Below are 41,464 nucleotides of genomic sequence, written 5' to 3'. Positions count from 1 at the left end.
GGGCGCTCCAGCGTCCCGCCCGACAGGCCGCCGTCGTCATAGCGCGCGGGTAGTAAGTGCCAGCCCTCGCCCCGCTGGCTGGCGATGTAGGCCGCACAGGCCTGATGCTGGGCATCGAGCGAGTTGAACTCCTGATCGAGCCCATCGTCCGATGATTTGCGGGTATAGATGGCGCAGCGGACCCTGCGGCTCATGCCCCTGCCCTCATGCCCCCGGCCTCCCATCGAGCCCAAAGAAGCGCGGGCCCGACCAGTGGGCGCCGGTGATCTCCCGTGCGATGGCCGAAAGCGAGCGCCATGTCCCGCCGCGCCAGGAAAAGCCCTGCGCGGTCACCTCGACGACATGTGACACCCCGTTCCACTCCCGCAGGAGCCGTCCGCCTGCTTCCAGCGCCGGGCTGCGGGCCGGCGCATCAACACCCACAGCCCGCTCGAGCTTGGCCGTAAAGCCCTTGGACAAGCCGCCCTCTGCACGCGCCTGCACCTCGAAGGCCAGCACGCGTTGCAGCCCCGCCCGGCTGAGGCTCTTGGGTGGAGGTCCTCCTAAGAGCTCCTGCCAGAGCGCCCGCAGACCGGCTCGTTCCAGCGTCTCGATCTCGGCCAGGCTGGTCATTGCTCCCCCTCCTCAGCGCCCGCACCCGCAATGCGATAGCGCGGACGTCCGCTCTCCCCCTCGAGGCGCTCGACGGCGTGTCCCGCCTGGCGCAGGCGGCTGAGCACCGCCCGCAGCGTATGACGCTGCCAGCCAGTGGCCGCGCAGAGGTCATCAAGACTGGCGCCCGCCGGGCGCGCGAGCAGCTCGCGCAGCAGGGCCGCTTTGGTCTGACGCGGTGGTTTGGGGCTCGGCTCTGGGGTTGCCTGGTCGCGCCTCTTGGACGCGGTGGCGGTTGCGGGGGATTTAGGTTTAGCCTTGATCATCTCGGTCTCCCGGGTGACAAAGCCGGCCCCATGCCAGCCCTGCTACCGGGAGAAGCCCAGCGCAGCCGCCGGGCATACCCACAGCAACGCTCGCCTCGCCCCCGAAGTCCAGTAGGATCTTGGAGGGCGGGTTGGCAACCTCGACCTGAAGAACTTACCGACATGGATCTCAATGAAAGGCTTCACCCGAAACACAGAAAAACAAAAAAACGCGCCCCGTAGGACGCGTTTCAATGTGTTGCTACTTCGAGCTTGTTAACGGCTCGACCGCGAATTCTGAACTGCACACTTGTCGCATTTATATCCAGCAATTTCAAGTTGCAATTCTACTCAACCGAAAAGAACATTGTTAGGTGTATGAAAGAAAGGTTCAGGTAATGCGTCTTGGTCTTGATATCGGTGCAAATTCGATCGGATGGTGGCTCTATGAAACGGACAAATCAGGGGCCAATGGACGAATTACCGGGGTGATCGACGGCGGGGTTCGAATTTTCTCCGATGGGCGGGATCCGAAATCTGGGACCTCGCTGGCAGTGAATCGCCGCGCAGCTCGCGCCATGCGACGGCGACGCGACCGCTATCTGCGCCGTCGAGCCACCCTGATGAAACTCCTCGCCAAATCGGACTTGATGCCCACTGATCCCACCGTGGCAAAGAAACTGGAACAACTCGATCCTTACAAACTGCGGGCCGAGGGGTTGGACAAACCACTGCCGCTTGGCCATCTGGGGCGTACGTTATTCCATCTGAACCAGCGGCGCGGTTTCAAATCGAACCGGAAGGCTGATCGCGGCGACAATGAAAGCGGCAAAATAAAGGATGCCACGCAACGGCTGGATTGGGCCATGCATGATTCAAGGGCTCGGACCTATGGCGAGTTTCTGCACATGCGCCGTCAGCGAGCCAGCGACCCACGCCACATGCCGACAGTGCGCACCAGGCTGTCCATCGCTGTGTGGGGTGGACCTGATGCCAAAGAGGAAGTGGGGTATGATTTTTATCCTGACCGCCGCCACCTCGAAGAAGAATTTCATAGGCTTTGGGAAGCTCAGACCCCGCACCATCCAGACATTTTGACCGATGATCTACGGGACTTGGTCTTTGAGAAAATCTTTTATCAACGTCCGCTGAAAGAACCGGTTGTCGGGCTGTGCCTGTTTGCGGGCTACAATGGAGTTCCTGCCAAAGAAGAACGGCTTCTCAGGGCCCATCCCCTGACCCAACGTCGCGTGCTTTATGAAACTGTGAATCAGTTGCGCGTGACGGCGGATGGGCGCGAGGCGAGGTCCCTGACCTTAGAGGAGCGTGACACGATTATCTATGCTCTCGATAACAAGAAACCAACCAAAACCCTGTCATCAATGAATATTAATTTGGTTGCTTTGGCCAAGATATTGAAACTTCGCAACGACGAACGGTTTACATTGGAGACCGGAGTGAGGGACACCTTGGCCTGCGATCCACTGCGGGCGATCATGACCCATCCAGACAGGTTCGGCTCGCGCTGGTCAACACTTGACTGGCAAGCACAATGGGAGGTGATCCAACACATCCGCAAGATACAGAGCGATGCCGAGTTTGCCGACCTCCTCCGATGGCTTATGGATAAACACGGACTCGACAAGGATCATGCTGAGAAAGCAGCCAATGCCCATCTGCCCGAGGGCTACGCGCGGCTTGGTTTTACCGCCACTCAAACCATTCTAGAGCATCTCACAGCTTGCGTTTTGACCTATTCCGAAGCAGTGGAGGCCTGTGGCTGGCACCATTCCGATCGCCGCACAGGTGAGTGTCTCAGCACCCTTCCCTATTATGGCGCGGTGCTTGACCGGCATGTCATCCCCGGCACCTATGATGAGAAAGATGATGATATTACGCGCTATGGCCGGATCACCAACCCGACTGTGCACATTGGGTTGAATCAGTTGCGTAGGCTGGTGAACAAGATCATCGCGGTCTATGGCAAACCCGATCAGATCGTTGTGGAGCTGGCACGAGAGTTGAAGCTATCTGGTGCACAAAAGACGAAGGAGATGCAGCGCATCCGCAATACGACCGCGGACGCAATAAGACGGAGTGAACAGCTAGCCGAAATAGGACAACCAAACACGGGGCACAACCGGATGCTCTTACGCCTTTGGGAGGATCTCGGTCCTGCTGTCGGCCCGCGTAAGTGTCCCTACACCGGCAAAACCATCAGTCTTACCATGGTATTTGATGGCTCTTGCGACGTAGACCACATCCTGCCTTACTCCCGCACACTGGATGACAGTTTTTCCAATCGCACACTATGTCTTAAGGAAGCAAATCGGGGGAAAAGTGATCAAACCCCTTGGGAAATATGGGGTGACACACAGCAATGGGATTCAATCGAAGCAAATCTCAAAAACCTTCCCGACAACAAGCGCTGGCGGTTTGCCCCCGATGCGATGCAGCAGTTCGAAGGCAAGCGCGATTTTCTCGATCGGGCCCTGGTGGATACCCAATACCTTGCCCGTATCTCGCGCGCCTATCTCGACACGCTGTATACTGAAGGGGGGCATGTCTGGGTTGTACCAGGACGTATGACCGAAATGCTCCGGCGCCATTGGGGATTGAACGGGCTCCTGAGTGACAAGGATCGCAAGGCTGTCAAAGCCAAAAACCGCACCGATCATCGCCACCACGCTATTGATGCCGCCGTCGTGGCCGCCACCGACCGCAGCCTTGTCAATAGAATCAGCAAGGCCGCCGGACAGGGCGAACGGGCTGGCCAATCCGCTGAACTGATCGCCCGCAGCACTCCCTTTCCGTGGGAGGAATTTCGCAACGATATCGAATCACAACTCAGCAAGATCGTAGTTAGCCACCGCGCCGATCACGGTCGAATTGACCTTGAAGGTAGAAAGAAGGGTTGCGACAGCACAGCGGGTCAGCTCCACAACGACACGGCCTATGGCATAGTGGATAGTCAAACCGTCGTCAGTCGCACACCCCTTTTGTCGCTCAAACCTTCAGATATAGAACTGACTACGAAGGGGAAAAATATCCGCGACCCTTACCTGCAAAAAATGCTTTCTGCGGCCACCATGGGTAAGGAGGGCAAGGCATTAGAGGCTGCCTTGCGCGACTTCGCGGCACAACCCGGCCCCTATCAAGGCATCCGGCGAGTGCGCTTGGCCGAGAGTCTGCAGGAAACTGCACGTATCCCGGTTCCGATGGATAAACCGATCAAAGCGTACAAGGGTGACAGTAATCACTGTTACGAGTTATGGCGCCTTCCGGACGGCAAAATCAAACCACAGATCATCACTACCTTCCAGGCTCATGCCAACGCTGATAGACGACCCCATCCCGCAGCAAAACGCCTTTTGCGGGTATTCAAGAGGGATATGGTGGCGCTGGAACGGGATGGAGAGACCGTTATTGGTTATGTGCAGTCCATGCACATAACCAATGGCCTCTATATCGCACCGCATCTCGAAGCAAATGCCGATGCGCGAAACCGTGACAAATCGGATTCATTCCGTTTCATCCAGATTGGTGCCGGCCCTATGGCCAAAGCAGGTCTTCGTCGCGTGTTCGTGGATGAAATCGGCCACCTACGCGACCCCGGCACACCTTTTTGATCTATCAAATTCCCACAGGCGACTAATTTACAATGCTTCTCGTGGCTCGGAGAATAATTATTGGATCGTATTGTTGATATCGCCACCGACGGGCGGCATCTGTCGCGCGAACGTGGTTTTCTAAAGGTCAGTGACGATAGCATGGAGGTCGGGCGGCTTCCGCTTGATGAAATCGCCGCCGTGATCGTACATGCCCACGGAACAACTTGGTCATCCTCCCTTCTTTCCGAATTGGCTGATAGGGGTGTGCCCGTTGTTTTGTGCGGAATAAACCATACGCCGCGTTCCGTGCTCATGCCACTCGAAGGCCATCATGCCCAAGGGGGGCGCCTTCGAGCGCAATGGACGGCCAAGAGTCCGTTGATGAAACAGGTGTGGAAAAAGATCGTTGTCGCGAAGATCAACATGCAGGCTGCAGCGCTCGAGGCCATTGGTGAGCCCCCCGCCCCACTTCACATGATGACTCGCAAGGTCACAAGTGGTGACAACTCGAACATCGAGGCGCAAGCCGCGCGATACTATTGGCCTCTTATGATGGGTGATCAGTTCCGTCGAGATCGAGACGCCCCCGGGATCAATGCCCTTTTGAACTACGGTTACACTGTGTTGCGCGCAACAACCGCTCGTGCTGTCGTGGCTGCAGGCCTGCACCCTACAATCGGTCTGCACCACACCAATCGAAGCAATGCTTTCGCTCTGGCCGACGACCTGATGGAGCCATTTCGACCGTTGGTCGATTGCGCAGTGCGTAGCCTCGGTGCGCGGAATGGCTTTAAAGTTGATACAGAAGCAAAACAAACGCTGGTTCGACTGATATCTTTGGACCTTCCCCTCGGGGAGGGCCAGACGCCTGTATCCGTTGCGTTGTGTAAATTGGCCACATCGCTTGGGCAAAGTTTCGAAGCAGGGAAATTGAGCCTCGCCTTACCCAGCCCGCCTGATGCGCTCACATTAGCAGGGTTGGGGTCATGACATACCAATCCGCCAATTTATCAGGATACAGGATCATGTGGATTCTCGTGATGTTCGATCTCCCTACTGAGACGAAACCACAGCGAAAGGCAGCCACTGATTTTCGGAACTTCCTTATCGACGAAGGGTTTGAGCGCAGTCAATTTTCTGTCTATGCGCGGTTCGTCAACGGGAAGGAAGCCTTCCAGACTCGAACCAATCGTATCGAACGCCATTTACCTGAGAAAGGTGATATACAGATCCTAAACTTCACCGACCGGCAGTACCGTGATATCGTTCATTTCTCAGATCAGGGTCGGCGAGCTGCACGTAAAAACCTGGAACAACTGGCGCTGTTTTAATGAAAAACGATTGGAAAGTTGCAATCTGGTCCCGCTCAAAACCTTGTCTATTCAAGGCCTTGAGCGGAGATCCAGATTAGCAGTTCAGAATTCGTGGTCCAGCCGCAACTGATCCATTGCGTTTGTGTGTTCGCCGGGAAGATTAGCAGTTCAGAATTCGTGGTCCAGCCGCAACTATCTCCGCGACAACAAATACGTGGGCTATAGATTAGCAGTTCAGAATTCGTGGTCCAGCCGCAACACACTCACCTTGCAGTCAGCGCTGGCCCGTAGATTAGCAGTTCAGAATTCGTGGTCCAGCCGCAACTACTTCGTCCGTGACGTTCGCGGGGCCACGAGATTAGCAGTTCAGAATTCGTGGTCCAGCCGCAACCCACCTCGTTCAGCGCCCTAAGCCGTTCCTAGATTAGCAGTTCAGAATTCGTGGTCCAGCCGCAACGTAAACGGGAACGTCGCGCGGCTCTTGGACAGATTAGCAGTTCAGAATTCGTGGTCCAGCCGCAACATATCCTTGAATGACCCCGGCTATGGTTAGAGATTAGCAGTTCAGAATTCGTGGTCCAGCCGCAACTCGGGCTTTGTCTCCTTGACGATCGATTCTAGATTAGCAGTTCAGAATTCGTGGTCCAGCCGCAACTAAGACCTCTCGGGTCAGTTCCGGGGATTAAGATTAGCAGTTCAGAATTCGTGGTCCAGCCGCAACGGCCAAGTTGCCCCATGGCGGACTTTTCGAGATTAGCAGTTCAGAATTCGCATGACAGCACCTTCCTCTAGCTTGCCTGGAAAGGGGGTCCGCCACACTAGGTGCGGCGGACGAGTGGCACAGGGAGGCAGTTATCGAGAAACTTGGGAGGCCGATCAGGCAATGGTCTCCAGGATCGAGTCGATCATTGATCCATAATTCGCCGCATACCATTCCTCGTCACGCCAATACAGCTGACTGAAATGGGCAAACGGGTCGTCCTGGCGATACTCGGCAGCGACATGCTCCATAGAAGCCGGGTTGGATGGGCTATAGGCGATAGTCTCAAAAAGCTTCGACTGCAATACTGGATCTTGCCCGAATGCTATATATTTTAATGCGTTCTGTTTTCCTCCCGGACCTCCCTTGATGATTGGCCAGGACACTGGGCAGAGTTGTCCTTGGCTCCAGTTTATCTTAACCCGACCATCAGTATCCCGAGCGACTAAAGTGGCGCGAGAACTTGTCAGCACGGCCATTGTTATTTCACCATCAAGGAACAATTGTTGACCCTGGGCGAGACTATCATAGAAGATCGTATCTTCCTGGATCTCTTTGACCTTTTTCGCTGCGCGGGCCATGTCGAGTGGATATAGGTTCTCTGGCGCGACCCCATCGGCGAGCAGCGCAGGCTCGTATACCGACATGTATTTCCACATGGCGCGACGTCCAGGATAGGTCTTCATATCCCAGAAGTCTTTCCAACTGGTTGGCGGTGTATTGCCGACCCTCCGGCTGTCATAGACCAGAACAAAACTGTATGTGTAAGCGTGCGTCGCATATTTATGCGCCATGCCATTACGCACTTTCGCGGCGTCGACTACAGAGTAGTCGATCTCTTCCAGCAACCCCTTGCCCGACATGTTGATGATGTCGAAGTCATCGGAATCCGTAACGTCCCAAATGGCGCTCCCAGAATCGACCATTTTTTCAACTTTACTAGCGTAGGGTCCGCTGGGATCAAGGCTAAGCGTCAAGCCGGTCTTTTCTTTAAAATTGGGAGCATAAAGCGTCTCGAATGCCTTATTTGCGTCGCCGCCCCAATTACAGAATACGACTTCATCCTCCGCGCGAGCGTCTTGTGGAAAGCCGGCGCCGAGTAACGCCGCCGAACCGGCGGCAAGGGAGAGTGATAGAAATGTTCGCCGGTCTATGCGACCTGCATGGAATTCCTCGCGGGCAAACCGTTCCAAATCTGGACGTGAAGCGTTCTTAATCATCTTGGCTTCTTGAACCTCCCTTGTGAAGAGCAGGACTCTGCGGCAGAAAAATGTGCGGATATTGGGCGGCAGGCTAAAAATAAAGTCAACTATAATTTTAATGACGAATCTATTTTATTTTTAAGTTAGCCCAACAAAATTCAACAGATGGGATAGAATTAAGAATATAAGTGTTTACAATATGTTATTGCTTTTTTGTCCCAAAAGAGAGAGTGTTTTCGACGCCAATTAACTATTTTCTTGTAGTGAGCTTGAAAAATATAGTCTACTGATGTTTGTGCAAAATCAGCGAGTCTCGACGCAATATTGTTCGGCGATCTGCTGACAGGCATGGCAAAAAGGAGCAGAAGGTTGGCAGCTAACCCAACATCCGTGGCGACAACGGAAGGGCGTTGGAAACAACGTCTAACGGGGCTGCCTTTCGTGCTGCCGCTATTAGTGTTCCTGTCTCTCTTTTTCTACTGGCCGCTAGCAGAGGTTCTCGTCCTAAGCGTCACTGAACCAGAAGTCGGATTCTCTAATTTCACAAAATTGCTGTCCAGCGCGGTGATCCACAAGATATTGATCACGACCTTTATGGTTACCTTTGAAACTACGCTCGCTTCAGTCGCGATCGGTTATCTCATGGCATTCGCGATCGTACATTCGAAATCCCGAACGATTCAGCGCTCGTTGCTGCTATGTGTGATTGTGCCATTCTGGATGTCCATCATCATCCGCGCCTTCGCCTGGCTTATCCTATTGCGTGGCAACGGCATTGTGAATGAAACCCTAATCGGCTTAGGGCTGATTGATTCACCTCTACAACTTTCCCGCAACGAACTTGGTGTGGTGATCGGCGTCATTCATATCATGGTGCCGATTGCTACGCTGACGATCTTGGGTAACTTGCGCTCGATTAGCCCCAGTTATGTCAAGGCCGCCCGTAGCTTAGGTGCAAGCCCTTGGTTTGCCTTTCGTGCGGTGTATTTTCCGATCAGCCTTCCAGGTTTGATCGGAGCGTCCATGATTACCTTCATGTTCACCCTCGGCTTCTTCATTACCCCGGCGCTCCTTGGCGGCGGTCGTGTGATTATGGTCGCCGAATATATCAGCGTGAAGACACTTGTCCTTGCCCAGCTTGGCGAGCCGGCGATGCTGGCTGTCGTGCTGATGGCGTCAGTCTTTCTGCTGCTGATGACGCTAGGACGAGCCCTGAATCTGCGCGAGCTCCTGAGCGGAGGGAGTAAGTAATGGGAAGCGGTTGGCGATTTAAGGCTATTCTGTTTGGCGCCTGGATGGGCGCTGCATATCTCATTCTCCCAATGCTGGTAATATTTCCTGTCTCCCTAACGGATAAGCGATTCTTGTCTTTACCGAGTCTCGACAAGCTGTCGTTGCGCCACTACGAAACACTACTAGAGCCAACCTGGCTCTCCAGCATCGGACAGAGCATTGTCATTGGAGTTGGCTGCGCAATCGTCTCCGTTACGCTTGGAACCCTAGCCGCTATCGGATTGTGGCGCATGCGCTCGGCGCTGTCTGATACTTTATTTGGTCTCCTGGTGCTACCGCTAGTCGTACCGCCGATCGCGACTGCGCTTGGCATGTACGGAGTCTGGCACCGCCTTGGCCTGTTCGATAGCTATCTCGGCACCATTCTCGCACACTCGGCCTGGGCTGTTGGGTTTGTCGTCGTGACCGTCTATGCCGGCCTCAGCAATATCGATAGGTCTTGGGAGCGGGCCGCCCGCAGCTTGGGCGCCAGTGCTGCGCAGTCGGTCTGGTGGGTCATTGTTCCCAATGTCATGCCTGGCATTCTGTCTGGAGCCCTATTTGCGTTCGTGATCTCCTGGGATGAAGTGATACTGACTCTCTTTGTCACCAGCCGAGAGATCAACACTCTTCCAAAACAAATATTTGTAGCTATCCGGGATAATGTCGATCCCGCGATTGCGTCGGCTGCTTCCGGTTTGGTGGTGCTGACCATGGTTGCGGTGGCTTTTCAGGGCTGGGTGGCAGCGCGCCGACAACGAGGAAAGAACGCAATATGACAAAAACTCAAGCGTTACCAGCCGATATCACCACCATCGTTCGCTTCGTAAAGGTCGACAAATGTTATGATAATGGACCGGCGATCATCAAAAACCTCAATCTCGAGATTCGAAAAGGTGAATTTTTGACTCTGCTTGGGCCATCGGGCTCCGGCAAGACAACGACACTAATGATGCTGGCAGGGTTCGAGAACCCGAGCAGCGGAGCAATATATCTGCGCGATCGGTTGATAAACAACGTTAATCCCGAGCATCGAAACGCGGGCATGGTATTTCAGAACTACGCCCTGTTCCCGCATTTAACGGTGGCGGAAAATGTTGCCTTTTCGTTACGTGTTCGACGCGTGACGAAAAGTGAACAGAGTGAACGAGTTCGTCATGCCCTCGATATGGTGCAACTCGGTGCCTTCAAGGACAGGAAACCGGCACAGTTGTCCGGCGGTCAACAGCAGCGGGTCGCCTTAGCACGCGCCTTGATCTTCAAACCGGAGATCGTGTTGATGGATGAACCTCTAGGCGCACTGGACAAACAATTGCGCGAACACATGCAGATCGAGATCAAGCATCTGCACGAAAATCTCGGCGTCACTATGGTCTATGTAACCCATGACCAGTCCGAGGCGCTAACAATGTCGGATCGGATCGCCGTATTTAAAGACGGGAGGATCGAGCAGTTATCCGACCCAGGCACCCTCTATGAAGCCCCCGAAACAGCCTTCGCAGCGCAGTTTATTGGCGAAAGCAACCGGCTGACCGGAAAACTTGAAACCTGCAACGGTGAGTTTTGCCAAGTACGCCTCCCCGACGGCACTGCAATCCGCGCCCGCAAGATATCTGTAGGCGCGCCGGGCACTGATGTCAGCGTATCAGTTCGGCCCGAGCGAGTCTCTGTCATCAAGGGCGATATATCCGATGAGAACGTCCTGACTGGGTCAATCGTCGACCTGATTTATCTCGGGACGCATTCGATAGCACGCTTGAGCGCGCCGGGTTGCGAAGAGTTCGATGTTTCGGTCCCGGCCCGAAGCGGCATTCTGCTCCGGAAAGGCGCCGTAGTTTCTGTCGCCTGGAACCCTGATGCCTGCCGAGCCTTTAAAAGTGATTAATTGACATGCTGACCGACAGCGTGGCGCACGGTGGAGGGAGCCTGGTATTTCCCCAGATGCCGGAGGCAGCGCCTTCAGTCTGGTCATCGACGGGAAAATCTTATATGAGAATGCATTCTTATACTTCGCAACAAAAGGCTGACGGTCAATGACCCTGCGAGAAAAGCAGAAAGCGCGACGGTATCGAGAGATCATCAACGCTGCCGCCATGCTGTTTGGAAAACATGGTTACTCCAACACGACGATCGAGGATATCGCTGAACAAGCTTTTGTGGCTCCGGGTACTGTATATAACTACTTCGGAACGAAGGACGGAATCCTGCAGGGCATCGTGGAGATGCATATCACAGAACGAAGGGCTGAGCGGAGAAGCTTTCTGAAGGCACCACCAGCGGATTTTGATGAAGCTATCGTTGTTTTCGTTAGCCTTTTGATCGACCGCGCCTTCGTCCTAGTGAACCGCGAAATCTGGCGCCAGATCCTTGCAAGCAGTATCAGTCGCGGCGGCAGCCCGGAAGATTTCCACGATGATGTCACCGGCGCCCTGGTTAATCAGTTTGAGCGCATGTTTAAAACATTTCAGAAACGGGGCTGCCTCCGTGCCGATGTTGACCTAAAACACCTTTCGGAAGCGGCCATGGGAATCGCCGACTTTCATTTCTATCGCTATGTCTGCCAGGATAATGGCAGCATAACTGATGCCAAGTTGCGGATTGTACGCCAAATACAAATGCTAGTGGAGGGGTTACGCCAGCCTCCCTCGCCAAATATTTCTGCGCGCCCAACACCAGAAGCTTGACCTCCGAAGCCACCGGATCTTCTTGCCGTGCCTAATCGCGCGGGAAACAAGTTTTATATTGACATATAGTGAACTATAAAAATAAAGTAGACTATATTTTTTAGAGGCAACTCCCGTCCCGGCTTGAAGGAAAATACTCATGCAACAGAACATCGATTCGAAGATCCGCGAAGTTATCGGTTCGATGGAGCGCCCCATAGAATCCGCACACGGGCTTCCAGCATCTTGGTACTGGGATCCTGAGATTTTTGCAGTAGAGCAGGAACGAATTTTCAAGCGCACTTGGATGGCAGTTTGTTTCTCGCACGAGATTGCAAATACTGGTGACGTCTATCCGGCAAAGGTTGCTGGCGCCGAGGTCGTGATAGTGCGGTCGCCTGACGGATCTGCGAGTGCATTTCACAATATCTGCCGACACCGGGCCGCTAAGGTAGTGCCCGAACCTGCAACCGCCCTGCGCACGTTGCGTTGCTCGTATCATTGCTGGACCTATGGACTTGATGGAAAGCTGCGGAATGCACCATATTTTGAAGGCAACCCAAGCTACAAGCCGGACGCAGCGTCCTCCGAGAAAGACAACCTCGTCCCGATCCGCTGCGATGAATGGCAGGGCATTGTCTTCATCAATTTGGATGGCAAGGCGCAGAGTCTGCATGAATACGTAAACCCGCTCGCGAAACGATGGGCCGACTACGAAACGGAGTCGCTGCCGGTCTACAAGACCGCCAAAAGCCATATCCCCGTGAACTGGAAGGTCGTGATGGAAGGTGCGCTGGAAGTATATCACGAGCATTTCATTCACAAATCCCTCACCTATCGACTTACGTCAGAGGGCGAAAAAGCCTGGGAGGATATTCTTGAAGGCGAGGTGATGGGGTTCCGTTCCGTCATGTCGGACGATAATCCGGATCATCCTCCGATGACACTGCCCCGGGTACCGGGTATGCCAACGGAAGGCGCCGCTCCGACAGAAATCTGCCTGCTGTTCCCGTCGGTGTCGCTCAACATTCTGGACAATCATTTTGTGCGAACGATCTGGACGTTCGATTCGGTCAAGGAAACGTCATGGAAGTCGGATTGGATGTTTGCGCCGGGCGCTGCAGAAACAGAACAGGGCAAGGCGGACTGCAACGGGGTCGTTGATTTCTGGCTTGATGTCCGGAAAGAGGATCTCGGTGCCGTGGTGTCTGTTCAGGCTGGCCTAGAAAGTAAAACCGATTTTCCCATTCAGACCCGCTACTCACCATTTTGGGAGCCGATCCTGCAGCACTTCCATCTCCATATCGCAAAAGGCCTGCAGCAGGAATAACGGGGGCAGCAGACCGTGAACAGCGCACCAGAGGATTGGCCCCGACCGCCGCCAGTCTCTTAGATTCTACGCGCAGGAGGTCCATCGCACTCTCCGAATCTGCCCCCTGCGAACTGTTGATCAATATCGGCGCTGTGGATTGCCCTGGCCCTACCCCATTTTAACCAGCCGACAACATGTCGGCCCTCACATGGGAGACGACATTGTCCCAAGTTTTGAGCACCTTCGATGATACAGAAACCGGGTTTTTACTCGATGCCTATCGGCAGATGGCGCTGATCCGAAATTTCGAACAGGAAGTCTGGGATCAAAGTGCGACGCAACCACCAAACGTTATTGGGTCCGTTCATTTCTGCGCCGGACAAGAGGCAATTCCTGTTGGGGCCTGCGCCGCCTTGGACCAGGTACGAGACAAAATTATCTGTACTTATCGAGGTCACGGTTGGGCATTGGCATGGGGGCTCGATCCTGGTGCTGTGTTTGCTGAGATATGCCACCGGGAAAGCGGCATAAATGGTGGACGTGCGGGATCTGCGCTGATCATGGACCCCGGGTCCGGTTTCATTGGTGAAAACTCCATCGTTGGCGCAGGCGCGCCTGTTGCCTGCGGCACTGCTATGGCGTTGGAACGGGATGGTAAGGGCGGAGTCGTTCTGATCTCAATCGGTGACGGGGCGATGAACCAAGGTGCGACTCATGAGGCGATTGTTTTTGCCGTTGCCCGGTCCCTGCCAGTCATCTTTGTCTGCGAAAACAACGGGTGGTCGGAGATGACAGCGACCGAGGCGATCGTCCCCATCGACCGCCTGTCCAAGCGCGGCAGCGGCTATGGCTTGCCTTCGGCTACCGTAGACGGCAACGATCCAATTGCCGTGCGAGATACGATTATCCAGGCGACCGAACGCGCCCGGAAGGGCAAGGGCCCAAGTCTCATTGAGTTCAAAACAACGCGGCTTTGGGGTCATTATAACCGCGATATAGAGCATTATCGCTCGAAGGAAGACCGTGAGCGAGCGGCGGCAGCGGACCCATTGCCTCGGTTGCGCGACCGATTGATTGGCTTTGGGTATACTGCGGAGGCGCTAGACGAGCTTAATCGCGATGCGCTTAAACAGGTCCAAGCCGCACGCGATGTTGCACTTGATTCTGGACGACCGGCTGCAGAGTCGGCGCGGCGGCACAACTACGTTGACGGTTGCGATATTCTGCCCACTAAGGCGGGTCCAAATGGACCACGTGAAGTGACCTACCAACAAGCGGTCAACGAAGCACTTCGTCGTGAATTGGCTGAGCGCCCAAGCACGGTCGTCTTTGGAGAGGATGTTGGAAAGGCAGGCGGCATTTTTGGCTGCAGCCGGAACCTACAATCCGAATTCGGAGAAGCACGTGTCTTTGATACGCCGATCGCCGAAGCAGCAATCCTAGGCTCAGCAGTTGGTGCCTCGATAAATGGGCTGCGGCCGATTGTCGAGATTATGTGGGCGGACTTTTCGCTCGTTGCCCTGGATCAATTGTTCAATCAGGCGGCGAATGTCGCCTATGTCACGCGGGGCAATTACTCCGCGCCAATGGTGGTGCGCATGCAGCAGGGCGCTACGCCCGGTTCCTGCGCCCAACACAGTCAAAGCTTGGAGGCGCTGATGGCGCATATCCCGGGCCTGAAGATCGGTTTGCCATCAACACCAAAGGACGCTTATTCGATGTTGCGGGCAGCAGCGGCTGATCCCAACCCGGTGATTATTTTTGAATCTCGAGCCTTTTATCAGACAAAGGGACCGGTAGATTTTGACCTGCCCGGCGAGGAAGTGGGTGGCAGTCAATTGGTGCGGCCCGGCATGGCTGCGACCCTGTTTACCTACGGCACGGCGCGCCCGCGTTGCGAGGAAGCTGCTGAGGTGTTAGCCGATGAGGGCATTGACCTGCGGTTAGTAGATCTGCGTTGGCTAAACCCAATTGATTGGGACGTGCTAGGGGCCCATGTCAACGAAACCGATGGGCGCGCAATGATCGTGCATGAAGCTAATCTCACCGGCGGTTTTGGTGCCGAGGTAGCAGCGCGTCTATGGGAACGAGGAGCAAAAAAAGTCCAGCGCGTTGGTGCTAAAGATACGAGAATTCCCGCTGCTCCCAATCTACAAGATGCAGTGTTGCCGTCCGTATCGGAAATTGTGAGTCATGGCCGCAATCTCCTTAGCTGAAGGCACGCATAGGCTCGCCACGCTGATCCTAATGCGGCAGTAAATGATGGACCGGCAGCACCTTATTGTTACTCGGCGTTGGTACGATGCGCCAAATGTGGTCTGTGTCGAATTGCGTGCAAGCGAAATGCGCGTCTTGCCCGCATTCGAGGCGGGTGCGCACATTACTCTTTATTTGCCGAACGGTCTGGCACGACAATACTCTCTGGCCAACGATCCGGCAGACCGCGAGCGCTATCTGCTTGGAATCCAGAATGAACCTGATAGTCGCGGTGGTTCAAGGTGGATCCACCAATATCTCAAAGAAGATACTATCATTGAAACATCTCAACCAAAAAATCACTTCCAACTCGGGGAGGGAGCTGAACGTTATTTATTCATTGCCGGCGGCATTGGCATAACCCCCTTGCTCGCTATGATATCGACCGTTAGGCGCCAGAACCGACCATTCCATCTTTATTACTGTACGCGTACGGCTGATAATGTGGCATTCCGCGACCGACTTTCCCAACCTGGCGTCGCAGAACGTGTAACCTTTGTCCATGACGGCGGCGATCCGTCAAAAGGCCTTAACCTCGAGACTCTTCTCACTGGACACGAGACCGGGACGCATCTCTATTGTTGTGGGCCGCCGGGACTGATGTCCGCTGTGAAGTCGGCTGGTAAGCTTTGGCCACCGGGTACACTTCATTTCGAATGGTTCACAGCATCTCACCCTATTGGGGAGAATGCCGCACGAGATAAAGGCTTCACTGTCATTATTGCCAGCACCGGACAAGAAATCGCTGTGTCGCCGGAAGAATCGCTGCTCGAAGTTCTGACTGAGCATGGCTTCGAGATAGAAAGTATCTGCGGCGAGGGCGTCTGTGGCTCCTGCCTCGTGGATGTATTAGAAGGGGAAATAGATCATCGTGATTTCGTACTGGAAGAGCGCGAGCGCGAGGCCAACAATTGCATGACGGCCTGCTGCTCCCGCGCCCAGTCGGGTCGTCTCGTCCTGGACCTTTAACGATGCGAACCGGCCCAAATGGCATTGTCAGAAGAACTTTGGTTGAGAGAACTGTGCCGCAGGCACCGTCAAACCTTTCCGATAACGTCGGTTCACCGAACTTAATTGATACCATTTGTCAATTGCGACCAGCAAAATTTAGGGACGAACCCCAGGTCACGTTTCGCCGCCTCAATATCTATAATCGACGCGCGTGGGGCATCGTCGAAGCATTTCAGATTCCGAACTTCAGGCAACTTTCCATGCACCCTTGCCAGCATATCCAATGTTGGTAGGGTTCCGTAACTATCGGCGGCACTAACATTGAAAACAGACCAACCACCACGCTCAAAATCAAGTGCATGTAATACAGCTTGGGCTACATCTTCGGGCGCCACATAGCAAAACAGGCGCGGCTCATTAAGGTCACGTGCAGCCGCGGCCATTCCCTCGATCTCGCTGGGAAACGCCACCATTGGCAAGCGCAAGCAAACAATATCAAGCTCTTGCCGTGAAAAAGCGGCTGCAACCTTCTCGCCCAACAGTTTACTGACGCCATATGGACGCGTGGCAAAAGATGGGTGCTGCTCGTCAATGGGCAGATAGATTGGTTCGGACGCCTGGCTGTCATATAATCCCAATACGGCAGTGCTCGAGATATGAATCAGCTTACCTACCCCCGCTTGCGCAGCAGCTGTACAAACGTTCCAAGTGCCAATTACGTTTGTTGTAAGGTATTCTTCATCGGAAGCGTTGGTCGACAGATCCTTAGCTGCCAAGTGGACAACAGCATCGCAATGATCAAATGAGCCGACAAGCGACGCAGGCTGGTTGATATCGGCGCGATAAAACATGAAGCCGGGATCAACTTTCGGGAGGGCCACATCTACTAGCCTTTGATCTACTTTTGAAGCTAGGCACTTGATGACGTAACGAGCGAGACGGCCGCAAGCGCCAGTTACCGCAACACGTTCTATAACCAATAGGATGGATCCTTGTGTCCGGTTAAAAGGTTGCTGGTGTATTGATCCATATAACTCGGGTCACAACCTTTCCAGGGTTGCGGTACCCGTGAGGACGGTCAGATGCAAAACAAAATGAATCTCCTTGTTCGAGAAGATAGGTTTCGTCATCTACTGTCAGTTCTAGCTGCCCTTCTAGAACAAACCCGACCTCTTCACCCTCATGGGTAATCTTCCCTTCGCTACCACCACTAGGCGCCACAATATGAATGGAGCCAGATAGGAGTTTGCTTTCTGGATAAGGGACAAGCCATTCAAGCTCTACATTGGTCCGCTTTCTATCAGAAGCGCTGCTGGCTGGTATTATCAGTCTCTCACCTTTACGGCTTACGATTCTGTCCGTGTCGCTTGTTTCAGTGAACAAGCGCCCAATTGAGGTCCCTAAGACTGCCGCAATCCTATGGAGCATTTGAAGGGATGGCTGTGCCTTGTCATTCTCTACTTTCGAGAGCAGACTTTCCGAGCACCCTACCTTCTTTGCAAGGTCAACAAGGCGCATATTCTGCACCAGACGCGCGTGTTTCAGCTTAATTCCGAGCCGAATAGATCCTTCCATTCCATCAGCAAAACCATCGACCGCACGAAGTATGTTAGAGGATTTTGTTTGTTTTTTTACGCGCTGATCCATTTTGGTTCCTCCCTCTCTGCGCTAGTCCACATTTAACCCTTAATCCATGCAGGTGCGCCAGCGCGACGAATGGGGCGTCCAGCCACCATTCGACCGCCGCCCATAGAAACCTCCGTTGGCTGTCTATGGCCGCGCGCAACAAACTCACCTTTTACAAACGCAAAGAAGGAGCGTTTTACTATCTCTGGGTCAATATCCTTGGTTATCACCACAACACGCGATGGCTGGACTAACCCAACCTTCGTTCCAAGGTGAACTGGTGGATAGACCATATGCTGAACACCGTGAATTGCAATTGGACCTTCTGCGCCTGCTACAGACAAAAGTCCCTTAACCCGTAGGATCCGGTCGCCATGTGCATGCAATAACATCGTCAGCCAAATACCGAAAGCCGTCCAATCAATCTGCTGATCAAACTCCCAAGCCAGTGATGCGAAATTATGGTGATGGTGAACTTCCGTGTTCGTTCCGGCCCACTTAGTCCAATCCAGTGCGGCTGAACCACTGTCTCGAGCATCGGTCGTCTGCGCAAACAGAGCGGCTAAAGAAACGGCATCTCCGTCGGAACGCACTACTGAGATTGCTGGATTTATAAGTCGAGTTTCTTTTTCGAGCGCAGCGCAAGCATCAGGCTCTACAATGTCCACCTTTGTAACAACCGCTCGGTTCGCATAAAAAACCTGCCGACGGCTTTCTTCAAATCGTTTGAGATTTTCCATCCCGTTGACTGCATCGACTACAGCAATGATGCCATGCAGCTGAAATTCCCCGACTATACGAGGATCCCCGCATAACGTGAAAATCATAGGAACCGGATCGGCGAGACCAGACGTTTCCACAACCAAACGCCGAAATGGCGGAATCTTCCCGGATTTTCTCAGTTCGCTAAGCTTTCGAATTGATGTAGCGAGATCTTCTCGCACTGCACAGCAGACACATCCACCTTTCAAAACAACGGTCGATTCCTCCACCGATTCGATCATTTCGTGATCGAGTCCCACCTCACCAAACTCGTTCACAATGACAGCGGTATCAGAAAATTCTGGCAGGCTTAGGAGATTCCGAAGAAGTGTGGTTTTGCCGCTTCCGAGAAACCCCGTGATAACATGTAAATGGAGCTTCTCAGACACTAGCATGCCCGTCACTGATCAAGGTAAGGTGCGACAGTAGTTCAGGATCCAACGGATCACATTTACTTCCGGCTAGGCGCTCTGCTTCTGCCCACACGCCTTCCAACTGATAGACGTTGCTTTCTTGACCATTGCCGTTGCCTACCAAATAGGATGACCCGCCAAGGTCTCTGAGAGAGAGACCGTAATAGTCCATAATTGGGGCCATCAATCGGAGGCGATGGGCCCGCTCGGTACGACGGCTCACCTTGTTACCGTTCAAAAGAAACACTTCCCGGCCCGCCATATCAGACCAGTGGTTGCTGCTACCAAGTACGGCACAAAGCGAGCACATCGGTTACACCTCAATCTGTCATTATTGCTGCAATAGCCTAATTCTGCCGAGCAACAGTCTTCTCCATCCGCCTCTTATACTCATTGGCCAGCAGGCATATAGTCGGCTGGAAACTCTTTAATCCGCCCTTGCCAATATGGTAAATTATCTACCCTCGGTTTATAAGTCCCGTCATCGATGTGGCACCTCACATGTGCCGCGACTTCTTCGCCTGTCGCAATCCACACCTGGCCACGCTCCTGCATCTGTTGGATCATTTTCTTAACCATCATCAAGCGTGACACCTGGCCGCTGCAGAATGGGTGAAAACAATTTACCCAAAAGCCGTTGTGTTCCCACATAGCGTCAAACTCGGCCATGTAGCATTCCATTGCCTGTTGCGGAGATTTAATCGGCATCATGAAATCGAGATCATGGACATGCACGAAATGAGGCCAGTCGTCGAGCTGCCAGTTACCGGGCAACTCTATTAGATCACCCTTGGCGCATCGTAAAAGATGCGGCACATCATCGCCCATGAGGGAACAATCGTAGGTAAAACCTAATTCTAAAAGTACCTCAAGCGAATGCTTCGAGAATTTATACCAAGGAGCGCGATACCCTACGGGCGCCTTTCCTGCAATCGTAGCGATAGCATCGTACGCTCGCTTGGTCCAATACTCTTCCTTATCCCGCGTCATCTCATTCGGATACTCGTGAAGGTATCCATGATGCGCAACTTCATGCCCACCCTCAACCATCATTCTTATAGCCTCGGGGTACTGTTCTGCACACCAACCAGGTACAAAAAATGTATGCTTGACGCCGAGTTCCTCGCACATCGCCACAATGCGTTCGACCGCAATCAGTGGGCCATACCGTAACATCGAATCGGTGCAAATTCGCGTGTCAGCATCGTTCGGGTGAGCCAAATGTAGAATGCTGTCCGTATCCATATCCCAGGTAAAGGTTACGGCACAGCGAGCATTATTTGGCCAAGGTACCGGATTCTTGATCATTTCTTACCTCCTGTCTTTTTGGTTCTTTCAACCTTGCAGTTTTTTCAGCTACTGATTATGGCCACACAATCGGCCTGAATGACCGCATCTGCATGGGGCAATCCATTCACGCGAACGATTGTGACCGCTGGTGCCTTGGAGCCAAAATAGTCCGTGATAACGCCAGAGATTGCCTTTAGGGAACGCATCAATGCTTCAGTATCACCGTCGCCAACAATGAAGAGGTTTAGTTTGGCAACATCGGGTAATGAAGATCCCGCTTGATCGAGATCCACCTTGAAGCCTCTAAGAATATCAGCAAGTTGCTTTTTTACTCTTTCGGTCTCAGACACTTCCGTAGAGCTAGGCGCTTTCGCCGACACCCTACCGGCTAAGTAAATTTGGTTACCGGCAATCATGCCAGAACATGCGCCGGCAACATCCGAACACGGTTTCAAACCAGTCGATAATGCACGCTTTGCGCCGCTAATTTCTGCAGCCGCGTCGATTTCCAGCAGAAGGCCTTCATAAAGCAAATCAACAGCAAAGGCCGTAAGCGCTATCTTGGTTAAGTCCAATCGTCTTTGCGCATTCTGCAGGATGTTAGCTAAGAGGGTGCGCCCATGTTCACCGGATTCGCCGGCGGCATAGCAGACCTTCAATGCAACGATGTCACTGGGAGAACCTCCACCTTCTTCTACGACGCGATCAATAAAATCCAGAACGTTGTCGGTCTGTTTCCCCACATCTCCTAAAGCAACAGCACGCCCTTTTTTATCCGCTGAAATCTGACCGCCGACGTAAACTGTGCCGCCTATCTGCCATCCTTGGGACAGCGGGACCGGAATACTCCAATCCCAACTATCCGCCGGCATGATCCTAAGTCGATTTGCAATGTTGTCCGGAAAGTGTGCAATCCCTTCAATTTGAATCATGCACCCAGAAACAGGTAACCCTGCCACGCGCACCGCCGTAGCAGCCGGTCCAGGATCAGGAAAGTACTCCAAACGTACGCGGGTCATTTCTTCCCAGTACGTCGTCGCTTGCTCCTCAGGACCATCGTAAACATAGTAAGTATTCAGTCGAACCAGATCGGAAAGCGCCAACCCGAAGGCTGCCAAAGTTGCCTTCATATTCTCAAATATTTGTCGCGTCTGAGGTCCAATTTTTCCCGGCGCTACCACCGTCCCCGCTTCGTCCAAGGGTAGCTGCCCAGAAACAAAGACCTTGTCCTCAGTTGCGAATGCCAAAGGACAGTCAAACTCGACGGGCCAGCGCCACGGCCCATCAGATTTTGACAAGCGAAAGACCTGTCCGCTAGTTGGTTTGTATGTGTTCATCAGAAAAACCTATCATAGTGAAGCTGTTCGACTGGGACCTGAAGGTCTAGAATCAATTTGCGACGCACCGCATCAATCATCGGCGGTGGCCCGGCCATGTAGTATTCGAAGGCAGAAGCATCCGTTCCTATCTCCGCGGCAACTACATCATGGATGAAACCCTTGGCCCCATTCCAATTTCTGCCATGTTCGCTTAAGGCGTCCGAAACCGCTGGAACAAACTTGCAACGATCAGCCGCTGCACCAAGGATGTCGGTGCTAAAGATATCGTTTGGGCTGCGCGCCCCGTAGTAGAAGATAACACTGCGATTTTGCATTGAAGGATTAGCGGCGACGCCTTTGAGTATTGAAACCATGGGAGCAAGGCCCGACCCACCGCCAATTAGAACGATATCCCGATCTATTTCAGGGCGCAGATAAGCGGTGCTGTATGGACCATCGATGACGACCTCTTGTCCATGCGAAAGTCGGTTGAATAAAACATCAGTGCCTTTCCCGTTCAGAACATGGCGAACCATGAAACGCCACTCTCGCTCCGGACCATCGATATTGCTCAATGAATAAGGTCTGTGGGAACTCAACCCTGGTAGAAACACCATGGCATACTGCCCTGGCTTGAAGGCTGGCGCGTCATCACCGCTGAAACGAAACTCTCGTATATCGTGCGTTACCGTGGTTGAACCAAGGAAACGGGCCTTGAATTTTTTGGGCGGTATAGCTGGGCGATAATAATAATCTGGCTTGAACCTCACCTTGCAGTTCGACTTTGGTATAACCTGACAACCTAGCCTTTTCCCCTTGTCCCGTTCTCTAGCACGCAAGCCTGGAGCTTCCAAGCTCAACTCTTCGACTTCACCTTCAATAAGCTCAACCTTGCAGCTACCGCATCCGCCGACACTACATTCGTATGCCAAGCCTACCCCAGCGCGCTGCGCAGCGCACAAAACCGTTTCGTCATCGCGGCAGAGAAACGTCAAACCTGACGATACTTCCTTGACTTCGAAGGTTTGGCTCGCCCTCTGGGCGAATTCCATCTTGATGTTTTGGTCAACAGCCATTCTGCGGTCCTCGATGCCATCTAACCGTCTCTACTAAGCTTCCACTCCCAAGCTTAGTCGGAACGCCTTAGCGTCGGCATTGGCTCGAATAGCCGCCTGTTCATTATCGGGCAAGTGCGAGCAGTAAGCCTCAACGGCCTGCTCGGCAAGCGGCACCCATTTCCTAACCCAATCGTTGATTACCTGGGCATTCCCCTCTTTTTCTTGACACATACGCAAAAGAGACTGAATCCATCGGCGGTGCCTGTCGCTGTCCCTCAACTGGTTGTCCAGGAGCAGCGCGAGCAGCGTGTCGCCATTGCGGCGAGCTGAAACGCCTAGCTGGCGCAGGAATCCCTCGTCGACTGCTGGCTTCGCAACTACATTGAGGGCGACAAGATGCTCGCCCCAATCATAGGCGCAGAGCAGTTTTTCCATAAGCTCGCGGTAGCCCTGCCAAGCGGGATAAGTTTCCCAAGTGTTGCGCTCACCTGTGCCGATCCCAGATTCTGGGCGATGAATTTGCAGTTCACGCGTCCGATAGGCCACACGCTGAAGCCATCGAAAACAATCGCCTTCTTGAAAAGCCGCGCAGTTTGAAACCGTACTCGCAGGCGCTACCTGAAGTAAGTACGCAGACGACATTAGAAGTGTGTTGATCAGATACCGCCCAGGCGTATACAGATGCTTGAGAGATGCCAACCAGTCATCGCTCATTTCTGCGTCATGGCCAATCTCGTCGTACTCGTCCAAAAGACCATCAACATAGTCTTCCTGTCCGTCTTGCATTCTGGTGTATACGCGGTAAATCATCTGGTCTGGGTCGCGGAATTCATCCCAGTCATCGTGCTTGAGCGGGCTTTCGAAGACCTTCTCCTTGTACCACTTGTTCATAAAGAGATCGGGTGCTGGCGATAACTCGTAAGCTTGGTCCGGCCGGCGGTTTCGATAGTGCATATTTGTTGACACGATCTCATACTCGCTTGGTCTACGTTTGTTCTTAGCCAATGCACTCCAAGTCTTCATTCCTTTTACTTCGATAACCACTTCAGCCTCCATATTAGTAACGCTTCGAGCGTTTGCTTTCACGCTCTCGCTCCGGATTTTTATGACCTTAATGTTTCGCGTAAAATCTGATTCCAGATTGGCTCGTTTGAATAAACCCAGAGAATCCCGGCATGTTAACCTCAATATCTCCGATCGAAATTGGACGACCAAGCATCCGAGAGACCGTATCCATGTTCAAGATGCACTCATCCATCACCCAAATTCGGACGTACGAGGCGTGTTCCTCTGTCAGAATTTGCCGACCTTCATTATCTTCCTGCACCGCCTCAAGAACGGCTTCAGCCATTTCGCCCGCTTTAATAACCGGGCCTACAAAGCGATCATCTCTTTCTTGCTTGTCCGACATATCCAATTTCCCCTTCACTCTACACTGGCTGCTTCAGCCGTAACGATGTCGACGAAAATTACGCCATTCTCTACCTTAACGGGTATACATAGCAGCTTGCAATCGGTCGGATTGATGCCCAATCCAGTCATCACGTCGAACTGCCACAAATGGGCTGAGCATGTCAGAATGCCATCCTCAAATTGACCTTCAATCAGAGGTTGATCCTGGTGCGGACAAGAAGCGGGAAAGGCCCTAACGTGGCCACCATCAGCGTGAACTAAAAGGACTTCTGTTCCTCCGACGTCGAATACCTCCATCTCGCCTTCCCATAAATCGTCAAGTTTGCAAACCTCATGGAACACAACAACTATTTCCTCTGATTAGTCAGGATTTAGGCCTATAGATCTCAACCACTTCCATTGGGGTTAGACCTAAGGCCTTAACCGTTGCATTAGCGTCAAGTGCATCGTTGCCGTCCTGTATTTTCGCCAACAACAACTGCCGATCCGTTACCTTCGGCACGACAACACCGCTCAACAGTTCAACAGCACGGTCGACCACCTCGTCGATGGTGTTATCTTCATCAACCATCAGAAGTTTCAGGCCGTAGTCGCCTTCAAAGTTACAAACCAACGGGAAATTCGCCATTGTTCCTGTGCCCTTTCTTTTTTAGTACGAACCAAACGCTCAGCGGCTACCAATTGGAATGCAGGCGCCGAATGATTGGCGCCGTTTGCCCTATTCCGCCGCACGCTGTCGATAAGCCTGCGCCCATTCATAATCTTCGCCGCAGCAGCCACGCTCTTCGGGCGCCATGTCCATGTACTCATACAAGCCATCTGGCCCAGGCGGCACGGTGCCATCCACTATCCTATCAATGATGCTTTTGTGACCCTTGTAGCGGTCTGGTTCCAATTCAAAGATCCAGCGCTCAACAGGAGAGCAGAAATGATACCGACGGCCCTCGTAATCGAGATAGTGGCTCTTCACATCCCAACCCTTTCCCGCTACGCCGGTAAGTTCCAAACCACACATGTTGCAAAGCATCGGGGCGGTCTCTGGGATAGTTTTCTCTGCGTTTCCGCTCAAGATGTTGTCGATGATAACGTCCCAGACCTTTCCATAGGTGTCATTCCATCCGGGATACTTTTTCTCAAGCCACTCGCGCTCATTTGGAGAGACACCAGCGACTGGGCGCCACCATTCTGTCGGGCGGTACAGATACACACCGAGTTGTTGGGCATGGTGAAAGGTTTCCACGTCCTTCACGAAGTGATCCCAATACCAAGGCGTATCAATCCCCAATGCTTTGAGATTCCGGAGGAACTGGTCCTCTACCCACTCGCGCATAAACTCTTTGAACGAGTACTCGCGATGCTCTAGCGGCGTGTAGTAATCGATTGAAACACCACTGAGCGCGGAGAATTGCTTCCAGCACCGCCAAAAGGATACGTCAATCAACTGCTGCGCTTCCGCTTTTTTTCCATTTTCCAGCATCGTCACAATAAGCGGTGTGCCAATCTGCGAGTGACGAGCCTCATCAGATTGTATGCTCTGCAGCATAGTGGCGAAGCTATGATCACCGTATCGTGCTGCATCCGCTGAAAGAGCGATGAATTGAAGATTGGTGAACGCTTGTTCGAAAGCGAAGTTCGTCATGATAGCCGAGCTCACGGCATCACGAGTATGCTCAAGGTCATCAAACGTATGGCGTTCGCTTACGATGATCCAATTGTCTGTGCGGGGCGCTTTATGCGCCCAGTCAAATACGCGATCATGCTTCAAAAATTCGTAAGCGAAGTAAACTTGGATTTGTGCGTGTCGAATTTCGTCTAGCGTTCCGAAACTAGCCATATTGCGCATACCAGGCGCACGTCCGAACCTGGTCATGCGTGCGAACGCCGATGACGAAGCAAATTCAACAAACGGCACGGCGCCAAAATGAAGCCCCATAAGTGCTTTCCAGTTAGGCGCTGCATTCTCAAAAAATTTACTTCGAGAAAGCGCCGCTTTCACGGTGTAGGCACCAACGTCCTTTTCACGTTGTGTTTGTACGTACTGACGATATGAGACCTTGTATGGTTCATCAAATTTCTCCCACTCGCTTATGTCTATTCCAAAGGGGTCGCTTAATTCCGGTGGGAACAAATCCTTCTCGTCTACATAAGTCGGCGCCCAATTCGTTTGCCGAGCAAAATCGTACCATTCGTCCATTGCCAACAACGCCATTTCCCAAACCTCCTTGTATTATCGGCACTTATCGCATCGGCTCCCCGGCAGTCAGAAAGAGCACCTGATAATTGCCGAAGGCCTTCAAACAACAACCCGCATCAATTCACAGCCGGCGCTAACGCTCGGTCCCTTTCGAGCATCAAGTAAAGCGCACCACCCACGAAGAATGCGATAATATAGTCCACACTGACACCGCCGAACACGCCCGATAGCGGCCCGGAGAACACCCCGGTAGAGGTAAATAATAGACCAGAGATTGTCCCGGCCACCCATGCAAGCACGGCTGGTGGATTGAAACCATTTGAATACCAGTACCGCCCCTTAGCGCCGTCAACAGTGTAGGCAAAAAGATCTTCCGGTGAGTACTGCCCCCGTCGGATCAGCCAGTAACCAACTATATTGATTGCCAACCATGGTGAAACGGCAGCTTCTATCAGCGTCAGGAAGCTGATGATTATATCCACCATGTTGATGAGATAGATGCCGGCAAACACCATCGTCAAACTTACCAAGCTCAAGACGATGGTTGCGCCAACACGACCTATCGGAACACCCAACCCTTGTAGGCCGAGCGCAGCATTATAAATGCAAAGGCTACCTTGTGGCTGGCTCCCAAAAAATCCAACCAAGATCATCAACGCGACAACCCAAGTCGGCGATACGGACATCAACCCAGCCACAAAGGGGGTGTCAAGTGAATCCAGAAGCGTCATGACATAGGCTGCAAATACAAAGGCCAACCAAAGCCCGACAAACATACCGGTGCCAGCCGCCAGAACAGCTTTTCGCGGCTCTACATCCGCCGGTACGTAGCGACTGTAGTCATTGAGGAACGTCGCGTATGAGATTGGAAGCGCGGCGCAAACGGCAGCCGAAAGGAACCAAGTCGGCCAGAAAGCGCCTAACTCGTAGGCGCCGCCTGGATGGGGGTCGAACTGCGGTGACAGTGCTATGGCTGTGATTATTAATGCCGCACCAATCGTGTAGCTTACAAGGGTCTCAGTCGCAACAATCGTCGCGTGGCCAAAAATTGCGACCAAGATGATTGCCGCTGAAATTACTGCGGCCCCAAGCGCTAAAGCGTCTTCATCCTGCGCCCATCCGAAGAGCTTTCCGAAGCCAGCCGCTAACGCCTCTCCTCCTGTCCAAACAGTCAAGGAGACGAAAAATAGAGCCACGATAATCGTGATAACGCTTCCGATCAGGCGTCCGCGCACACCAAAATGGGCACCACTCGCGACGGCCCCGTTCGTCCCTGTCTTCGGACCGAACATTGCCAGTGGTCCAAAAAACGCAGATCCCACCGCCAATCCGAACGTGATAGCACCAACAGCTTGCCAAAAGCCTAAGCCGAATATGATTGGCAATGTCCCTACGACAATAATGCCAAAACACATCTGGGCACCGACAAAAACGAAAAACAGTTCTTTGACTTTTGAATGGCGCTCGTTCTCGGGCACGTAATCGACGCCGCGTAACTCCACCTTACCGACGGAGCCTAGCCTTCCACTCTCGCTTAGATCTCCCGTGGTCATTTTTCTGCCTCCCATTTTGGATTCAAATCCAGTGTGATAGGTAAACGAAGCAGTCCCCTAATCCCCACAGCCAACTCCAGAAAATAGATGCTCCCACAGCAATTTTTGCATGTCAAGTAACTTGAATTATTTTCTATTGTTTTACCTTAAGTTCAACTTGATGCTTTCTGACTCAGCGCTCGTGGCTAATTCAGTTCGGCCCTCAGCCCAGTTTCGCATGAGGTCTTGGTAAATTTTTGTCGCTGTTTGAATTTTAGTTATGTAACAGTACTCATCTGTCCGATGCGCTTGGCTCGGCTCACCTGGCCCCAGAATAATAATGGGTGCGCCTGGATAAGCATTTTTGAGTACTGACGCATCAGTGAAATAGCTGGCGCCTTTGGGTTCCAATTCATGCTCGTGATATTTGCGAACTGTTGCAAAAACTTCACGCACCCATTCGTTGTCTGGGTTGGTCAGAACTCCTTGAAGGTCGACCGTGGATTCCACAACAGCGACATCGTCACCAAGGTATTGGGCTAGAGAGTCTTTTATTGACGAATGCTCCATCCCAGGAATAGTACGTACGTCCACTCCTACACTCGCTGAATCTGGTACTGTGTTCGTGGTCACTCCGCCTGTAAAAGTGCCCACACTCACGGAAGCACTCCCGAGGATATGATGCGGCGCCACATTAAACCCAAAATTCTCCAACTTGGTGACGATATGGGCTCCGCGATAAACCGCATTGACACCATTCTCAGGCGTAGATCCGTGAGCCGTGATACCCTCTGTTTGAATATCCAGCCACAACGCCCCCTTATGCCCAAGCAGCGGGTAGTTGGCTGTCATTTCTCCTACAACTACAGCGCCCACGTCCCCCAACACACCATCCAGGCTGGCGAGGTGCTGTGCGCCCTGGCAGCCTGTTTCCTCGCTCGCAGTAAGTACGAGGACGACGCCAGGACCACCTCGCAATTCATTTGCCAGATTGATCGCAGCGCAAACAAAGGCTGCGACACCTGATTTCATATCACTAGAGCCACGCCCGTAAAGTTTGTCCCCAATGATCTCAGCCTCAAAAGGATCGACCGACCACGCACGGCTTCCGATTGGCACGGTATCGAGATGGCCTGTGAAGCAAATTGGGAGCCCTCTGCCACCTGAACATGTTGCAATGAGGCTCGTGCGCCCCTCAGCGAACTCATACCGTCGGGTGACGAACCCCGCATCGGTTAGAATTTTTTCTAGTAAAGCAACACACCGACGCTCGTTGCCCGGTGGATTCACCGTTTCAATTTGGACAAGCTTGCGTGTGAGATCTACGGGACATATCAACATAAAAATCCATTCTCGTACCAGCGTTAACTCTTTCGACGTTTCGAAGGCCACTCCAGCCCAAGAAACTAATCCAACAATTCTAGGCTCATCATCTGATACATTGTCAAGTTTCTTGAATACTGTTATATTTTATTGATTTTCGTACATATTTTGGTTCTATCAGGTCAAGATGCGTTAAGGCGGACGAGGTGGTTCTCTAGCGTGGTCAGGGCGCTGTCAGAGCAAATCACCTTGAGCAAGGTCGGGCGATTTCGTAGCGTCCGGCCATGACCAAACGAAACCCCTTCCGCTATTTTAAGACGTCGCCTGAGATCATCCGCCTAGCGGTCATGATGTATATTCGCTTCCCACTTTCATTACGGAATGTGGAGGATCTTCTTCACGAGCGCGGCATCGATATCAGCCACGAGACAGTGCGTTTCTGGTGGCAGCGCTTCGGTCCAATGCTCGCTAACGAAATCCGCAAGCGACGGATCCAGCGCCTGCGGTCAAGCCGCTGGCGTTGGCATCTGGATGAGGTCTTCGTGAAGATCAACGGCGAGACACACTACCTGTGGCGCGCCGTGGATCACGAGGGTGAGGTTCTCGAAAGCTTCGTGACGAAGAGGCGGGATAAGAAAGCTGCGTTGAAATTCCTAAGAAAAGCAATGCGTAAGCATGGCCAGCCTAAGATCATTGTGACCGACCGGCTGAGATCCTATGGGGCCGCGATGAAAGAGATAGGTAACTTCAATCGCCAGCTAACCGGCCGCTGGCTGAACAACCGAGCAGAGAACTCACATCTGCCCTTCCGACGAAGGGAGCGCGCGATGCTTCGCTTCAGGCAGATGCGAAGTTTGCAGCAATTCGCCGCCGTTCATGCCTCCGTCTACAACCTCTTCAACTCAGAACGCGCCCTTTCTTCTCGAACCATCTTCAAGTTGAACCGTGCCTCTACACTTGCAGAATGGCACGGTCTTCTCGCTGCCTGACGCTCGCCATTGCTAAGGCAAACTGAGACTAGTTCGAATTAGTCTGACAGCTCCGCCACTCACCCCCGTCTCTCTCGTAGGTTTCGGAAAGGCTCTGAATTACCGCGTGTTTTCCGCGGGTTACCTTGGGGCTGGCCTCACAGGGCTCCGTCAGAGCAAATCGCCTTGAGCAAGGTCGGGCGATCTCGTAGCGTCCGGCCATGACCAAACGCAGCCCTTTTCGCTACTTCAAGACCAGCCCCGAGATCATCCGCCTAGCGGTCATGATGTATATTCGGTTTCCACTCTCACTGCGGAATGTAGAGGACCTCCTTCACGAGCGCGGGATCGATATCAGCCACGAGACAGTACGTTTCTGGTGGCAGCGCTTCGGTCCAATGTTCGCCGCCGAGATCCGCAAACGACGGATCCAAAGCATGCGATCAAGCCTCTGGCAATGGCACCTGGACGAGGTCTTCGTGAAGATCAACGGTAAGCAGCATTATTTGTGGCGAGCCGTCGACCACGAGGGCGAGGCTCTGGAAAGCTTCGTGACAAAGAGACGAGATAAGAAAGCTGCGTTGAAATTCCTAAGGAAAGCAATGCGCAAGCATGGCCAGCCTAAGATCATTGTGACCGACCGGCTGAGATCCTACGGGGCCGCCATGAAAGAGGTCGGTAACATCAATCGCCAGGTATGTGGCCGCTGGCTGAACAACCGAGCAGAGAACTCACATCTGCCCTTCCGACGACGAGAGCGCGCGATGCTTCGCTTCAGGCAGATGCGAAGTTTGCAACAATTCACCGCCATCCATGCCTCCGTCTACAACCACTTCAACACAGAACGCAGCCTTTCCTCTCGAACCATCTTCAAGCTGAACCGCGCCGCCGCTCTCTCCGAGTGGCGCGGCCTTCTCGCTGCCTGAAGCTCGTCACTGGTGAGGTGTACTGAGACTAGTTCGAATTAGTCTGACAGCTCCCATTGAGGTGGAAGCGGGCGAAAACCCATCGAGGCTCGCGGCGAAAAATAGTCGAGCCGCATCAGGAAGCCGGATATACGTCAGCAGTTGTGGCCCTTGATCCTGATCCAGCCATCCCGTTGCAATCGGGCGGGGTCCATATACGTCCACACATGACACCACCTAGAGCGATGAGAGTCTGCCTTCCTGACGCCTAATCAATGTGTCAATCTCATTTATATCGACGGACGCAAGCTCCATCGCTGGCTTTCTTGCGATCGGTGAAGCTATGGCGCCGCGACGAGCGAGGACGTGCTTGCGGACCAGCAGTCCGAGTCCGGGTTGCTGTTCGTAACGAACAAGCGGCAGATAGGCGTCGAACAGGTCACGTGCATCTCCGGGCCTACCCTCTTCGAACAAACGGCAAACCTCTACAAGCATTTCGGGGAAAGCAAAGCCCGTCATTGCGCCGTCTGCGCCGCGCTCCAGTTCCTCGGGCAGGAAAATGCCGCCATTGCCGACCAGGATTGAAATGCGCCTCGCCCCTCCGCTTACTTCGGCGTCCCTCAATTGCTTGAGCTTGCCCAAGCCGGGCCAGTCTTCGTGCTTGAGCATCACGCAATTAGAGATCTCGCTGACGATCTGCAGAATGACTGGGGTCGACATTACAACGCCGGTACTAAGCGGAAAATCTTGCAAAACGAGAGGTATGTCAGAACCAATCGTCGATGCAACCTGTCGAAAATACTCAAGCACCTGCTCGTTGCTTTTTAGGCCGGGCGACGGGGCGACCATCACGCCGGAAGCCCCCTGCTCCATGACCGGCAGGGATAAATCCCGCATCTGTGCAAAGCCTTGTGCAGAGACACCCACAACCACTGGAACAACGCCATTCACCCGACGAATCACCCGTTCCGAGAAAGCAAGTGCTTCCTCGGGCGCAAGTTTGGACGCTTCACCCATCATGCCCAGTACAGTAATCCCAGTTACGCCACGTTCCAGGTAGAAATCGACGAGTCGGTCAGTGCTGGCTAGGTCAAGCGACAAATCATCCTTGAACGGTGTAACTGCGATGATGAAGACGCCCTTTGTATTCTCGTCAAGCAAACCCATGACCTTCCTTTCGATCTCCGCCACAGCGCTAACATTCGGAAACCTCGCGCATTAGGTGGTTCCCTGGCCTAACCACTCTGGCATTGTTTAGCAAATTTGCCGTTCCGCACAATTTACACATACCTTGTGTATACACGATGTGCCCGATTCTGCAAGCCCATCTATTATGAGTTGAGTTGAGAAATATTGCCTTTAGGTCAATTATATCGGCCTTGACACCGGCTCATGCACAATTGAAAAGCTGGGGAGGTCGCAAAATGACCATTATTATTCTGTTGCTCTGCTAGTCGTTAAGTCGTGTGTAGTGTACACTCATCGTATAATGAAACTTGGCAAGTCAGGATTGATGAGCTGCCGCAGAACCGGCGGAGACTAATCACCTTTTCGGAGTCCTAGAAAAATGTCGACACGTGGAGAGATAACCTACCGGCAAGTAAGAGACATGATCTTGGACGGTCGGCTTCGCAAGGGCGATGCCGTCCAGGAACTGGGTCTATCGAAAAAACTGAAGGTTTCCAGAACACCGGTCCGTGAAGCCATCAGCCGCCTCGTTGCTGAAGGGCTGCTGAACCGCGATCCTGGCCAGGTGCCGCGTGTCCGGGAAACTTCGATTGATGACTTCATAGAAATTTTGCACATCCGAAGGCTGTTGGAGGTCGAGGCAGCAGGCCTCGCGGCATCCCGGCCCGATCACGAGACAATTTCGAGGCTTCGCGAATCGTTGAACAAGCTAACCAACACACCTAATCCAAGTGAGGCCGACCACACCGCTCTTGATGACGACATCCATACCAGCATCGCCAATATGACCGGCAGCAGGCTTCTAGTAACCATGATCCGAGATTTGCGGATGAAGACTCGCTTTTTCGGTATGGAGCGCATCCCTGAACGATTCAAACCTGGTTGCGCGGAGCATCTCGCTCTCCTCGACGCAATAGATCGCGGTGACGTGCCGGGTAGCCATGAAGCGATGCGCAAACACCTGGACGGTGTTCGTGCGAGCATAATGCAGAATTTACAGCGGCTTTTCTAATCGGCAGTTTCACCCCTTTGCCCAAAGTAAGATACGATTTTTCTCTCGGATACTAAAGAATACTTATTGCATTTTCATTGCATACAAATAGTCGCCGGGTTAGCCTGACGCTTTATTGTTCCAGGTTCGAAGGACCGGCCTCACCCATGGCCTGCTGCTTCATCGTCCAACCGATCCATGATGCCGGAGTGATAGCCCTGCGCGCCGCCGGTCTGGAAGTACGTGAACCAACGTCCCAATCAACGCGGGAAATTGCTGCAAGCCTAGCAGACGCAGATGCTGTCATCACTCGGAATGCTGGGCTTTCTGCCTTACAAATGCGCTCGGCAAAGCGTCTCGCCGTGATAGGCGTGCACGGTTCCGGCACCGATCCGGTCGACATCGACACGGCGACGCGACTGGGCATTCCTGTATTTGCGACACCTGGCGAGAATGCCCAGTCGGTTGCCGAGCAGGCTCTGGCCCTGATGTTGGCCGTGGCAAAGAACACCATTCTTGCCGATCACGCGGTCAGGAATGGCGACTTCAACTTCAAATACGAAGAGCCCTTAATCGAACTTTTTGGAAAAACCCTCGGTGTTGTTGGCTGGGGCCGCATTGGCAAGCTGTTCTCATCCATTGCCAAAGCCAGTCTCGGCATGGACGTCGTCATCTATTCACCATCGACGGCGGCAAGCGAAGTGCAGCAAAAAGGCATGAGGATGGCGGAAAGCCTGCAAGCGCTCCTGGAGGAGAGCGACGTCGTCTCGCTGCATGTGCCCTTCAAGCCGGACACCGAACGGCTGATCGGCCATAGTGAGTTCGAATTCATGAAACACGGAGCCGTCTTGATAAATACCGGCCGAGGTCAGACCGTCGACGAAGAGGCTATGATTCTGGCCCTACAGTCGGGCAGGCTCCGCGGGGCGGGCCTAGATGTGTTCGACAGCGAGACAATGATCGCTGGACACCCTTTGCTGACGCTCAAAAATGTTACCCTCAGTCCGCACATCGGTGGCTCCAGTTCAGAAGCCCTTAAACGAACCGCGCTTGCCGTAGCTCAGGGCGTGCTGAAAACCCTCCGCGGGGAACGTCCGGCACATCTGGTGAATCCTGAAGTCTGGCCGCGGCGCAGGACCTTCGGGCAATCACGCGGATCCAAAGATGCTTGATATCGACCTCGAACGCGCTGCCAAATTTTTCGAAAGCCTCGCCTCGGCCACGGCCGCACACCCGGGCGTCACACGCGATAGCTACGGCACAGGTGAGCAGAAGGCGCACGACCTGTTGGCTGCAGAGGCACAAACTCTGGGCCTCGAGGTTACCAATGATAATGCTGGCAATCTCTACATGACGTTACCCGGTCGGGATCGAGACCTCCCCCGTGTAGTGCTCGGATCGCATCTTGATTCCGTCCCACACGGCGGCAACTTCGACGGCGCAGCTGGTGTCATTGCCGGAATCATTGTTCTGGAGGCTTTTCGCCGGTGGGGCGTGGCACCACGACGAGACATCTGCGTCATGGCCATACGCGCCGAAGAGAGCACGTGGTTTCCACTGTCCTACATTGGCAGTCGAGCAGCACTGGGGAACCTAGCACCCGAGGAATTGAAATCCTTGCGCACCGATAACGCCCGCAGCCTTGCCTGGCACATGGCCAAAGCTGGTTACGATCCAGACTCAGTCGCTAGAGGAGAGGCCTTTTTACATCCTGGCCAGGTCGCTTGCTTTCTTGAACTGCACATCGAACAAGGACCTCAACTTCTCGCCCGAGACTTGCCACTCGGTCTTGTAACCGGCATCCGCGGCAGTTTGCGTTATCGCAACGCTTGTTGCATCGGAGAGTATGCCCATTCCGGCGCCGTCCCACGTAATTCGCGTAAGGATGCTGTCTTTGGCGCTGCCTCTTTGGTCATGGGACTGGACAGCCTCTGGCAGGAACTGGAATCCGACGGTCATGATCTGACGATCACGCTGGGACAACTCCAGACCGATTCCAAAGAACACGCCTTCAGCAAAATTCCTGGACTTGTGAGGTTCTGTGTCGATTTCCGGAGCCTGAGCGAGGAGACGCTCAACCTCTTGGATCAGCGACTGCATGCATTGTGCGACTCTATCAGTCAATCGAGGTCTGTCCGGTTTGAGTTGGGACCCAGAAGCGGAAGCACGCCGGCGCTTATGGACGAGGAAATCCTAAATAAGCTCGGTTCGTCAGCACAGAAGCTCGGCATTCCAGTTTACAATATGGCCAGTGGCGCTGGGCACGATGCTTCGGTTTTTGCTAACGCCGGCGTCCCAAGCGGCATGGTCTTTGTCCGCAACGCCCACGGCAGTCACAACCCAGATGAGGGGATGGACATCGAAGACTTCGGACTTGGTTGTAGGTTACTGGCCGCTTTGCTCAGTCAAGACAACTTTCCAGACTGAGCGCAAAACTCCTGTAATGAAGTGATCGCAATGCCACGATCTGCCAATGCGTTCCTTAGCGCTCGAGCAAGGTTGATAGACTCTGGCGAATCTCCATGCAGTCCAATGGAATCAATCTTGGTAGGTAGCTGCTTACCCGATCGGGTGATGATCGCCCCAGCTGCCAGCATATCCAGCGTCTGTTGAGTCGCCTGTGCAGCGTCCTCAATGACCGATCCCGGTTGTGATCGAGGACTTAGGGTTCCATCGTCTTCGTATGTCCTGTCAGCATAAATCTCCCGCGCCAAGGGGAGTCCGGCTTCGTCGCCCGCCCGCTCCGTTTGCGTGTAGGGTAACACCACGAAGACGAGCTTGGGATCCACCGTATGGATTGCTCTGGCGACTGCGCGGGCATGTTCAGCACTGACGGCCGCGAGGTTACCTAGGCTTCCGTGCGTCTTTACGTGTCCCAGTGGGTGACCCAATCCTCGGGCGACGGCGTAAAGCGCGCCGATCTGGTAGACCAGCATTTTCTCCACACTGTCTGGTGATTCCGCAGGCAACGGCCTACGCCCAAAGCCCCAGATGTCAAGGAAGCTGGGGTGCGCGCCTACCCCAACAGCCTTCACCCGCGCTTGGGAAATTACGTCGTGCATGATGATCGGATCACCTGCATGAAATCCGCACGCTATGTTCGCCGAGGTAACTAGCTCCAGCATCTCGGAGTCATTGCCCATTCGCCAGGGGCCAAACCCCTCGCCCATGTCACAATTCAGGTCAATCCGCCGCATTCTATTCAGCTCCCAGTCGACTGCTTGCCTAGTTAATATGTCATGTTATATGTATACTCTTGGAGCACAATAAATAACCTGAATGCATTCAATGAGATATGTCCGCATTCTGCCTGCAGGCGGCAATGCTATCATGGTTGAACTGGGCGACAGCATTGACCGTCTGACTAATCTTGCGGTCCACGATCTGGCGGAACGATTGTTGTCTTCCGGGATGGTTGGTGTCGAGGAGGTCATACCTAGCTACCGATCCCTCCTGGTCCTCTACGATCCCACAACGACTGATTTCGACCGCCTTTCGGCTGCGATTCCCCATCTCTGTTTGGATCAAAATGAGCCAAGGTACCGGGTGCGTCGCTGGCAAATCCCTGTTGTCTACGGCGGTTTCTTTGGTCCTGATCTAACTCAGGTTGCGAAGAGCAAGAACTTATCCGACGCCGAATTGATAGAATTGCATGCTGCGCGGGAATATCATGTTTACATGCTGGGCTTCGCGCCGGGATTTGCCTACCTTGGAGAACTCCCAGAACAGCTACAGGTATCGCGTAAGGCATCAAACCCAGTTGTTATTCCAGCGGGCAGTATTTCCATCGGTGGCGCCCAGACTGCCATTTCGACTCTTGCCATGCCAAGCGCATGGAGTGTGATCGGCTGCACTCCTGTCCGCGCCTTCGATCCCGATCGCGCGGAGCCATTTTTGTTTTCGCCAGGCGACCGTGTGAGAATAACCGCGATAGACAGCACCGCATATGACGGCTTTGACAGTGATCAGTGGCTGGCCAAGGAGCGTGCGCGCCAGCAGGAAGAGCCATGACTGATAAACCTGCCCTCGTTGTGATCAATCCCGGGTTTATGGCCACGCTCCAAGATGCAGGCCGCAAGGGTTACCAACGCTTTGGTGTATCTCAGTCGGGTGCCCTCGATCTCCTAAATTTGCGCATCGCTAACCTGCTCGTGGGCAATGACCCGGATGACGCCGGTATCGAATACACCGCTTCAGGCGGCCAGTACGAGTGTCATGTTGACGCGTGCCGAATTGCACTTACAGGCGCCGAGGTAAAGCCAAGGATCAATGATCAATCCTGTAAGCCCTATCGTTCTTTCTTGCTGCGACGTGGCGATAGATTGGAGATCGGCGCCATGAAACGTGGGTTCCGGGGTTATCTTGCAATCGCTGGTGGATTTGATGTGACACCCGTGCTTGGCAGTCGTTCTACGCACCTTCGCTCGGGTCTTGGCGGATGGCAAGGGCGCGCACTTATAGCAGGCGACCGACTGCCCTTGCGTGAACCAACGCCGTCTAGCAAGGAGTCATACAACCTACCGGAACCTGATTGGCCATCCATTTCGCAAGAGACAATTCGGGTCGTCTTTGGTCCGCAGGACGACCGCTTCGAGGAAGAAACGCAACGTCTTTTCACCAGCGCCGAGTTTCACATTCATCCTAACAGCGACCGAATGGCATGTATTTTAGACGGCCCGCCAATCCCAATACGGGGGCCACACGACATCCTGTCAGACGGAATTGCCAATGGCAGCATCCAGGTCTCCGGAAACGGCCGCCTCACCGTATTGATGGCTGACCGTCAGACGACAGGAGGTTTTCCTAAGATTGCTACTGTCATAGGCCCCGATCTGCGACTTCTCGCTCAACGACGTCCTGGAGAGAAGATTCGCTTTCGCAGCATATCCGTGCAAGACGCCGAACATGCTGTTCGGCTAGCTGAACGAACTTTCCGGCAACTTGCGGCCGCAAGGCTGACCACATTGGCCAACGAGTTTGATTCAAGCTCTGAAGCCCTACTTTCGAAAAACCTGATCAGTGGCGTCATCAACGCAAGGCACTGAGCACCGGTACTGCGATGGTAGAGTAACGATCAATCAGACAAATTGGCAGGGCGCAACTCTATCAGACTCGGCCCCTGCGCTTTGAGTGCGTGGCTAGTGGCCGCCGCAAGCTCTGCCTGGCCGGTAGGGCATGAGTAGTCGATTCCATAGGCCGCTGCCAACGTCTCGTAACCTGGATTGCGGGCAAAAACAGCGACAGGCTCTATCTGTTTTCGGCGCATATCCTTCTCGATTGCGTGTAGTTTCTCGTTGTTCCAGAGATAGAGCACCAAGGGCAGGCATTTATCACGGGCAGTTGCCAACTCCGGCATGGTGAACTGCAGCCCGTAGTCGCCGATAAAACATGCCACCGGACGTTCCGGCCTCGCCAGGCGCGCACCGATCCCTGCGGGCAGGGCATAGCCTAACGTTCCAAAACCCACCGGATGCAGCCAAGTGCGCGGTGTGTAGGCCTCGAAGACTTCATTTCCCAAGTACGCAATCTCGGTCATATCCGATGCAATAATGGTGTTGCGCGGCAGATTAAGGCGGATTGTGTTAAGTAGCGCATTCATACCGGGGCGCTCCTCATGGGCTTCTCTGCGCGCGCTATCGCGCACGTCTCTCGCCTCATTGGGAGCAAAGGAAGGCTCTTTACGTGGCAGCAATGCGTTGATGCGAGCAAGTGTGGCCCCCGCGTCACCCACCAGCGAAACATCTGCGGCATAGTTTGTCATAAGTGCCTGTGCATCTAGGTCAATTCGCAAGCTGCGTCCACAACTGGGAAGGCCAGCATTTCCGAAGTCTGTGACCGACACCTCGCATCCAACTATGATCTGCAGGTCGGCGCTTTCAAGAAACCGACGGGTCGCCCGACGCGGTAGCGTGCACCCTAAAGAACGGGTATCGTCCTCTGGAACGACGCCCTTGCCGGCAATTGTGGTGGCGATCACTGCCCCGGAAAGATCGAGAAATGCGCGCAGCTCGTCGGCAGCATCCAAAGCACCGCCGCCTGCAATCACTACGGGGCGCTTTGCCGATGCAATAATCTCTACAGCGCTCTGTAGTGCCGCCTGCGCCGGTTCTGGGCGTGCAGGCAGGGGAGGTCGTGCGGTCTGGGCCGGGTTTGACTCGCCCTCGGCCCCGCTGGCTAAAAGCCGGTCGAGCGGTATCTGCAGGTGGATCGGCCTCGGCCGCTGCACACAGCATTGAGTAAAGGCGCGCGCTACCAGCTCTTTGACCTCACCCGGATCGGTGAGTGTGTAACTGGAGGTTCCAAGACTACGTATCGCTCCGCTCTGATCCAGCATGTCGTGCGATAACCCGCGCCCCTTTCCGCAATCACTCTGGGCCAGCACCGTAGAAACAATGATCAGTGGTACGGAATCGGAATAGGCCTGCCCAAGAGCTGTCATGGCATTGGTAAGACCAGGCCCCGTAATGACGAAACAGACGCCGGGCATACCGGAAGCACGCGCGTAACCGTCGGCCATAAACCCTGCACCCTGCTCATGTCGTGGCAACACAATCTCGATACCGGCTTCTTGAAAATGCCGGAAAAGCTCGGTGTTGTGGACACCGGGAATGCCGAAGACATTGGTCACGCCACGTGCGGCTAGTTCGTCGATGAGTGCCTGTGCCAGGGATGTAGTCATGTTGATGTCCTCACGCCTCCCGCTATGTCGATGGTTCTATAACCGGTATTCCTGTCCGCTCCGCTCTAGTCGCCGCAAGACGGCTTGCCATAGGAGTTCGCCATACCGTCCCGATTGTCTGACTTCGGCCATGCGCTGCGCGATCCTATCCTGCACGGCCTGGTCGATCAGGTGTGCACCACCGGGCATCCCATAGGCCGCTGCCTGCAACTCGCAAGCCCGCTCCAGGAAATACATTCGAATGAAGGCAGACGGTATGCTCTCTCCCACAACAAGGAGCCCGTGGTTGCGCAGGATAAGGCAGTTGGCTTGCCTGCAATCCTCCGCCAAGCGTTCCTTTTCTTCTTGGCTAGCCGGTACTCCGTAATCATGGCAGGCGATTTCATCGAAAATCTCGAGGGCATCCTGGGAAATAGGCTGTAGGCCCTCTCGGCTGGCGGCTACGACAGCGCCGGCGCGGCTGTGAGTATGAATGATGCATCCAATATCCGGCCGTGCCTGGTACAGGCTGCTATGTATCGCAATGCCTGCTTGATTTAGCGTTTCGTCCTCTGGCTCAACGGCTTGATCCCCGTAAAAGGCGACAAGGTTGGAAGCCGTAACCTCTTCGAACAAGTGGCCATAGGGGTTTATAAGGAAACGATCTCGCTCACCTGGCAATCGTGCCGAGAAGTGCGTGTAAATCATGTCTTCTATGCCAAGCAGATGAAAAATGCGAAAGAGCGCTGCTAGGTTGCAACGCACTTCCCACTCTTGATCCATTCCTTCCTTACCCTGCATATCCAGAAGCCTCCCTGAAGTCCCGCAACCTGTCATGCGGCAAGTACCGGAGGAAACTCGAGCGGCAGATTGCTCAGCAACTCGCACCCCTGTTCGGTTACCAGCACAGTGTGGCCGACCGACATAGCCAGCCCCCGCGCGCTGTCAGGCAGCATTGCATGCATGAACAAGACCATGCCTGGCTCAGCCGGTGTCGCGTTTCCCGAGAACAGCATCGGAGGTACATCCATCCAACTTGGCCGATAGGTTGCACCCAAGGAGTAGCCGCAGGCTGCGTACCGGTTGATCTTGTGACCTGCCATATCAAAGACGCGCCGATGGGCATCGTCGATCTCGCCCAACGGCCGTCCGGGCCGGACCGCGTCCGTCATGGCTTCCAGGGCTTCTCTGACGACAGCAAAAAGATCTCTTTGTGCCTGACTGGCCTCGCCTACCGCGGCGGTTCGCATGATGCAAACGTTGTAGCGGCGATAAGGAGCCGCAAACTCTATGGTCACCTGATCCGGCGAGCCCAAACGATGTGCCCCGCAAACACTACGTCCATATAGGGCTCGCGGTCCGGAGTTGACCAGCGGACCCGCGGGCGGAACATCGCCGCCACTGCGCAGTATCTCTGAAAGGCCAGCGGCCGTTATCTCCGTGTCGAGTTTGCCGGGCCTAGCGGTCTGAAGCATAGCCAACAACGCGTTATCAGCCAGTTGCGCAGCGCTGCGGACATAAGCAAGCTCTGCCGCTGACTTGCGAACACGTAAGCGGCGAACGATGTCCGACGCGTCCTCCAGATAAC

39 protein-coding genes and 1 CRISPR repeat array (1 of these 40 only partly in view) are annotated in these 41,464 nt (G+C 53.8%); of the genes, 17 read left to right on the top strand and 22 right to left on the bottom strand.

Annotation, left to right across the window (positions count from 1 at the left end; all coding sequences use genetic code 11):
• The 3 genes from ABIE63_RS06715 to ABIE63_RS06705 all read right to left on the bottom strand — a co-directional run.
• On the bottom strand, positions 1 to 194 hold a 194-nt coding region (locus ABIE63_RS06715), incomplete at its 3' end, for a recombinase family protein (protein WP_354503697.1).
• Positions 195 to 204: 10 nt separating this feature from the next.
• A complete protein-coding gene (locus ABIE63_RS06710; RefSeq protein WP_354503695.1) occupies positions 205 to 612 on the bottom strand; it encodes a DUF2924 domain-containing protein in 408 nt (135 codons plus the stop codon).
• The gene (locus ABIE63_RS06705; RefSeq protein ID WP_354503694.1) at positions 609 to 917 is read right to left on the bottom strand and encodes a DUF3489 domain-containing protein; all 309 of its coding nucleotides are present in this window, start codon (positions 915 to 917) and stop codon (positions 609 to 611) included. The genes ABIE63_RS06710 and ABIE63_RS06705 overlap by 4 nt, the downstream gene beginning before the upstream one ends.
• A gap of 377 nt (positions 918 to 1,294) precedes the next feature.
• On the opposite strand from ABIE63_RS06705, the gene cas9 reads away from it, so the two are divergent.
• Genes cas9 through cas2 form a run of 3 tightly spaced genes read left to right on the top strand, consistent with a single transcriptional unit; the run spans position 1,295 to position 5,838 of the window.
• Entirely contained in the window at positions 1,295 to 4,525 is a 3,231-nt protein-coding gene (cas9, locus tag ABIE63_RS06700) for a type II CRISPR RNA-guided endonuclease Cas9 (RefSeq protein WP_354503692.1), read from the top strand.
• 60 nt (positions 4,526 to 4,585) lie between these two features.
• Complete coding sequence (gene cas1 / locus ABIE63_RS06695) at positions 4,586 to 5,497, top strand: type II CRISPR-associated endonuclease Cas1 (RefSeq protein ID WP_354503691.1); 912 nt, start codon at positions 4,586 to 4,588, stop codon at positions 5,495 to 5,497.
• 35 nt (positions 5,498 to 5,532) lie between these two features.
• Complete coding sequence (gene cas2, locus ABIE63_RS06690; RefSeq protein ID WP_354503690.1) at positions 5,533 to 5,838, top strand: CRISPR-associated endonuclease Cas2; 306 nt, start codon at positions 5,533 to 5,535, stop codon at positions 5,836 to 5,838.
• A gap of 73 nt (positions 5,839 to 5,911) precedes the next feature.
• Positions 5,912 to 6,606: direct repeats of the CRISPR family, unit length 36 nt; unit sequence AGATTAGCAGTTCAGAATTCGTGGTCCAGCCGCAAC.
• A gap of 90 nt (positions 6,607 to 6,696) precedes the next feature.
• Here cas2 and ABIE63_RS06685 read toward each other — a convergent pair.
• Entirely contained in the window at positions 6,697 to 7,800 is a 1,104-nt protein-coding gene (locus ABIE63_RS06685; protein WP_354503689.1) for an extracellular solute-binding protein, read from the bottom strand.
• A gap of 351 nt (positions 7,801 to 8,151) precedes the next feature.
• On the opposite strand from ABIE63_RS06685, the gene ABIE63_RS06680 reads away from it, so the two are divergent.
• The 7 genes from ABIE63_RS06680 (at position 8,152) to ABIE63_RS06650 (ending at position 16,254) form a co-directional block, all read left to right on the top strand.
• Positions 8,152 to 9,033 (top strand): ABC transporter permease, encoded by an 882-nt coding sequence (locus ABIE63_RS06680; RefSeq protein ID WP_354503688.1) that lies wholly within the window; start codon positions 8,152 to 8,154, stop codon positions 9,031 to 9,033.
• On the top strand, positions 9,033 to 9,833 hold the full coding sequence (locus ABIE63_RS06675; RefSeq protein WP_354503687.1) for an ABC transporter permease: 801 nt from the start codon (positions 9,033 to 9,035) through the stop codon (positions 9,831 to 9,833). The genes ABIE63_RS06680 and ABIE63_RS06675 overlap by 1 nt, the downstream gene beginning before the upstream one ends.
• Positions 9,830 to 10,939 carry an ABC transporter ATP-binding protein gene (locus ABIE63_RS06670; protein WP_354503686.1) on the top strand — a complete coding sequence of 370 codons (1,110 nt, stop codon included), beginning with the start codon at positions 9,830 to 9,832 and terminating at the stop codon, positions 10,937 to 10,939. Before ABIE63_RS06675 ends, ABIE63_RS06670 begins: the two co-directional genes overlap by 4 nt.
• Before the next feature lie 148 nt (positions 10,940 to 11,087).
• Positions 11,088 to 11,738, top strand: coding sequence for a TetR/AcrR family transcriptional regulator (locus ABIE63_RS06665; protein ID WP_354503685.1), 651 nt, complete (start codon positions 11,088 to 11,090; stop codon positions 11,736 to 11,738).
• 139 nt (positions 11,739 to 11,877) lie between these two features.
• A complete protein-coding gene (locus tag ABIE63_RS06660; protein WP_354503684.1) occupies positions 11,878 to 13,047 on the top strand; it encodes an aromatic ring-hydroxylating dioxygenase subunit alpha in 1,170 nt (389 codons plus the stop codon).
• A 203-nt stretch (positions 13,048 to 13,250) separates the two neighbouring features.
• Positions 13,251 to 15,245 carry a thiamine pyrophosphate-dependent enzyme gene (locus ABIE63_RS06655; RefSeq protein WP_354503682.1) on the top strand — a complete coding sequence of 665 codons (1,995 nt, stop codon included), beginning with the start codon at positions 13,251 to 13,253 and terminating at the stop codon, positions 15,243 to 15,245.
• 43 nt (positions 15,246 to 15,288) lie between these two features.
• Positions 15,289 to 16,254, top strand: a complete 966-nt coding sequence (locus tag ABIE63_RS06650; RefSeq protein ID WP_354503681.1) for a PDR/VanB family oxidoreductase — start codon at positions 15,289 to 15,291, stop codon at positions 16,252 to 16,254.
• Positions 16,255 to 16,355: 101 nt separating this feature from the next.
• Here the strand turns inward: ABIE63_RS06650 and ABIE63_RS06645 are convergent, their stop codons facing one another.
• From ABIE63_RS06645 to ABIE63_RS06585, 13 genes are all read right to left on the bottom strand, one after another.
• Positions 16,356 to 17,216, bottom strand: a complete 861-nt coding sequence (locus ABIE63_RS06645; RefSeq protein WP_354503680.1) for an NAD(P)-dependent oxidoreductase — start codon at positions 17,214 to 17,216, stop codon at positions 16,356 to 16,358.
• A gap of 22 nt (positions 17,217 to 17,238) precedes the next feature.
• A complete protein-coding gene (locus tag ABIE63_RS06640) occupies positions 17,239 to 17,883 on the bottom strand; it encodes a cupin domain-containing protein (protein ID WP_354503679.1) in 645 nt (214 codons plus the stop codon).
• Positions 17,884 to 17,915: 32 nt separating this feature from the next.
• On the bottom strand, positions 17,916 to 19,013 hold the full coding sequence (locus ABIE63_RS06635; protein WP_354503678.1) for a GTP-binding protein: 1,098 nt from the start codon (positions 19,011 to 19,013) through the stop codon (positions 17,916 to 17,918).
• A gap of 414 nt (positions 19,014 to 19,427) precedes the next feature.
• Positions 19,428 to 20,345, bottom strand: a complete 918-nt coding sequence (locus tag ABIE63_RS06630; RefSeq protein WP_354503677.1) for a polysaccharide deacetylase — start codon at positions 20,343 to 20,345, stop codon at positions 19,428 to 19,430.
• A gap of 44 nt (positions 20,346 to 20,389) precedes the next feature.
• A complete protein-coding gene (locus ABIE63_RS06625) occupies positions 20,390 to 21,664 on the bottom strand; it encodes a RidA family protein (protein WP_354503676.1) in 1,275 nt (424 codons plus the stop codon).
• Positions 21,664 to 22,722 (bottom strand): 2Fe-2S iron-sulfur cluster-binding protein, encoded by a 1,059-nt coding sequence (locus ABIE63_RS06620; protein WP_354503675.1) that lies wholly within the window; start codon positions 22,720 to 22,722, stop codon positions 21,664 to 21,666. The genes ABIE63_RS06625 and ABIE63_RS06620 overlap by 1 nt, the downstream gene beginning before the upstream one ends.
• 33 nt (positions 22,723 to 22,755) lie before the next feature.
• Positions 22,756 to 23,748 (bottom strand): toluene monooxygenase, encoded by a 993-nt coding sequence (locus ABIE63_RS06615; RefSeq protein ID WP_354503673.1) that lies wholly within the window; start codon positions 23,746 to 23,748, stop codon positions 22,756 to 22,758.
• A gap of 67 nt (positions 23,749 to 23,815) precedes the next feature.
• Positions 23,816 to 24,115, bottom strand: coding sequence for an MmoB/DmpM family protein (locus ABIE63_RS06610; RefSeq protein WP_354503672.1), 300 nt, complete (start codon positions 24,113 to 24,115; stop codon positions 23,816 to 23,818).
• A gap of 14 nt (positions 24,116 to 24,129) precedes the next feature.
• Positions 24,130 to 24,459: a Rieske 2Fe-2S domain-containing protein gene (locus tag ABIE63_RS06605; RefSeq protein ID WP_354503671.1), complete on the bottom strand. Its 330-nt coding sequence runs from the start codon at positions 24,457 to 24,459 to the stop codon at positions 24,130 to 24,132.
• A 22-nt stretch (positions 24,460 to 24,481) separates the two neighbouring features.
• Positions 24,482 to 24,745, bottom strand: coding sequence for a toluene-4-monooxygenase system B family protein (locus tag ABIE63_RS06600; RefSeq protein ID WP_354503670.1), 264 nt, complete (start codon positions 24,743 to 24,745; stop codon positions 24,482 to 24,484).
• Between the two features lie 90 nt (positions 24,746 to 24,835).
• Positions 24,836 to 26,326, bottom strand: a complete 1,491-nt coding sequence (locus ABIE63_RS06595) for a YHS domain-containing protein (protein ID WP_354503669.1) — start codon at positions 26,324 to 26,326, stop codon at positions 24,836 to 24,838.
• 101 nt (positions 26,327 to 26,427) lie between these two features.
• A complete protein-coding gene (locus ABIE63_RS06590; RefSeq protein WP_354503667.1) occupies positions 26,428 to 27,864 on the bottom strand; it encodes a cytosine permease in 1,437 nt (478 codons plus the stop codon).
• A gap of 141 nt (positions 27,865 to 28,005) precedes the next feature.
• Complete coding sequence (locus tag ABIE63_RS06585) at positions 28,006 to 29,235, bottom strand: M20 family metallopeptidase (protein WP_354503665.1); 1,230 nt, start codon at positions 29,233 to 29,235, stop codon at positions 28,006 to 28,008.
• Between the two features lie 215 nt (positions 29,236 to 29,450).
• On the opposite strand from ABIE63_RS06585, the gene ABIE63_RS06580 reads away from it, so the two are divergent.
• A complete protein-coding gene (locus ABIE63_RS06580; protein WP_354503664.1) occupies positions 29,451 to 30,155 on the top strand; it encodes an IS6 family transposase in 705 nt (234 codons plus the stop codon).
• 200 nt (positions 30,156 to 30,355) lie between these two features.
• Entirely contained in the window at positions 30,356 to 31,060 is a 705-nt protein-coding gene (locus tag ABIE63_RS06575; RefSeq protein ID WP_354503663.1) for an IS6 family transposase, read from the top strand.
• A 216-nt stretch (positions 31,061 to 31,276) separates the two neighbouring features.
• Here ABIE63_RS06575 and ABIE63_RS06570 read toward each other — a convergent pair whose 3' ends face one another.
• A complete protein-coding gene (locus ABIE63_RS06570) occupies positions 31,277 to 32,206 on the bottom strand; it encodes a dihydrodipicolinate synthase family protein (protein WP_354503661.1) in 930 nt (309 codons plus the stop codon).
• Positions 32,207 to 32,606: 400 nt separating this feature from the next.
• On the opposite strand from ABIE63_RS06570, the gene ABIE63_RS06565 reads away from it, so the two are divergent.
• The 3 genes from ABIE63_RS06565 to ABIE63_RS06555 all read left to right on the top strand — a co-directional run bounded on the left by ABIE63_RS06565 (position 32,607) and on the right by ABIE63_RS06555 (position 35,645).
• A complete protein-coding gene (locus ABIE63_RS06565; protein ID WP_354503660.1) occupies positions 32,607 to 33,239 on the top strand; it encodes a GntR family transcriptional regulator in 633 nt (210 codons plus the stop codon).
• Between the two features lie 146 nt (positions 33,240 to 33,385).
• The gene (locus ABIE63_RS06560; RefSeq protein WP_354503659.1) at positions 33,386 to 34,390 is read left to right on the top strand and encodes a hydroxyacid dehydrogenase; all 1,005 of its coding nucleotides are present in this window, start codon (positions 33,386 to 33,388) and stop codon (positions 34,388 to 34,390) included.
• Positions 34,383 to 35,645 (top strand): Zn-dependent hydrolase, encoded by a 1,263-nt coding sequence (locus ABIE63_RS06555; protein ID WP_354503658.1) that lies wholly within the window; start codon positions 34,383 to 34,385, stop codon positions 35,643 to 35,645. The genes ABIE63_RS06560 and ABIE63_RS06555 overlap by 8 nt, the downstream gene beginning before the upstream one ends.
• On the opposite strand, the gene ABIE63_RS06550 is transcribed toward ABIE63_RS06555, so the two are convergent.
• Positions 35,624 to 36,415, bottom strand: a complete 792-nt coding sequence (locus ABIE63_RS06550; protein WP_354503657.1) for a 5-oxoprolinase subunit PxpA — start codon at positions 36,413 to 36,415, stop codon at positions 35,624 to 35,626. The genes ABIE63_RS06555 and ABIE63_RS06550 overlap by 22 nt on opposite strands.
• An 82-nt stretch (positions 36,416 to 36,497) precedes the next feature.
• Here ABIE63_RS06550 and pxpB point away from each other — a divergent pair, with 82 nt between their 5' ends.
• Both pxpB and ABIE63_RS06540 read left to right on the top strand, forming a co-directional pair.
• Positions 36,498 to 37,229 (top strand): 5-oxoprolinase subunit PxpB, encoded by a 732-nt coding sequence (gene pxpB / locus ABIE63_RS06545; protein WP_354503656.1) that lies wholly within the window; start codon positions 36,498 to 36,500, stop codon positions 37,227 to 37,229.
• Entirely contained in the window at positions 37,226 to 38,263 is a 1,038-nt protein-coding gene (locus ABIE63_RS06540) for a biotin-dependent carboxyltransferase family protein (RefSeq protein WP_354503655.1), read from the top strand. The genes pxpB and ABIE63_RS06540 overlap by 4 nt, the downstream gene beginning before the upstream one ends.
• A 29-nt stretch (positions 38,264 to 38,292) precedes the next feature.
• On the opposite strand, the gene ABIE63_RS06535 is transcribed toward ABIE63_RS06540, so the two are convergent.
• The 3 genes in view from ABIE63_RS06535 to ABIE63_RS06525 are tightly spaced (at most 36 nt apart) and all read right to left on the bottom strand, a layout consistent with a single transcriptional unit that may run on beyond the window.
• Positions 38,293 to 39,897, bottom strand: a complete 1,605-nt coding sequence (locus ABIE63_RS06535; protein WP_354503654.1) for a 5-guanidino-2-oxopentanoate decarboxylase — start codon at positions 39,895 to 39,897, stop codon at positions 38,293 to 38,295.
• Positions 39,898 to 39,933: 36 nt separating this feature from the next.
• Complete coding sequence (locus tag ABIE63_RS06530; RefSeq protein ID WP_354503653.1) at positions 39,934 to 40,677, bottom strand: class II aldolase/adducin family protein; 744 nt, start codon at positions 40,675 to 40,677, stop codon at positions 39,934 to 39,936.
• 32 nt (positions 40,678 to 40,709) lie between these two features.
• On the bottom strand, positions 40,710 to 41,464 hold the 3' portion of the coding sequence (locus ABIE63_RS06525) for a Xaa-Pro peptidase family protein (RefSeq protein WP_354503652.1). The gene runs 406 nt beyond the window's last position; 755 of the gene's 1,161 nt are visible here — the last part of the coding sequence; the start codon falls outside the window, past its right edge; its stop codon occupies positions 40,710 to 40,712.

The sequence above is a fragment of the Limibacillus sp. MBR-115 genome, assembly GCF_040549425.1.
GTDB lineage: Bacteria > Pseudomonadota > Alphaproteobacteria > Kiloniellales > CECT-8803 > Limibacillus > Limibacillus halophilus.
This window is presented reverse-complemented; position numbering and strand designations above follow the sequence as displayed.

Excerpts from the sequence above, each read along its gene's own strand:
- ABIE63_RS06710 (WP_354503695.1), bottom strand. The coding sequence starts at position 612 with ATGACCAGCCTGGCCGAGATCGAGACGCTGGAACGAGCCGGTCTGCGG.
- ABIE63_RS06705 (WP_354503694.1), bottom strand. The coding sequence starts at position 917 with ATGATCAAGGCTAAACCTAAATCCCCCGCAACCGCCACCGCGTCCAAG.
- cas9 (WP_354503692.1), top strand. The coding sequence starts at position 1,295 with ATGCGTCTTGGTCTTGATATCGGTGCAAATTCGATCGGATGGTGGCTC.
- cas2 (WP_354503690.1), top strand. The coding sequence starts at position 5,533 with ATGTGGATTCTCGTGATGTTCGATCTCCCTACTGAGACGAAACCACAG.
- ABIE63_RS06685 (WP_354503689.1), bottom strand. The coding sequence starts at position 7,800 with ATGATTAAGAACGCTTCACGTCCAGATTTGGAACGGTTTGCCCGCGAG.
- ABIE63_RS06675 (WP_354503687.1), top strand. The coding sequence starts at position 9,033 with ATGGGAAGCGGTTGGCGATTTAAGGCTATTCTGTTTGGCGCCTGGATG.
- ABIE63_RS06670 (WP_354503686.1), top strand. The coding sequence starts at position 9,830 with ATGACAAAAACTCAAGCGTTACCAGCCGATATCACCACCATCGTTCGC.
- ABIE63_RS06665 (WP_354503685.1), top strand. The coding sequence starts at position 11,088 with ATGACCCTGCGAGAAAAGCAGAAAGCGCGACGGTATCGAGAGATCATC.
- ABIE63_RS06660 (WP_354503684.1), top strand. The coding sequence starts at position 11,878 with ATGCAACAGAACATCGATTCGAAGATCCGCGAAGTTATCGGTTCGATG.
- ABIE63_RS06650 (WP_354503681.1), top strand. The coding sequence starts at position 15,289 with ATGATGGACCGGCAGCACCTTATTGTTACTCGGCGTTGGTACGATGCG.
- ABIE63_RS06640 (WP_354503679.1), bottom strand. The coding sequence starts at position 17,883 with ATGGATCAGCGCGTAAAAAAACAAACAAAATCCTCTAACATACTTCGT.
- ABIE63_RS06630 (WP_354503677.1), bottom strand. The coding sequence starts at position 20,345 with ATGATCAAGAATCCGGTACCTTGGCCAAATAATGCTCGCTGTGCCGTA.
- ABIE63_RS06625 (WP_354503676.1), bottom strand. The coding sequence starts at position 21,664 with ATGAACACATACAAACCAACTAGCGGACAGGTCTTTCGCTTGTCAAAA.
- ABIE63_RS06620 (WP_354503675.1), bottom strand. The coding sequence starts at position 22,722 with ATGGCTGTTGACCAAAACATCAAGATGGAATTCGCCCAGAGGGCGAGC.
- ABIE63_RS06610 (WP_354503672.1), bottom strand. The coding sequence starts at position 24,115 with ATGTCGGACAAGCAAGAAAGAGATGATCGCTTTGTAGGCCCGGTTATT.
- ABIE63_RS06600 (WP_354503670.1), bottom strand. The coding sequence starts at position 24,745 with ATGGCGAATTTCCCGTTGGTTTGTAACTTTGAAGGCGACTACGGCCTG.
- ABIE63_RS06595 (WP_354503669.1), bottom strand. The coding sequence starts at position 26,326 with ATGGCGTTGTTGGCAATGGACGAATGGTACGATTTTGCTCGGCAAACG.
- ABIE63_RS06590 (WP_354503667.1), bottom strand. The coding sequence starts at position 27,864 with ATGACCACGGGAGATCTAAGCGAGAGTGGAAGGCTAGGCTCCGTCGGT.
- ABIE63_RS06580 (WP_354503664.1), top strand. The coding sequence starts at position 29,451 with ATGACCAAACGAAACCCCTTCCGCTATTTTAAGACGTCGCCTGAGATC.
- ABIE63_RS06575 (WP_354503663.1), top strand. The coding sequence starts at position 30,356 with ATGACCAAACGCAGCCCTTTTCGCTACTTCAAGACCAGCCCCGAGATC.
- ABIE63_RS06570 (WP_354503661.1), bottom strand. The coding sequence starts at position 32,206 with ATGGGTTTGCTTGACGAGAATACAAAGGGCGTCTTCATCATCGCAGTT.
- ABIE63_RS06565 (WP_354503660.1), top strand. The coding sequence starts at position 32,607 with ATGTCGACACGTGGAGAGATAACCTACCGGCAAGTAAGAGACATGATC.
- ABIE63_RS06560 (WP_354503659.1), top strand. The coding sequence starts at position 33,386 with ATGGCCTGCTGCTTCATCGTCCAACCGATCCATGATGCCGGAGTGATA.
- ABIE63_RS06555 (WP_354503658.1), top strand. The coding sequence starts at position 34,383 with ATGCTTGATATCGACCTCGAACGCGCTGCCAAATTTTTCGAAAGCCTC.
- ABIE63_RS06550 (WP_354503657.1), bottom strand. The coding sequence starts at position 36,415 with ATGCGGCGGATTGACCTGAATTGTGACATGGGCGAGGGGTTTGGCCCC.
- pxpB (WP_354503656.1), top strand. The coding sequence starts at position 36,498 with ATGCATTCAATGAGATATGTCCGCATTCTGCCTGCAGGCGGCAATGCT.
- ABIE63_RS06540 (WP_354503655.1), top strand. The coding sequence starts at position 37,226 with ATGACTGATAAACCTGCCCTCGTTGTGATCAATCCCGGGTTTATGGCC.
- ABIE63_RS06535 (WP_354503654.1), bottom strand. The coding sequence starts at position 39,897 with ATGACTACATCCCTGGCACAGGCACTCATCGACGAACTAGCCGCACGT.
- ABIE63_RS06530 (WP_354503653.1), bottom strand. The coding sequence starts at position 40,677 with ATGCAGGGTAAGGAAGGAATGGATCAAGAGTGGGAAGTGCGTTGCAAC.